We start from the raw sequence: 57,671 nt of genomic DNA, 5'->3' as shown, positions 1-57,671 counted from the left end.
TACGTGGCCCGACAGCTGACTGACGCCGTTTATATTCGTTGATATCGACCAGACGGATGACCTTACGCACAATAGTTTCATCAAAGCCGTCAGCGACCAAATCGGTGACTGACTTATCATGTTCGACGTATCCTTCGAGGATCTCGTCCAAAATATCATAAGGTGGCAGGCTGTCTTCATCTTTCTGATCTGGAGCCAGCTCAGCAGACGGTGGGCGGGTAATGACCCGCTGCGGGATCACGTATGAAACGGTATTACGGTATTCCGACAGTTTAAATACCAGCGTTTTAGGTACATCTTTCAACACATCAAAACCGCCCGCCATATCACCGTACAACGTGGCATAACCTACGGCCATTTCGCTTTTATTACCGGTGGTTAATACAATACTGCGGCGTTTGTTGGACAAGGCCATCAGCACCACACCACGACAGCGCGCCTGAAGATTCTCTTCGGTGGTATCGCGCGCGGTGCCAGCAAACATCGGCGACAATTGGCTCATAAAGGCATCAAACATCGGTTCGATGGAGAGCACATCGAACTCAATTCCCAGAATTTCAGCCTCTTCTTTGGCATCCGCGATACTGATATCAGCGGTGTAACGGAACGGCATCATCAAGGCCTGAACCTTATCTTTACCCAGCGCATCCACGGCAATCGCCAGTGTCAGTGCCGAGTCAATCCCGCCGGACAAGCCTAGCACCGCGCCATTAAAACCATTTTTAGTCACGTAATCACGCACCGCCAACACCAGCGCTTCGTAAACCTGCGCCAATGGGGGCAACTCAGCCACCGGTGCCGTCATTGGCACTACTTCACACCCATTGAACTGCAATAAGGTGGTTTGCTCAGCAAATGCCGCCAGACGATGGGTCATATTACCGGCAGCATCGAATACTTTGGAACAGCCATCGAAAATCAGTTCATCCTGCCCGCCTATCTGGTTGAGATACACCAATGGCAAGCCGGTACGCTGGCAGTGAGCGGCCATTAGCGTTTTGCGGATATAGGGTTTTTCGCGGTTATACGGCGAGGCATTGATCGACAATACAATTTCAGCCCCCGCAGCTTTAACCGCATCAACCGGGCCATCGAACCATAAATCTTCACAAATCAGCAGCCCCAGGCGATAACCTTTCAGCTCAACCACGCAGCTTTTGTCACCCGCTGAGAAATAGCGTTTTTCGTCGAAAACACCGTAGTTAGGCAGTTGCTGTTTAAAGTAACGCCCCAGCAATTTGCCTTCGGCAAACAGGGACAAGGCATTATACAGCTTGCCCGCTTCACGCCACGGGTGCCCTACCAATACGGCAGTGTGCTGGGTTGCTGCCTGCAAACGATCCAACTGCGTTTTACAACGTTGATAGAAATCATCACGATACAGCAGATCTTCGGGCGGATAACCGGACAAAGCCAGCTCGGAGAACATCACCAGGTCAGCTCCGGCCTTCTGCTGCTCATGTAAGGTTTGCAACATACGTTCAGTGTTGCCTTCGATATCGCCGACTAGCCAATTTAGCTGGGCTAACGCAATGGAAAGTTTTCTGCTCATGGGATTTAAACTCGGTTATCAGTGTGCCTGTAGCTAACATTTTATTGATAAATAATATATATACCCTAAATAATTCGAGTTGCAGGAAGGCGGCAAACGAGAGAGTCCCGATGAGTTGACGCCAGTCAATGATTCGGGTGAACGAAAGCAGCCAACGCACATGCAGCTTGAAGTATGACGGGTATAAATTATTCTTTAAAATCATTGGCATCTAGCTCATGACGTGACAGCAATTTATAAAATTCAGTGCGGTTACGCCCCGCCATCCTGGCAGCCTGAGTCACATTGCCTTTAGTGATTTGTAGCAGTTTACGCAGATAATTCAATTCGAATTGATTGCGCGCCTCGACAAAGGTCGGTAATGCGGTGTTCTCGCCTTCCAATGCCTGTTCCACCAGCGCTTCACTGATAACCGGCGCAGAGGTCAATGCCACACATTGTTCAATCACGTTGACCAGTTGGCGGACATTACCCGGCCAACTGGCGGTCATAAGCCGCTTCATGGCATCGGTTGAGAAGCTACGCACAAATGGCTTATGGCGTTTGGCTGATTCACGCAACAGATGGTTGGCCAACAGCGGAATATCTTCCGAGCGCTCATGCAGCGCCGGAATTTTCAAATTGACCACATTTAAACGGTAGTAGAGATCTTCGCGGAATTCATTTTTCGCCATTGCTTTAGGCAAATCACGGTGAGTCGCCGAAATGATCCGTACATCAATACTCAAATCGCGGTTGCTACCCAATGGACGCACTTTGCGCTCCTGTAGCACTCGCAGTAATTTTACTTGTAATGACAACGGCATATCGCCGATTTCATCTAAAAATAGCGTGCCACCTTCTGCTGCCTGGAATAACCCTTCACGGCTACTGACTGCGCCGGTAAACGCACCCTTGGCATGGCCGAAGAGTTCGGACTCCAATAACTGCTCTGGTAATGCACCGCAGTTGATCGCAATAAACGCTTTTTTCGCTCGCGGGCTGGCAGCATGAATGGCTTGCGCCAAGACCTCTTTACCGGTACCACTTTGGCCGTTAATCAGCACGCTGACATCAGATTGCGCCACCATTTTTGCCTGTTCAAGCAAGCGCAACATTACCGGGCTGCGGGTAACAATCGATTCACGCCAGCTATCATCACCGGCAGGAATGGAAAGTTCCAATGCCGCATCAATAGCCTTATATAAAGCATCGCGATCAACCGGTTTGGTTAGGAAGCTAAACACCCCCTGCTGGGTTGCCGCAACCGCATCAGGTATCGAGCCGTGGGCCGTCAGAATAATCACTGGCATCCCCGGCTGATGTTTCTGAATCTCGACGAACAGCGCCATGCCATCCATTTCATCCATGCGCAAGTCACTGATAACCAAATCTATCTTTTCACGCGTTAGCAGACGCAGAGCTTCCTGGCCACTCTCAGCCGTGGTGATATTAAATCCTTCACTGGTTAGACGCATCCCCAAAAGCTTAAGTAAACTTGGGTCATCATCAACCAGCAGTAGATTGGCCGGTTTGCGTGGTGTCATGAGTGTCCTTATTGGAGGCAGGTGGAACATCCGTTGGTGTCACCGCAGGCGGTGTATAAGTATCTGCCGGTTTTGCTAGTGCAGGTGCTGCGGGCTGATTGCCAGAGGGCACCACCGTTTGCGCGGGTTTAACCTCTGCGGGCGTGCTTTCAGTCGGTTTAGCCTCTAATGGCTTAACCTCCACAGGCTTAGCTTCTGCTGGTTTTGCAGGTTCTGCTTTTGGCTGAGGTTTGACTTCCACCGGTTTTGGCACAGCGACTTTGTTATCAGCATCGGCTTCCGGAATTTCATTTTGCAACTGCTTGCGTGATGAAAGCTGCCGTTCAATATCGGTCAGGTTTTCCAGCTTACGGGTAGTATCCAATAAGTTATATTGCAGCCGGGTCTGGCTTTCGCGCAGGCGATCAATTTGGGCGTCAGATTCATCTTGCAGCCGCTGATAGCGTATGCGCTCCTCTGCCAGCGAGATACGCAATACCTGCGGCTCGCGCCACAACTGAATCAGTTGGCGCACCGCGCCTGGAAAGCTTTGGCTGTAACTATTTAGCCGCTCAACCACCTGACGCCGCTCTGACAGCGACGGATCAGCGCTGCTGACCAGAATGCCCTGTTTAAACGCAGCAGACCAGGTCATAACAGGCAATGTTTTCGCTAAAGCCCGAGCTTGAGTTGAACCCAGACGCTCGGCACAATCCATCGCTCGTAGCCAATAAAGGGAGTTCTCCAGCGTCTCTTTATCATCCAGCCCCCACAAGACATCGCAAGAGAGGGTTCGATAATCAACGATTTTCGTTTCCGGTATCACCATCTGAACCGCTTGTGAAAAGCGGCTGCCGTTAGGCTTATCGGTACACCCGGTGAGTAATAGTGGGGCCAGCAATAACGCTCGCCAAAAAATACCCGAACCGAGTCGACCCACCAGCTTATTGGCTCTGGTTGATGTCTGGTATGACAAAGAGACGGTCTTTTTAATAACGCAGCTCATAGACCAGTTGTACATTATTTATTCATTCTCAGCGGTTAATGGCAATTCTACACGGAAGCAAACTGCGGCATAATCCACGGTAACCAATTGTAAGTCACCCTGCATACGTCTGATGCAGTCCTGAGCTATACTCAGCCCCAATCCGCTGCCTTTGACGGCCCCTTTTCGCTGATGGCTCCCTTGGAAAAAAGGCTCAAATATCATTGTTTCTTCTGATTGCGGGATAGGTACCCCGGTATTCGCAATATCAATTTGCACCCGATTATTCACCTCACGGCTGCGAATCCAAATGGTACCGGATTCCTCGCCATAGTGCACCGCATTGGAGTAGAGATTATCTAATACCCGCATCAATAATGTCGGTTCTGCCCAACAAATGTCTGCGTGCAAGTCAGTCTCGGTACGAATCATCTTGGCCCGGGCCGGTAAACTGTGTGCAGCAATCACATCTTCAACCATTTCAACCAGCTCTACATTCTCAAGCTCACCGGGGCCATCGGCCAATTTACGGTTATAATCGAGCAACTGTTCAATCAACAATTGCAGATGGCGGCTGCTATTATCAAGGATAGCCACCACTTCTTTTTGATCTGAAGTTAATGGCCCGGCAACCTCATCGGCCAGTAACTCGGTGCCCTCACGCATACTGGCCAACGGCGTTTTTAGCTCATGGGAGATATGGCGTAAAAACTCGTGACGCTGTGATTCAAGCCAGGCCAAACGTTCACTAAGCCAGATGATGCGCTGTGCCAGTGAACGTAACTCACGCGGCCCTTTAAACAGTGCCGTATTCCCCAAGGGCCGCCCTTCCCCTAACCGGTTAATCATTCGTTCAATTCCCTTAACCGGGCCGATAATCATTCGGGTGAATAGCACTACCAACATGACACTGACCAAAAACAGCAACAGTGACTGCCAGCCAAAGAATTGCCCACGTTCAGCGATATCTTTTTGCAGTTGTTGCCCACGAGAGAAAATCACATCGCGCGTGGCCTGCACCATTTCGGCATTCGATCGAGAAAACTTCTCCAGCAAAGCAGAGGCATTCTGTTCCGGCCCACTATTTTTACATTGAATATCAGAAAGTTGCATTAGCAGCTCACGTAACGTCTGATAGTAACGGGCATCAGGCAGGATTGTTGCATGTGTATCAAGCATTTGCGCATACTGTTTACGCTGTTGCTGGTAGAGCTTCGCCAGGGTTGCATCATCCAGAACACAATATTGGCGATAGCTGCGCTCCATTTCAAGCGCCACACTGGTCATGGCCTCACTGCGCCGGGCATCTGCCAACGTGGTGCGATTAATATTGGCCGCCTGGGTGCTGAGATGGTCAAGGCTCTGATAAGCTTGATAAGCCAGCACCAATAAGGGCAACAGCACTAACAGAAATGCCATGAGCACTAATTGACGTAAAGAACGGGGGAATAAACGCCATCTTTTCAACGAAATCATCTCATTACCTATCATTCTGTTGTGATGCTAACTGACTTTGCCAGGATTACAATGCCTGTCCCTCAATTAACATGATCTAACCAGAGCTGAGATAAAAAAAGCACTTGGCTTTGAGCAAAGTGCTTTTAATTAATGTGGCTTGTCCATTATCGTCAGAATCATCATCAGGCCTGTTTTTATCATTAATTGCAGTAAAAATAGAGAGTTTAGCTTGTCTTTGACCATAATATACCCTAAATAATTCGAGTTCAGGAAGGTGGCAAGTGAGAGACGAATCGGTCGCAGAGCGATTTGAACAGCATTTATGTTAGCCCGCAGGGTGAGCCTCAAAGAGGCTCATTAATCCCGATGAGCATGAATAAGTGATTCGGGTGACCAATCTGCCGGGAGCAGATTTGAACGCTGCTCGCAGCAGCCTCAACGAGATGAGGCCGATGGATGGGCCGAGTAACGAACGCAGCCAACGCACATGCAGCTTGGAGTATGACGGTATAGATGTGACAACGGGGCAATAAATTGCCCCGTCACAGAATATTTGGATGCCCTTAAATATCGTCTCCAGTTTGATGAAGCCGAAGCAATCATCGGGAGGATGAGACGAATAGCATCCAGACATGTCCAAAGTTGATGAACAGTTCATCACCGCAGGACATAGGCGGCACCTAACTCAACGTGTCGTCCGATGTTTGATAATGTGCATTCACACGATATCGATTTGGTTGGACGATAGGTACCAGTCTTTGGCATCATTCGGTGGCTTATGAAGCGCATATTCCGCCTAAACGCGGGACTATCATAAAGAGTTGAATGAGCAACTGAGGATAACAATGCAGATAACGTGCCAAGTTTTTGATATCAATCATAACAAACTGATTTTAATCACAAATTTACTTTACGAACAAATAACCTCCACCTAATCCTTTATCAAGTCGGTAGGGTTATCGTTGTTTTGTCGCTAATTCCCGACACCTAATGACACATATAATAAAATACATATAAATCATTACGTTAAATGTCTCCTTTTTGAGACAATCTCTATCCCCGTTGTCGCACTTTACCGACACTTTAAATAAAAACCAGTAAAATCAAAAAGTTAAAATTATAACCATGCCACCTTTTATCCATTTACCCCTCTCAACACATCACTGCATAGCGATGTCGTTGAAATCATTATCACGCCATAAATTATGAGATTTCATCATTATTACAAATAAGTCATGCTGATTCTTGTCCTCGGCTCCCCATGAGAAACCACCAAAGTGCGAGTAAAACCTATGACATTAAATTATTTCACTTTTGAAGCTAACGGATAGTGACCAACGGTACGTTAAAAATATATCGAGGTTAATATGAGGAAAATAAATAAAACACTCATCGCAGCAATACTGATTTTCTTAATGAATATCCAGAGTATACCTGCTGCAAAAAATCTATTATCAATACCGCCAAGCCATGTGCCACAAAGGGTACAAAAGATAGATTATATCCACACCCCGGAAAGTGCCAACCCGCCTCAATTTGAAGTGAGCAACCTGCAATATAGCTATCGGCTGACCAATGGCGAGAGCTATATTTCTTTCACCCTAAACTCAACTGAACTTGTCAGTTATTATGTTCATGTAATAAATGATGAAAACATTATTTACCATGAAGTCTCTGGATTCAGTAATCATTCTTCCAAAAACATCGCCTTAGATCTGGAAAATATGATAGCCGGAGATTATGTTTTGGTGATAGAAGTTTATAACAATGAAAAAGTATCAACGAGAAAGACTTATCCTCTCATATTCAAATAATAGCTAAAATTGCATGTAAAAAGGGGGTGCTAACCGATACCCCCTATCACACTCAAAAACTCATAATGGCGGGTGTATATTAAGAACCTAAGCAACGACAGACGATTCCAACCCTGCTCTTTCAGATGTTTCGCATAGCTGAATCACCCACGAACAGGATGATTCAAACTCTTGCAAATATAATCATACAACCGTTGAGTATCCTCCAATGAACACAGGCGAGTGCCCAGATTCAGTGTCGCAGCACTACCGGCTGCAACGCCAAAACGGACTATATCCAGCAGATCTGCGCCATTTGCCAGTTTCAGTGTCATCGCACCAACCATGCTGTCCCCAGCGCCAACGGTACTCATTTTTTTCACCGGCGGAGGCACTATTTGTACACAATTATCACGATCGACGGCCAGCGCCCCCTGTGGCCCAAGCGATACCACGACCCGCTCAGCAGCACCGCGTTTGACCAACTCCATAGCAGCACTGCGTACATCATCGGGGTGCTCCAATGCCCGCCCGATAAGAGTCGATAGCTCGTTTTGATTAGGTTTTACCAATGCCAGCCCGCCCAAATCCAAGCTGGCTTTTAATGCATCGCCTGAACTATCAATAATACATTGCAGTCCCATCGCTTGAGCCTGCCGAACCAGGTGAGTTAATTTCTCAATAGCCGTACCTGGCGGCAAGCTGCCACTGATTACCAGAATCGATCCTGAGGGGATGTTGCATACTTGCAGCACCAGCAGATCAAACTCGTCATCACTGAGTCGTGCCCCTGGCATAACAAAACGATATTGTTCACCACTATTGTTTACGTGGACATGCATGTTCTGTCGTGTCCAATCTTGCGTTTTCAGCGTTTCTGTATGAATACCTTCTCTATCAAGCAATTCTTTCAGGTATTCTCCGGTCGGGCCGCCAATAGGAAAAATTGCATTTGCTTGCCCCCCCAGATAGACAACCGCGCGTGCGACATTAATTCCTCCCCCTCCGGGTTCAAAAATAGGTGCCGTACAGCGTAGCTTTCCTTCAGGGTAGATTTTAGGAGTCGTCGTCGCACTGTCTAACGAAGGGGATAAGGTTAATGTGAAAATCTGAGTCATGATAATACAACCTTCCTTTTTGGCTTTTACTGCGCAGATTCGGCGCGTAAAATAGAAATTGTGTATTGGTAACGTACTGAAAATGGCGGTAACGGTAACCAAAAATTCTAAATACTTATCGTAACCGCAGTAAATACAATGACTACTCTGAGTAAAGCACATAACTCAGTGTTTTGCTGTATTAAGGTACAAGTTGGTGAGTCAGTTTTTTGGTTTTAAAATCCGCTTAAAAGGACAAAAATCACATCAGAAACCTATTTGTAACCCGGTCTTTTTATTCCTGCTATCCCCGCAATAACCCCTTCCCTTTCCATATTTATTAATAGAATTATCCGCAAAACGGTTAATAAATTATGTAGGGTATTTATCAAGTCATTCGGATGATAAGTAGTGTTAAAGAAAACAGCAGTATCTGCACTGTCTATTCATTTGAGAGTGGAAATTTATTTCAGTGCGTGACGTAAATAAAAAAGGAGCATCAATTGATGCCCCTCCTTCATACTCAAAACCAATCAATTTACCCTAATTGCTTGCGCGCATTACGGAACATGCGCATCCACGGGCTATCCTCGCCCCACTCTTCTGGATGCCATGAGTTACTGACAGTACGGAAGACGCGCTCAGGGTGCGGCATCATTACCGTAGCTCGTCCACTGGCACTGGTGACCGCCGTAATACCGTTAGCGGAACCATTCGGGTTAGCTGGGTACTGATCTGTGACCACACCGTAGTTATTGACAAAGCGCAGCGCCACCAGATTGTTCTGCTCCAATGTCGCCAGATGTGCAGCATCACGCACTTCAACCCGCCCTTCACCATGTGAAACCGCAATTGGCATCCGTGAACCAATCATATCCTGCATAAACAGTGATGGGTTGTTTGCCACTTCAACCAAACTGAAACGCGCTTCAAAGCGGTCTGACAGGTTACGGACAAAGCGTGGCCAGTGCTCAGCACCCGGAATAAGCTCGCGCAGATTAGACATCATCTGGCAGCCATTACAAACACCCAACGCCAGTGTTTCAGGGCGATGGAAGAAAGCGTTGAACTCATCACGCACACGGTCGTTGAACAAAATGGATTTCGCCCAACCTTCGCCCGCACCCAACACGTCACCGTAGGAGAAACCGCCGCAAGCCACCAGCGTTTGGAAGGATTGCAAATCAGTGCGCCCTGCCAGCAAGTCGCTCATATGTACATCAACCGCATCAAAACCAGCGCGGTGGAAGGCAGCAGCCATCTCAACGTGGGAGTTCACCCCTTGCTCACGCAGCACTGCCACTTTTGGCCGAACCTGCTTGATAATATAAGGTGCGGCAATGTCTTGTGACGGGTCAAAGGTCAGTTTCACATTTAAGCCAGGATCGCGTTCATCCTGTTTCGCCTGATGCTCTTGATCGGCACAATCCGGGTTATCGCGCAGACGCTGCATCTGCCAAGTGGTTTCAGCCCACCACAAGCGCAGGGTACTGCGTTTTTCGCTGTATATCGCCTCAGTGCCACTGCGGATATCAAAGACATCACCTTCAACAGCGTGGCCCAGATAGTGAACGCAATTTGCTAAACCGTGGTCGGCCAACAGTTGCTCTACCTCGCCACGCTGCCCGGCACGCACCTGAATGACGGCACCCAACTCTTCGTTGAACAAGGTAGCCAGCGCATCGTTACCCAAAGATTGAATATCGATATCCACACCACAATGGCCGGCAAAAGCCATTTCAGCCAGTGTGACCAACAAGCCGCCGTCAGAGCGGTCGTGATAGGCCAACAGCGACTGACTGGCCACTAAATGTTGCATGGCGTTGAAGAAGCCAGCCAGTTGTTTCACATCCCGCACATCCGCCGGTTTATCCCCTAACTGACGATAAACCTGAGTCAACGCCGTAGCCCCCAGTGCATTGTGGCCCGCGCCCAGATCAATCAGTAACAGCGCGTTATCACCCATATCAGTGCGCAATTGCGGTGTTACGGTATGGCGAACATCTTCAACACGGGCAAAGGCCGTGATCACCAAGGAGAGCGGCGAGGTCATCTCGCGCTGCTCATTACCTTCCTGCCAGCGGGTTTTCATCGACATAGAATCTTTGCCCACTGGAATGGTAATTTCCAGTGCCGGACACAGCTCTTCACCTACCGCACGCACCGCATCATACAAACCGGCATCTTCACCTGGGTGACCTGCGGCAGACATCCAGTTGGCAGACAGTTTAATGCGTTTCAGTTCACCAATTTGGGTGGCCGCGATGTTGGTCAGTGCTTCGCCAACCGCCAGACGAGCAGAGGCAGCAAAGTCCAGCAAGGCGACTGGCGCACGTTCACCCAGCGACATCGCTTCACCATAATAGCTGTCGAGGCTGGCGCTGGTCACCGCACAGTCGGCCACCGGAATTTGCCACGGGCCAACCATCTGGTCACGGGTCACCATACCGGTTACGCTACGGTCGCCAATGGTGATCAGGAAGGTCTTCTCGGCCACCGCAGGCAAATGCATAATCCGCTTAACCGCATCAGCGATACTGATATCAGCCCGTTGCAGCACTTCGCCCTGCGCTTGCAAGCGACTCACGTCACGCAGCATTTTTGGCGTTTTGCCCAGCAGGACATCCAGCGGCATATCGATCGGTTGGTTGTCGAAATGGCGGTCGTTCACCGTCAAATGCTGCTCTTCAGTCGCTTCACCAATGACGGCGTATGGCGCACGCTCGCGGCGGCAAATCTCATCAAACTGCGCCATCTGTGCCGGGGCAATGGCCATGACATAGCGCTCTTGAGATTCGTTACACCACACTTCCAGCGGGCTCATGCCCGGTTCGTCGTTAAGGATGTCGCGCAGTTCAAAGCGCCCACCACGGCCACCATCACTGACCAGTTCCGGCATGGCATTCGATAAACCACCGGCCCCCACATCATGAATAAACAGAATCGGGTTGTGCTCACCCAACTGCCAGCAGCGGTCAATCACTTCCTGACAGCGCCGCTCCATCTCTGGGTTATCGCGCTGTACCGAGGCAAAATCCAAATCTGCATCAGACTGACCGGAGGCCATAGAAGAAGCCGCACCGCCGCCCAAACCGATATTCATCGATGGGCCACCGAGTACCACCAGCTTGGCACCTACGGTAATTTCGCCTTTTTGCACATGATCAGCGCGGATATTACCGATCCCGCCCGCCAACATGATGGGCTTATGGTAGCCACGTAGCTCAGTGCCGTTGTGACTGTTTACGCGCTCTTCATAAGTACGGAAGTAACCCAGCAACGCCGGACGACCAAATTCATTGTTAAATGCCGCGCCGCCCAATGGGCCTTCGGTCATGATATCCAGTGCGGTCACAATGCGGTCTGGCTTACCAAAATTCTCTTCCCACGGCTGCTCAAAGCCCGGAATACGCAGGTTGGAAACCGAGAAACCGACTAAACCGGCTTTTGGTTTAGCACCGCGCCCGGTGGCACCCTCATCACGAATTTCACCACCAGAACCGGTGGCAGCCCCTGGCCACGGTGAAATAGCCGTCGGGTGGTTGTGGGTTTCCACTTTCATCAGGATATGTGCGGCCTCCTGATGAAAACCATACACGCCGTTTTCTGGCGCAGCATAGAAGCGGCCAACCTGAGAACCTTCCATCACCGCTGCATTGTCTTTATAAGCAGACAAGACGTAATCCGGTGTGTGTTCAAAGGTGTTTTTGATCATTTTAAACAGCGTCTTGGCTTGAACTTCGCCATCAATGACCCAATCTGCATTAAAGATTTTATGGCGGCAATGCTCAGAGTTAGCCTGAGCGAACATATAAAGTTCAATATCGGTTGGGTTGCGCCCCAAACCGGTGAAGGCCGCCAGCAGATAGTCTATTTCATCCGGTGCCAGTGCCAGGCCCAATTTACTATTGGCCTGCGCCAGGGCACTGCGGCCCTGCCCGAGAATATCCACCCGTTGTACCGGAGCGGGCTGGTGATGAGAGAATAACTGCGCTACTTGTTGTAAATCGGTAAACACCGTTTCCATCATGCGGTCATGCAGTAAGGCGGCTAATTGTTGCCATTGGCTTTCGTTTAGATTCGGGCCTTGAATATAGAAGGCCAAACCACGTTCCAGACGCAGAACCTGCGGCAATGCACAGTTATGAGCGATATCAGTGGCTTTGGAAGACCACGGAGAGATAGTTCCCGGCCTTGGCGTGATCAGCAGCAAACGCCCTTCTGGCGCATGTTCGGGGAGAGATGGCCCATATTTAAGTAGCCGCTGGAGTCTGGCGTGTTCATCAGCACTCAGTGGTGCGCTAACATCGGCAAAATGAACATATTCAGCGTAGATATCATCTACTGGCAGATGAGCATCCTGGCAGCGGGACAACAGTTTGGTAATACGAAAAGCCGACAAAGCGGGCGAACCACGCAGTATTTCCATAATCTAAGTTTCTCTCTCTTCGAAGTGACGGGAACAGCACTTCATTGGGCGCAGCATTCATTGACGCAAAACAGGGGAAAACGCGCGCTATTATAGTGAATCTATGGCTCCGACGAAACCGTTTGCGTAGCTATTATTAATAATTGCGTTAGAAATTGTCGTTATAGAGAGAATACCAATACTGGATATACCCAAGTGACGTCGAGATACCGGTGGGCGGCAAGGCAGCAAACAAATGATTCGCGTGACAAATCTGCCCAGAGCAGATTTGAACACAGCCAACACGCCTGCAACTTGAAGGGCGATGGGGATAAATAAGCACGCAATAAAGTTGCACACTGACGCTTTGTTGCGCAAAATGCCACTCCACTGGGGATTTAACCATGTTGAATCTAGCTTCCTGCAAGCACAAAAATAGCGCTGCCGAGAGATAACTATTTGACGCGCATAAAATTAAATTACTTTGTCATTGGTCTAGTTGCCTTACTTCTGGCCCTTGCACTGTGGCCCAATATTCCCTGGCGTAATGGCCAGGAGGGGCAACTTGACCAAATAAAAGCCCGTGGCGAGCTGCGAGTAAGTACCATCAGCTCTCCACTGATCTATGCGACCGGAAAGGATGGCCCTTCCGGTCTTGACTATGAGCTGGCAAAACGTTTTGCTGACTATCTGGGGGTTAAGCTGGTTATCACCCCTCGTCATAACATTGATGATTTGTTTGACGCCTTAGATAGCAATGACGCCGACATGCTGGCCGCCGGGCTTATCTATAATAGTGAGCGCCTCAACCGGGCGCGCACCGGCCCTGCCTACTATTCAGTCTCGCAGCAGTTGGTCTACCGGCTGGGAACGCCACGGCCAAAATCATTCAGCGACCTGAAAGGTCAGTTGGTGGTGGCCTCCGGCTCTGCCCACATGACCGCATTGAAACAGCTTAAAGAGAGCAAATACCCTGATCTCAAATGGGGATCATCCGTTGATCGCTCAGGTAAAGAGTTACTGGAGCAGGTCGCGGATGGCAAACTCGACTACACCCTCGGCGATTCGGTAACTATTGCCTTGTTACAGCGCGTCCATCCACAATTGGCGGTGGCTTTTGATGTCACCGATGAAGAACCGGTCACCTGGTATTTCAAGCAAGGAGTAGATGACAGCCTGTATGCCGCGATGCTCGACTTCTATAGTGACATGGTGGAAGACGGTAGTCTGGCGCGGTTGGAAGAAAAATATCTGGGCCATGTGGGTAGCTTTGATTATGTCGACACTAAAACCTTCTTGTCGGCCATCGATAACGTGCTGCCGACTTTCCGGCCACTGTTCAAAAAGCACGCCGGGGAAATTGACTGGCGCTTACTGGCGGCAATTGCCTATCAGGAATCGCACTGGAATCCGCAAGCCACTTCCCCTACCGGTGTACGTGGCCTGATGATGCTGACTCGTGCAACCGCCAGTGGCCTGGGGGTTAAAGACAGAGTTGATCCCGAGGAGAGTATCAAAGGTGGTTCCACATATTTACAGCGTTTGATGAAAAAGATGCCGGAAACCATTCCTGAAGATGAAAAAATCTGGTTCGCACTGGCCGCTTACAACCTCGGTTATGGCCACATGCTGGATGCCCGCCGTCTGACTAAAAATCAAAACGGTAATCCAGATAGTTGGGTTGACGTCAAAATGCGCCTGCCGATGTTAAGTCAGAAGCGCTACTACCCCAGCACCACTTATGGCTATGCTCGCGGTCATGAAGCCTATAATTATGTGGAGAACATCCGCCGTTATCAGGACAGTTTGGTAGGATATTTACAGGAAAAGAGAAGAAAGCAGCGCAAAGTGCCGCGATTGAAGCTGAACTGGGCAAAGCTTATCCGGTCGTCGAGCCAGGTTGGTCAATCAATAATTAGCACTTATCTTTACTTACATCTCGCGCGGTTCAGGGTTTTCCCGCTGCGCGAGTTTCAACGCTTTTTTCTGCGCGCGCCGTTGACGAAAAAAGCACTTAACTGCTGTGAACACTCATCCGCCAGCACACCGGCGCTTATCTCTATCTGATGATTCACCCCAGGATGGCGCAAAATATCCACCAGCGATCCAACAGCACCGGTTTTCAAATCATTGGCACCATACACCAGGCGGCGGATTCGGCTGTGAACCATCGCTCCGGCACACATCACACAAGGCTCTAAGGTCACGTATAAAGTGGCATCCAGCAAGCGATAATTCTGTAGCAATTGCCCACCTTGCCGCAGCGCCATAATTTCCGCATGAGCGGTCGGGTCATTATCGCTAATGGAGCGGTTCCATCCTTCAGCAATCATTTGATTATCCAGTACCAAAACCGCACCTACCGGGACTTCGCCCTCTTCCTGCGCTCGCAGTGCCAGCATCATGGCATACCGCATCCAGTGCTCATCACTGTCTCCACCAGATGAATCACATTCAGAAAACATATTTTTATCAGCAGACACATTAACCTCTCAGATACTTTTGCGGCGTGCATTATACACAGCCAGCGGCAAGCGCTATAACCTCTAATTTCACTATAAGGTAGCTCAGCTCATAATGATCGGTTAATGTTCCGCCAGGATAGAAACATGAGAAGGCAAATACATGAAGCTCAGCAAGAAAAATGCCGCGGTGGTGCGTAAGACCCTGAATGGATGGGCCAGTGAGGGCGTCATTCCTGAAGAAGAGCACCAACGCCTGTTACAAAATATTGATGTTCAGCCTTTTGACTGGCGCAGATTAGCCGGTTACGCCTTCCTTGCCGCACTGGCATCACTGATTATCGCCATTGGCAGCCTGATGGCGGATACGTTCTTGCTCGCCTGGATAAGCCAGTTTTTCCGCTTCGATCCCCCGGTACGGGTCGCAGTCACCGGCGTACTGGCTGCCGCCTTTTATCTGTGGGGCTTTCGTCGCCGTCAGCGCAATCCCAGCAAATTGTACAGTAATGAAGCGGTGCTATTTCTCGGTGTGATAATGACCGCAGCCGCCATCGGCCAGTTGGGTATCTGGCTGGATAATGGCAGTGGCCGTATCTCGCTATTATTGCTGCTCGGCACGGTTATCTACGGCCTGGTGGGCTGGTTTGGCCGATCCCCGTTGGTATGGCTGTTTGCCTTGCTGTCGCTGGGTAATGCCTTCGGGGCAGAAACCGGTTATTTATCCGGTTGGGGCGCTTACTGGCTGGGAATGAGTTACCCAATCCGCTTTATCGCTTTCGGCTTGCTGCTTTGTGCAGCCGCACTGTCACTGCAACCTCAATTAGCGCAACGCCGGTTAGACCGCGTTTCACAAGCTATGGGGCTACTTTACCTGTTTATCGCCTTATGGATATTGTCTATTTTCGGCAATTACGGTGACCTGGACCACTGGTACCAAGTGCGCCAGATAGAGCTACTGCATTGGAGCTTACTGTTTGCCATCGCCGCTGGCGCGGCAATCTGGCTGGGGCTAAAGCAAGATGATGCCATGTTACGTGGCTTTGGCCTGACATTCCTCGCCATCAACTTGTATACCCGCTTCTTTGAGTTCTTCTGGGATGCGATGCCAAAAACTATCTTCTTCCTGCTGCTGGGGGTAAGTTTGTGGCTGCTGGGCCGCCACGCAGAGCGGATCTGGCAGCTCGGTCATCATGACAACGACCTCACTCATTAAGGCCCAAACCGCCGATTAACCAGGTGAATCACAGCCGTTGTTGTTATTCCAATTGCTGTAATTCACCATTTTTACTCACCCGCCAGCGGTGCTCACAGAAATATAGCAACGGGTTATCCTGTTTACTGTCGCTGTAGCCGCTGTAGAGTTTCAGCGGCGCCCCCAGACGTTGCTCCAATTGCACCACTTTTTCCGGCCCAAGGCAGCGCAGCGGTAACACCCATCCGCCATTACGCCGCGCCATGCGGCTGCCGACCAAACGCAAATGGTGGATAAAGGTTGAATCGTGGTAAACCTGCTCCACCAGCCGTTGCGGTGAACCGGTGATTAACCACACTTCAGCCTCATCGCTTGCCAGATATTGACGTAACCGCATCATCACCACTGGAAATGCGGTTACTTGCTGGCGGAATTCATTCACGAAACGCAACTCTAAATCTTTCAGGTGCGCTTCCCGCCGCCCGAAGGTAATGGCCCACAACAGCAGGCTCATCGGCCAGCGGGTGCAGCGCCCACCGACCAATAATCCTAAACCAATAACCGGCAGTACAGGGATTACCAGCAACAAATTCAGTGGCAAATGGCGCAACAGAAAACGCAAAAAACTGCCAAACATATCCTGCTGGTGCAGCGTGCCGTCTAAATCAAAAAAGACAATCCGTTTGGCACGCTCTGATTGCGGTTTAGCTTGCTCAACGCTCAAAAATCACTCCTCAGGATCATTGAATCCCATAAGCCAGGTGAATATAAAACCTGCCAGTATGGTGACAATCATCGCCACTAAATACAACATCACTTTGCCTGTGATAATAGTCAGCGCAAGTGGCAAACCCGAAATACCAAAGGTAATGACTGTCGCCACTTTCCAATAACTGATTAGCGCCCCGCCCACCGCACCGCCTAAACACGCGGCAATAAACGGTTTACCCAGCGGCAGCGTCACACCAAAAATCAGTGGCTCACCGATACCTAATACCCCGACGGGTAATGCCCCTTTAATCACCTTCCTCAAGCGGCTATTACGGGTTTTCATTAATACGGCCAATGCCGCGCCAATCTGCCCAACACCTGCCATCGCCAGTATTGGTAGCAACGGGTTAGATCCATGTGCCTGAACCAACTCCACATGAATAGGTACCAGCCCTTGATGCAAGCCGGTCAATACCAATGGCAGGAAGAGGCCGGATAGCAACGCCCCAACCAGTAACCCACCGTGATCAATGGCCAGATTGACACCGTGGGTAATCCCATCGGAGATATAGCCCCCCAGAGGCTGCAAAATTACAATTGCCAGTGAAGCGGTTATCAAGGTGGTCAGCAATGGGTTAACAATAAGCTCGATGGACTCTGGCAAGCGCTGGCGTAGCCATTTCTCCAGCCAGCACATCAGCACCACCACCAACAAGACGGCAATGACACCGCCGCGCCCCGGCTGCAATGCCTCGCCGGATAAGGTAATTTGCGCCAATGCCGGGCTGGTCAGAATGCCGGCCATCACTCCGCCCATCGCCGGTGAGCCACCGAAGACTTTCGCCGCATTCACCCCCACCAGAATATTCATAATAGCAAACACAGCGCTACCGAAGATGGCGAGCAGGCCTAGCAGATTTGGATACTGCAATGCCAAATCACCGGAGATATCAGGTCGTTTCAGTAAGTTAACTATCCCCATAATCAAACCTGAAGCAATAAATGCGGGGATAATTGGGATGAATATATTAGCCACTTGCCTCAAGGCTGCGCTCATAGGGGCTGCATATTTGGCTTTGGCCTGCGCCTTATTACGGCTGATATCATCCTGAGCAACCACGGTGTCCGCTGCCCGATTCCCTATCAGGGAACGCATACTATCAACCACTTTTGATGCTGCTCCAGGGCCGACAATCAGCTGATGCTGGTCACCCTGCTTGATGTAACCCTTCACCCCTGTTAGCTGTTTTAGCGCGGCTAAATCGGGCAATTGTTCATCTTTCACCACAATACGCACCCGCGTCATGCAGTTTTCAAGTTTGAGAATATTTCCCTCACCGCCAATCCCTGCAAGTATTTGTGTTGCCAATAGTGTTGACTTATCCATAGCCGTTCCCCTGAGTGTAAGCCTTACAGCGCTGCGCGTAAGTAACCATTATGCTGCTGCAAACTCTGACGGGCCTGTTCAGCGCTGATCCCTTTCAGAATCATCAGAATGGCCGGTTTAACTTCATATTCTGTTTGCGCCAAGGCGTGCTCGGCATCAGCACGGCTGGCACCCGTGGCTTCAACCACAATACGGCAAGCGCGATCGACCAACTTTACATTGGTCGCTTTCACATCCACCATCAGGTTCTGGTAGACCTTGCCCAGCTTGACCATCGCTCCGGTGGATAACATGTTGAGTACCAATTTCTGCGCCGTACCCGACTTCATCCGGGTCGAACCGGTCAGTGCCTCTGGCCCCACAACGGGCGAAATCGCCACCTGCGCTTCCTGCGCGATAGGGGAATCTGGATTACAGGAAATGGCGGCTGTCGGGCAACCTAGCGCGCGGGCATAACGTAAAGCACCGATCACATAAGGCGTGCGTCCTGAGGCGGCCAACCCGACCACCATATCGGTTGCCGTAAGTTGTAAATCTTGCAAATCCTTTGCACCAAGAGCCATATCATCCTCAGCACCTTCAACCGCTTTCAGTAACGCACCGGGGCCACCGGCGATCAGGCCAATCACCATGCCATGCGGTACACCAAAAGTCGGCGGGCACTCAGAGGCATCTAACACCCCCAGCCGCCCGCTGGTTCCTGCCCCCAAATAAATCAGTCGCCCGCCCTGTTTTAATGCCTCAGCCGTCAGATCAACCGCCTGAGCAATCGCCGGTAAAACCAAACGAATGGCTTCGGGTACTTTGCGATCCTCATCGTTAATGCAGGTCAGCATTGCCAGTGTAGAGAGTTTGTCCAGCGCCATTGTTGCCGGGTTACGGCTTTCAGAAACTAACGTGCCCAGATTCATGATATGTCCTCTTTGAATTTTTAATTCACAATTATATTTTTATAATTGAATATAATATTCATTAAAGCGAATGTTTTCTTGCGCCATTCATTGAATGATCACAAAAAAAGGATGTTATGCTCCGTTACTGGCGCTTTATCTTGATTTTTACCGATATCATTATGTTCTTCCCGCACTCAGGAACTGATTTATGAGCAGTCTTCTTCGCATTCGCCAGATCTACCCTACGCTGGCACAAAATGACCGTAAGCTGGCCGACTTCCTACTGTCCAACCCTGAGCAGGCGCGGCACCTTAGTTCACAAAAGTTGGCGCAACAGACCGGTGTCAGCCAATCAGCCGTAGTCAAATTCGCCCAGAAGTTAGGTTATAAAGGCTTTCCAGCGCTAAAACTGGCTCTGAGTGAAATTGTGGCCTCGCCACCTCAGGCGGTCACACTGCATAACCAGATCCTAAGTACCGATAGCTTAAAAACGGTGGGCGAAAAATTACTCAGTGAAAAAACTGCCGCATTACGCGCCACGCTGGATATCAATAGTGAACAACGTCTTACACAGGCGTTAGAGATGCTGCGTACCGCGCGAAAGGTGATTTTGATTGGTATTGGTGCTTCTGGTTTGGTGGCCAAAGACCTGGCTTATAAGTTACTGAAAATTGGCGTGGTCGCCGTATCGGAAACAGATATGCATGTACAACTGGCGGTGGTGCAGGCGTTGAATGTGCAAGATTTAGTGTTAGCCATCTCATTTAGTGGCGAGCGCCGCGAGGTAAATCTGGCAGCGGAAGAGGCACAGCGCCGTGGTGCCAAGGTATTGGCTCTCACCAGTTTTTCCCCCAATAACCTACAACAGCGGGCAGACCACTGCTTATATACTATCTCAGAAGAGCCGGTGATTCGCAGTGCCGCTATCTCGTCCAGCACGGCACAATATGCGCTGACCGATCTACTATTTATGGCGATGATTCAGCAAGACCTTGAAAGTGCGCAGGCAAATATTAAGCACAGTGCAGCGTTGGTGAAAAGACTGGTCTAAGGGCACCAGAGAGGTATAATCCTCCGCTGTTGAGCATCCCCCAAGCGAAGGTAAGAGGAATCATGGCTCTGTTGATCACTCGTAAATGTATCAATTGCGACATGTGCGAGCCGGAATGCCCGAACAAGGCAATTTCTATGGGTGCAGACATTTATGAGATTGACCCGATGCGCTGTACCGAATGTGTCGGCCATTACGAAACGCCAACCTGTCAGTTGGTCTGCCCTATTGATAATACTATTGCTATCGATCCAGCCTGGGTTGAGAGCAACGAGCAGCTATGGGATAAATTTGTCCAACTGCATCATGCCGACCGATTATAATCCCCCGCGATAATCGTTTTGATACCAACAGCTTATACCGGCGCACCGTAAAAAGGGCGGCATTGCCATGCACGCCCCGATATCCTGTCATCACAACTTGCGGCCAATACTGGCCCTAGCTTTCAATAATCACCGTGGCGCAGGCATAACGCCGTTCATCGGCTAGCGTCACATGGAGGGATTTGACCCCCAGCTCCGCCGCTAATTCGGCTGCCCGCTGATGCAAACGCAGTGTCGGTTTGCCCAGCGCATCGTTAACCACTTCAAATTGATTAAAGGCCAATCCGTTGCGAATACCAGTACCAAATGCCTTGGCAGCCGCTTCTTTGACCGCAAAGCGCTTGGCCAGAAAACGGATTGGCTGCTGGTGCTGCTGATAATGCTGTAATTCCGCAGGACTGAGGATACGTTGTGCCAGCCTTTCACCGGTGCGCTCCACTACCGCCTCAATCCTTGATATTTCAACAATATCAGTACCTAACCCGAGAATAGCCATTAACGACGCGCTTCCCGCATCAACACTTTCATATCACTAACCGCCGCCGCAAGACCGGTCATTACCGCCTGACCAATGATTGCATGACCAATATTTAGCTCATGCATTTCCGGCAAGGCGGCTATGGGTTGCACATTATGGTAAGTCAGACCATGACCCGCATTCACTTTTAAACCTTTGCTGGCAGCATAGATCGCCGCTTGCGCTATCCGTGCGAGTTCAGCCTTGCGAACCAAATCTGAGGCGGCATCGGCATAAGCACCCGTGTGGATTTCGATGTAAGGTGCTCCGACCGCAACAGCGGCATCAATTTGGCGCATATCAGCATCGATAAACAGCGAAACCAGAATGCCCGCCTTGGATAACCGGCTGATCGCAATAGTCATTTTATCGATCTGACCGGCAACATCCAACCCACCTTCGGTAGTCACTTCCTGGCGTTTTCCGGCACCAAACAGCAAAAATGCGGTTGTAGTTCACACGCAATATCAACCATCTCGTCGGTAACCGCCATTTCCAGATTCATGCGAGTCTGAATAGTTTGACGCAGGATCTTCACATCCCGATCAGTGATATGGCGGCGATCTTCCCGTAAATGCACGGTAATACCGTCAGCTCCGGCTTGTTCAGCGATGAATGCAGCCTGAACAGGATCAGGGTAAATGGTTCCGCGTGCATTTCGTAGTGTCGCGATGTGATCAATATTAACGCCCAGCAACAAATCAGCCATGACAGCCCTCCGGATATGGATGCATCTTTAATAGGTTAATAAGCATGTAAATAGACATGCCATCAAATGCGTTACTATTGCGCAGTTTACACCGAGTGAGCTGGCAGCGGATAGGTCACAGCGTAGGAAAGTTGATACCGGCGGTTTAAAAAAGCGAGGCTGAACGTTATGGCACAGGGTCGGCTGGAGGCTTGATCACAAATTGGCGAAATAATTCACGACTTTTGAGTGGCTTCCCCCCCAAATAAGGCTTGAGGGCAATACGGGTGAAACGTTTGGCAGCACGCAGCGTCTCCGCATCGGGAAACTCACGGTTAGCCAGAGCCAATAATTGACGGCCGGTAAAACTGTAGTGATCGACCACCAGACTGGCGATAAAGCCTTTCTCCTCACGATAACGATACGTCATGGTATCCGCCACCGCTTCACCACTGCCCGCACAATGGAGGAAATCCACGCCATAACCCAGATGCGCCAGTATCGCCAATTCAAACTGACGTAGAGCATATTCAGGCGATCCATCGCTGCCAGCCAGTGCTTGCAGGCAATGCAGATAGTCAAAAAATAGCGCGGAGTAATTGGTTTGATGTTCTAACACGCGAGAGAGCAGCTCATTGACATATAAGCCGCTGTACAACATAGAACCTGTCAATGGGAGAGCCAAAGATACCGGTTCAGCACTGCGTAATGTTTTGACTTCACCACGCCCAGCCCAACGGACTAACAGTGGTGTAAAAGGCTGCAAGCAGCCTTTTAAGTTGGAGCGACGACCTCGCGCACCTTTTGCCAATACCCGGATACGGCCTTCCCCTTCAGTGAATAAATCCAGCATCAGGCTGGTTTCACTGTAAGGTCGCCCATGCAGGACAAATGCGCGTTGCCACCCCTCCATTGGCGACACTTATTTCAGGTCGTCAGTATAGCCTAAGCTGCGCAATGCACGTTCGTCATCTGCCCAGCCTGATTTCACTTTAACCCACAGCTCAAGATGCACTTTCGCTTCGAACATTTGTTCCATGTCGTGGCGGGCTTCAATACCGATGGTTTTGATTTTTGAACCTTTGTTGCCGATGACCATTTTCTTCTGGCCTTCGCGCTCAACCAAAATCAGGCCGTGGATATTATAACCACCGCGCTCATTAGGGACAAACTGCTCAATTTCCACCGTCACCGAGTAAGGCAACTCCTCACCCAGGAAACGCATCAGCTTTTCACGAATGATTTCTGACGCCATAAAACGCTGGGAACGGTCAGTGATGTAATCTTCTGGGAAGTGATGACCCGCTTCCGGCATATGCTTGCGCACGATGCTGGCAATGGTATCCACATTCATCCCTTTCTCAGCAGAGATAGGCACGACATCAAGGAAATTCATCTGCTGGCTTAAGAACTGGATATGCGGCAACAGCTTGGTTTTGTCTGTAACGTTATCCACTTTATTAATGGCTAATAAAACTGGGCATTCTAAACTGCGCAGCTTATTCACCACCATTTCGTCGTCGGCAGTCCAATTGGTGCCTTCGACCACAAAAATCACTAATTCCACATCACCAATGGAGCTGCTTGCCGCGCGATTCATCAATCGGTTAATCGCACGTTTTTCGTCAATATGCAGCCCTGGGGTATCAACGTAAATGGCCTGATATGGCCCTTCAGTATGGATACCCATAATACGGTGACGTGTGGTTTGCGGTTTACGCGAGGTGATGGAGATTTTCTGCCCCAGCAACTCATTTAGCAACGTAGATTTGCCCACATTAGGACGACCTACAATTGCAATAAAGCCACAATACGTTTTTTCTACTTCGCTCATTCAAGCTCCAACTGTTTCAGCGCTTGTTCCGCTGCCGCCTGCTCAGCTTTACGGCGACTTGAGCCGGTACCTACTACCGGTTCATTCAAGCCACTCACCTGGCAGTGGATAGTAAATTCCTGGTCATGTGCTTCTCCGCGAACCTGCACAACCAGATAAGAGGGTAATGGCAGATGACGGCCCTGCAAGTATTCTTGTAGGCGCGTTTTTGGGTCTTTCTGCTTATCACCAGGGCTGATTTCTTCTAATCGACTGTGATACCAGGCGAGAATCAGCCGTTCAATGGTATGAATATCGCTGTCTAAGAATATACCGCCGATTAACGCTTCGACGGTATCAGCCAGTATTGACTCACGGCGGAAACCACCACTTTTCAACTCACCCGGCCCAAGGCGCAAACATTCGCCAAGATCAAACTCTCGGGCCATTTCAGCAAGGGTATTCCCTCTGACCAAGGTAGCCCGCATCCGGCTCATATCCCCTTCATCAACCCGGGGGAAGCGGTGATACAGCTCATTGGCGATAACAAAACTTAATATAGAGTCACCCAGGAACTCCAAACGCTCATTGTGTTTGCTACTGGCGCTACGATGAGTCAGTGCTTGCAGTAAGAGTTCCTGCTGTTGAAAAGTGTAGCCCAGCTTCCGCTGTAGCCTGTTTATTACGATGGGGTTCATGAGTTACCAATAGATCAAGAATGCGTCAAAAACTACAGCACACGGAACAGGTCTGACCACCAAATCATCAAGACAAAACTGTTTCGTTTGCAGTGGCTCCCATCAGGGAGCCAACTTTTTATCGCTCGAAAGCTTATTCTACAACGAGTGGAAATATAATGCTGCGTTTTAATGCCCCAGCTTACTTGGGTATAGCCTATATTAATGAACTCCACCAATACGACTTAAACGCACTCCCGTTGGCCATTCACCTTCTTGCTTTTCAAAACTCATCCAGATAGCCGTGGCTTTACCCACCAGATTACGCTCAGGCACAAAACCCCAGAAACGGCTGTCTGCGCTATTGTCCCGATTGTCACCCATCATAAAGTAGTGGCCTTGCGGTACAACCCAAACCCCTAACGGCTGATTAGGTTGCTGATAATAAGCACCAACCGGATCCTGACGGCCCGGAACAGTCAAAATATGGTGTGCAACAGGCCCAAGGCTCTCGGTGCGCTCGCGCAGACGAACACCACCATCAGGTACCGCTTCATTGGTTGGGATCTGGAAGAACCCGGCCGAAGCCTCACCATTACCGCTATAGCGGAATGTCTGCACAAAATCACTTGGCTCAGACGTGCTGTAAGTAATCGCCAGCGCGCTGTCACAAGAGGTTCCGCTATTGCACGACGGCTGAACCGTTACTTCTTTGCTAATAGGATTATAACTCACCCTATCACCCGGTAACCCCACGACACGTTTGATATAGTCCAAACGCGGATCCAGTGGATATTTAAAAACAGCAATATCACCGCGTTTCGGATGACCAGTCGGAATCAATGTCGTCTGTGTTATGGGATCTTTAATCCCATAAGCAAACTTCTCAACCAGAATGAAATCACCAATCAGCATGGTAGGCATCATCGAGCCAGAAGGGATCTGGAACGGTTCGTAAATAAACGAACGCACGATAAATACCAAAGCTAATACCGGGAAGACTGAAGCACATGTCTCAATCCAACCCGGTTGCTTTGCCGCTTGCGCTAAAGTCTTGTTATCGACAGCATTGCCAGCTTTAGCTTGAATTTCCGCAGTTTGCGTGTGAATAGCCGCAATTTTTGCCTGACGGGCTGGTGCCCATCTAAACCGCTCAAAGCACCAGATAATCCCCGTCACCAGCGTTGCTAACGCCAAAATTAAGGCAAACATATTAGCCATGAAAACTCCTTATTTGCTGTCTTTACCGACATGCAGAATCGCCAGGAAAGCCTCTTGTGGTAATTCAACGTTACCCACCTGCTTCATACGTTTCTTACCATCTTTCTGTTTCTGTAGAAGTTTTTTCTTACGGCTAACATCACCGCCATAACACTTCGCCAGCACGTTTTTACGTAACTGTTTCACCGTTGAACGGGCAATGATGTGGTTACCAATGGCGGCCTGAATCGCAATATCAAACTGCTGACGTGGGATCAGTTCTTTCATTTTCTCAACCAGATCTCGGCCACGATACTGCGCGTTGTCACGGTGAGTAATTAACGCCAAAGCATCGACTCGTTCGTTGTTGATAAGCACATCAACACGCACCATGTCAGACGTCTGGAAGCGTTTGAAATTGTAATCCAACGACGCATAACCACGGGATGTTGATTTCAAGCGGTCAAAGAAATCGAGTACCACTTCAGCCATCGGAATTTCATATGTCAGCGCCACTTGGTTACCGTGATAGACCATGTTGGTCTGCATACCACGTTTTTCAATACACAAGGTAATGACGTTACCTAAGTACTCCTGCGGCAACAACATATGACATTCAGCAATCGGCTCACGCAGTTCTTCAATGTTGTTCAGCGCAGGCAGTTTCGATGGGCTATCAACATGAATGGTTTCCTGACTGGTAGTGATCACTTCATATACGACTGTCGGTGCTGTGGTGATCAACTCCAGATCATATTCACGTTCCAGACGTTCCTGAATGATTTCCATGTGCAGCAAACCAAGGAAGCCACAGCGGAAACCAAAGCCCAGAGCGGTGGAGCTTTCTGGTTCATAGAATAACGAGGCGTCGTTAAGACTCAGTTTACCTAACGCATCACGGAAGGCTTCATAGTCATCTGAGCTAATCGGGAACAAGCCTGCGTAAACCTGAGGTTTAACCTTTTTGAAGCCCGGTAATGATTTCTCTGCCGGGTTACGGGCTAATGTCAAAGTATCGCCAACCGGTGCGCCAAGAATGTCTTTTATCGCACACACCAACCAGCCTACTTCACCGCAATTGAGCATATCGCGATCGACACGTTTTGGTGTAAAGATACCCAGACGATCAGCGTTATAGCTTTGGCCAGTACTCATGACCTTAACTTTATCGCCTTTACGTAACGAACCATTCTTAATACGAATTAATGAGACAACACCCAGATAGTTATCAAACCAGGAGTCGATAATCAGTGCCTGCAATGGCCCGTCCGGATCACCCTTTGGCGGCGGAATATCACGCACCAAACGTTCAAGGATATCAGGCACACCCACGCCGGTTTTCGCCGAGCAACGCACAGCATCGGTGGCATCAATACCCACGATATCTTCAATCTCTTCAGCAACGCGCTCAGGATCGGCGGCAGGCAAGTCGATTTTATTTAAAACTGGAACTACTTCCAGGTTCATTTCCATCGCGGTGTAACAGTTCGCTAGCGTCTGGGCCTCAACACCTTGCCCTGCATCAACGACCAGCAATGCCCCTTCACAGGCCGCCAGAGAGCGGGAAACTTCATAAGAGAAGTCAACGTGACCAGGGGTATCGATAAAGTTAAGTTGATAGGTTTGACCATCTTTGGCGTGGTAATCAAGTGTGACACTCTGCGCCTTGATGGTAATGCCACGCTCGCGCTCCAGATCCATAGAATCCAGCACCTGAGCGGCCATTTCGCGCTCAGATAATCCGCCACAAATCTGAATAATACGGTCAGATAGCGTCGACTTACCGTGGTCAATATGGGCAATAATAGAAAAGTTTCTTATGTGCTTCATTTATATGAATTTTTCTCTAGTCGTTGTCTTTAATTAATTATTGGTGGACACAGCGATGGACTCAAACCCAAAACTACCCACATAAATATGCACGCATCTTACACTGTAACTCAGCCTCGTGAAAGGCATCACACTTAGCTTGTTACCTGATTTATCCTGTATAAATGTATCTTTACCTTCCCATCTGACGTATCTGACTCCATGTTTTTTCCTCAGCGTTAGTCAGCAAAGATCCACTCCCCATACTTTATTATATCGATAGCCATGTCAGGTTATGACATTGAGAATAGTAGTTCTAATCGCCAAAGAGCAACCACGCGATGTAACGGTCGAAGCCTGACTCTATTTATCCATATTCTATCGCTAATAATTTTAGGAGAATGCCCATATACTCAACAAGAAAACAACATAGAGTATTAATATTAAATTGTAACAACCAAGTGAGATCTCCTCTTGGCAATGACAAGGATAATATTATGATCGATGAAGGGAAAGTCCTTAGCCGCCATGAGGTTAGAAAAGAAAACTCAATGCTAACTATATTTTCAATAATATTTATACTTGCATTCAGCTTGGTAATTATTATTCTCGCAGTTACAACACCCCTCTTTCCACCCCTTCGGTTCTTTCTATTCTATGTGTGGCCATTGCAGCAATAACATTAAGTAGTTTACTTTATCTACGTTTACACAGTAACCCAATGTTCACCTATTTCCTGTATGAGAAAGGAGTTCGCGTGTTCAACCACCACAATGGTAAAGTCTATTTTATTCCATTTAATAAAATTCGATATATTCATAAATACCATTTAGGAATAAACTCTGATGGTAAAATTAATGCTATGGCTTTTCGCACTTCAAAAGCTCAGCCTTGGAATATCATTATAAACAATATAAAGAATGCATATCCCCTAATGAATACTCTGATACATCAACAAGTAATCAATGTCGGCGTGATTAGTTTAGATAGCTTATCAAAAGGCGAGCCTATTTTATTCGAAGTGATTAAAAGAAATGACAACTGGCTTGTAAAATTAATGCTCCACAGTGTTATTAATATAATTAAAGATAGCACTCTTGCAATAGAGACATCGCCGATTTCACTTAGTGCTCATTGTTTGGCTACAAGCGAAGGCATTATTAATATGGAAGACATACTGTATATCGAAACTCAAAGAGAAACATATCATGATAAAATTCAACTATTTGACGCCAAAGGTAAAATTCTCTTTACAATAGATTACTCAGCATTAGTCAGTGCAGATCTCTTTATTGCATTAGTTGAGCATATGATTCAAAACCGTATCCCAGCCTACCATGCCGATTAGGTAATACGTGTTACTGCTGTTGAATACGGATAGCCGCTGGAGGCAACCCTATTTGTAATACTGTCGGTTGATAAGCACTTTGCCCTTCAATCCTGCTGGCCAACTTTCTGGCAAGTAAGAATCCTAAACTAGCACCAGAAATAGATCCCAGCGCTGTATAAACATCGGCTAAGAATAAGAACTGAAATAAAGCACCACCTGCAATTAACCCAACCAAAGGGGTTAAATAGACCAGTAAAGCAGAACGTAACAGGCTGCCCTCACTAATTCCAACTTCAACCCTTTGCCCAGGTTCTAGTGGTTGCAAAATAGCGACCTGCAAATGATGCTCTGATTCAGGCCCTAGCTCATTTAATAAGTGGCTACCGCAACCACGGCGAGCATGACAGCTCCCACAGCCTGAATGTGGCTCACAGCGTAATAAAGCAATACCGTTTTGCCACGAAATCACTGTAGCCCATTCTTTCATCATTTTGCCGATTCCAGTACAACGCTATCGGCAATACGCTTCGCAGTTGAAGGAGGTAACTCACCCACTACCGTGATTTCTACATTATTACGAGCTTCAGTCTGAACAGTGCGACGCCCCTGGCGCAGGGATTGTTCTGAAGGAACATCTTTACCCGCCGGATTAATGTTTACTGAAAAGCTGAATAAGCCATCACTGTATAATCGGGATTCTGTCGGTGCATCCATATTAGGCAATGTACGACGGCTACGCGACACTTCGGTCACGCCCTCCGGCAACCAACGCGGTGTCCAGGTAAAATCCACCTTGTTTTTAGCTGGCAGCGCAAGCAATGGCGGCATAGACAGTTTTAGCACGCCTTGCAGAATATCTTGAATAGGCTCACCGACAGCAAATGAAATCACCCGAAACTGTTCAAGTGTTTCGCCATCGCGATCTAGCAAGTCTATCCGCATCGGGAGTTTTGTTGCCTCATCCATCCAGATAATATAGCTATATCGCGTACTGTCACGTGCCACGATTCTAATGACCTGACATGGCCGATCAGCCACACGGGCACGGCCGAGTGCAATATAGTTATAGTGTTTTGACAGTTTTTCAAAATCGGGGAATACCGCAGAAGGCAGGGCATCGACAATATGCTCACCACTTAGCGTAAAAGAGTCAAACCCAGGCTCGAAATAGCTTATCTCATTGCCACGTTGAATAATCTCAGTACGTGGGCCATCCATACGCAATAACTGCGCTAATGTCTTTTTATCCAGAATAGCATGTCGATAGCGAAGAGAATCAATCCCTTGCTTGTTAACATTGATATATGACAGCTCATAATTGAGCGACTGGGTGGCACTGCCCATTTCCTGCAACAATTGCATCGGCGTGGTTTCCGCCGATGCAATTGTTGGCATAAACAGGCTGCCCGCCGCTAGATAGACGGAAAACCAAAGTTGCTTCATTACTGCTGCTGCATTCCTAAGGACTGAGTGCCAGGGACTTGAATCGCCGCTTGGGTTGATGCTGAAGGCTGCTGCAGCACGTCATTTTGTGGCAGGCGACGTTGCAATTCGAAATCTTGCAATTGAGTCATCATATTGACACGTCTACGCTGCTCTTGAACCTGATGCTGTTGATTCGTGCCAAAGGAACCATCAGCAGGCACACCAAAACTGACTGGTGATGCTTTGCCCATCATCGGCAAAGTATTAAACGCCGGTGATTCTGATTGCAATGTACCAGATACAGGTTGGTTGTATTGCTGAACACCAACAATGACTGCGAGAGAAACACAAGCAGCAACGCCCACTTGGGTAATCTGGCTGGCCCAAGGGCGAATTTTTGCCCAAAAAGGCATTCTCTGCCAGACATGTGGTTGTGGCTGAGATTCAGGTACTGCACCAGGAATAAAGCGAGCTGGCTCTTTTTTCAGTGCTTCTGCAACACGGCTGACGATGTCCAGATGTAAGACTTCACCAACATCCCCCCGCAGGGTGTCACGGATCAAATGATAACTCTCCCAGCTTTGCTGTAATGCTTTATCTTTCGACAAAGACCCTAGCAGATCGCTATCAAGAGTTTCTCCATCCATCAGAGCGGAAAGCTTTTCTTTCTGCATGCCAAAATACCCTTTGTGTGTCCGCTTATCGCTGAATTAGCGGCTGAATTTTGTTATCGATAGCTTCTCTGGCACGGAAGATACGTGAACGCACAGTACCCACCGGACAGTCCATAATGGCCGCTATTTCCTCATAGCTTAGACCATCCAGCTCCCTGAGTGTAATCGCCATGCGAAGATCTTCAGGAAGTGACTCTATGGTTTTAAAAACTATCTGCCTTAATTCTTCAGACAACATTAAGTTCTCAGGGTTCGATATTTCTTTTAATGCACCCGCATTTTCATAGTTTTCAGCATCATTTGCATCCACATCACTGGATGGCGGGCGCCGCCCCTGAGCGACTAAGTAATTTTTTGCTGTATTGACAGCAATACGGTATAGCCACGTATAAAAAGCGCTATCGCCACGGAATGATTCCAATGCACGATAAGCCTTGATAAAAGATTCCTGAACAACATCAGGAACATCGCCCTGAGGCACATATCGGGATACGAGGCTCGCAACTTTATGCTGGTATCGAATAACCAGTAAATTGAACGATTTTTGGTCCCCTTTCTGGACCCGCTCAACCAGCATCTGATCGGTTAACTGCTCGCTCATCCGAGGTGGACTCTCCCGAAATATATCCTCACGCTAAAAGTAATACTGCCAGCCATATCTTTATCTTCCTGAGCAAGCACTCGCTTGGAGTTTATAAAAATTGCAAAGTTCCATGTTGCCAGATTTTTTGTCTGAATATTCTTTAGACATCTTATACCCATAGCTTTTGCTCTGGGAGATAGGCTAACATGAAATTCACTCTTCTTCTGCACACATCATACGATATGCAATCATCATCTGAACACGTTAGCGATGTATTGATCATCGGAAGTGGCGCTGCCGGCTTGTCTTTGGCTCTACGCCTCGCACCACATTGTAAAGTTACTGTTCTGAGCAAAGGGCCACTCAATGAAGGTGCCACTTTTTATGCTCAGGGAGGTATTGCTGCTGTTTTTGATGAAACTGACAGCATCAGTTCACACGTCGATGATACCCTGATCGCCGGAGCCGGGCTTTGTGACAAAGACGCCGTAGAGTTTATCGCCAGTAACGCCCGCTCTTGCGTACAATGGCTAATCGATCAAGGCGTCCTTTTTGATACCGAAACCAATGCCCGTGGTGAAGAGCGCTATCACCTTACCCGTGAAGGGGGTCATAGTCATCGTCGTATACTGCATACTGCTGATGCTACAGGTAAAGAAGTAGAAACCACCTTAGTCGGTAAAGCAAGCACCCACCCTAATATATTAGTAAAAGAGCGCTGTAATGCAGTGGATCTTATTACCTCGAATAAAATTGGCTTACCGGGAACCAAACGTGTGGTGGGAGCGTATGTCTGGAACCGTGAATTAGAGAAGGTCGAGACACTTCGCGCCAAAGCGGTAGTTTTAGCGACAGGAGGGGCGGCCAAGGTTTATCAATACACCACCAATCCGGATATTTCCTCAGGTGATGGTATTGCTATGGCATGGCGCGCTGGTTGTCGGGTTGCCAATCTGGAATTTAACCAATTCCACCCTACCTGCCTGTTTCACCCGCAAGCACGTAACTTTTTACTGACTGAGGCCTTACGTGGTGAAGGGGCTTACCTTAAGCGCCCTGACGGTAGTCGCTTCATGCTCGATTTTGACACTCGAGGCGAACTGGCCCCGCGTGATATCGTTGCTCGCGCCATCGACCACGAAATGAAACGTCTTGGCGCTGATTGCATGTACTTGGATATCAGCCATAAACCGACTGATTTTGTGATGCAACACTTCCCGATGATCTATGAAAAGCTACTGTCTTTGGGCATCGATCTGACCAAAGAAGCCATTCCAATCGTTCCAGCCGCGCACTATACCTGTGGTGGTGTGATGGTAGATCAACATGGTCGCACGGATCTGGATGGGCTATATGCTATTGGTGAAGTGAGTTATACTGGGTTACATGGTGCTAATCGCATGGCATCCAATTCCTTGTTGGAGTGTCTGGTTTACGGCTGGTCTGCTGCTGAGGATATTCTGACACGGTTGCCTAATGCCAAGTTAGCCAAGCATTTACCGGACTGGGATGAGAGTCGTGTCGATAACTCCGACGAACGGGTTGTCATTCAACATAACTGGCATGAATTACGTCTGTTTATGTGGGATTACGTCGGTATCGTGCGAACAACCAAGCGTTTAGAGCGAGCCTTACGCCGAATTAATACGTTACAGCAGGAAATTGATGAATATTACGCCAATTTCCGCATCTCGAATAATCTACTGGAATTGCGTAATCTGGTGCAGGTTGCTGAGTTGATTGTGCGCTGTGCCATGTCGCGTAAAGAGAGTCGTGGCTTGCACTATACCCTTGATTATCCTGATCAAATGGAAAATCCGCAACCGACCATTCTTCAACCATAGATAATTTTTCGCTCAAGACATCAGCATATTCAGGGCGAAATAATACGCCCTGCTAATCTTGTGCTGATGTCTTTTAATAATTGAGATACTTTTAATAATTAAGATAGAAGTCACTGATTAACTGACGAAATTCGGTTGAATAAATCCCTTCAGATTGGCGCAGATCCAGTTCCTGATATATCGCCTCACCCGCTTGCCGCGACAGTGTCAGCAACATTCGATGCAGCGGTTTACCGGGGCGATCCCTGACATTAACCTGACCACGAACATACCACCCCATCTGACCGCCAAGCCGCGCCAGTTCAATTCCCAGTTCATGAGGTAAAACCACACAAAACATACCGTCGTCTGTGATAAGCTTCTCAGCGCAATTTAGTAGCGCTAAATGTGTTAATGAACCGGTATAACGTGCGGTATCCCGCGCTTCATCGCGACAGGCGACGGCAGGAGCAAAATAAGGTGGATTACTGACAATCAGGTCATACTGTTGAGGATGGTTTTCAGCAAACTGATGGACATCTTGCTCATAAATATGAACACGTGCAGCCCAAGGCGATGATTCTGCATTGCTAATCGCCTGTTGTGCCGCTGCAGGCTCCAGCTCAACACCATCAATGAGTACATCGGATGCCGAACGCTGAGCAATCATCAGAGCAATAAGCCCGCTGCCGCAGCCAATATCCAGTACTCTGCGCGAATTATCCACCGGCACCCAGGCACCGAGTAATACACCATCGGTACCCACTTTCATCGCACAACGGTCGTGTGCCACAAAGAACTGTTTAAAAGTGAAACCACCACCACGTAATACCGGTTTTTCTTCAATTTCTCGCCCATATTAGTCATCAGAATCTATAACCGGCGTAGCATAGGACAATATGATTGAAGGGAAAAGACATCATTACCGCTTAAACAGGTGAAGAATTCGGCTAACCCGTCTATAATCGGCGCCCCAAGTAGAGGAAGACCATGACTGTAACCAATTTTTCCGAACTCGATCTCGATGAACGCCTGATTGACGCACTGCGTGACAAAGGCTATGAGCGTCCAACCGCAATTCAAGCTGCGGCTATTCCGCCAGCAATGGATGGGCGCGACGTATTGGGTTCGGCACCAACAGGTACGGGCAAAACTGCCGCCTTTTTGCTGCCTGCCTTGCAGCATTTGCTGGATTTCCCACGCAAAAAATCTGGCCCACCACGGATTCTAATCCTGACGCCAACCCGTGAATTGGCCATGCAGGTCGCGGATCAAGCCCGTGAGTTAGCTAAACATACACAACTGGATATCGCGACGATAACCGGCGGTGTGGCTTATATGAATCACGCGGAAGTCTTTAGTGAGAATCAGGATATCGTGGTTGCGACCACCGGCCGCTTGTTGCAATACATCAAAGAAGAGAACTTTGACTGCCGGGCTGTGGAAACCCTGATTCTGGACGAAGCTGACCGTATGTTGGATATGGGTTTCGCACAAGATATTGAAACCATCGCCGCAGAAACCCGCTGGCGCAAACAGACGCTCCTGTTCTCCGCTACGCTTGAAGGTGAAGCTATACGTGAGTTTGCAGAACGCATTCTGAACGAGCCGGTAGAGTTGGAAGCAGACCCATCACGTCGCGAACGTAAAAAAATTCTGCAATGGTATTACCGTGCAGACAGTATTGAACATAAAACCGCCTTGCTGGTGCATCTGTTAAAGCAACCAGAAGTGCAGAAATCGATTATTTTCGTTCGTACCCGTGAAAAGGTACACCAATTAGTCAGTTGGCTGCGTGAAGCCGGGATTAACGCTTGGTTCCTCGAAGGCGAAATGGTTCAGGCCAAACGGACTGAAGCAGTTATTCGCCTCAGTGATGGTCGCGTCAATGTGCTGGTTGCAACAGATATCGCTTCACGCGGCCTGGACATCGACGACATCAGCCATGTATTCAACTTTGATCTGCCGCTGACCTCTGACGTCTACCTGCACCGCATTGGCCGTACAGGTCGCGCTGGGCGTAAAGGTGTGGCTATTTCATTGGTGGAAGCCCATGACCATCTGTTATTGGGCAAGATTGGACGTTACCTGAACGAGCCACTGAAGCCTCGGGTTATTGATGAGTTGCGCCCTACCAGCAAGGCACCAAGCGAAAAAGCCACAGGTAAACCCTCTAAAAAGGTCTTAGCGAAGCGTAAAGAGCTAAAAGAAGCCAGTAAAGAAAAAGTGAAGGTTAAAGTTCGTCACCGCGATGCCAAAAATGTGGGCAAACGCCGTAAACCGAAAGACAAGCCTGATACTAAAACTACGGGTTAATAACTCAACACCCGAACAAAAAACCGCTGACGTCAAACTCAGCGGTTTTTTATTATTCAAACGGTTGCTGATAGACCTCTGCCCACTTTTTCCCGCGTAGCCAGGCATTCAATTGCTGATGATTTTTCTGCATCTTAGCGCTTTGCAGGGTCATCGGGGTCATCGCTAAATACTGTTGAAACGTTGCCCCTTGCTTGTTACGTAACTCAGGATCTGCACCCGCTTTTAATAAGCGCAGAGCCAAGTCTGGTGCATTGGTTTTACCCGCTAAATGCAGTGGGGTATCTCCCATCCGATCGGCCAGATTCGGATCAACCCCAGCAACCAGTAATAAGATCACTTGTACTTCACGCCCGGCCATAACGGCGGCCGCCAGTGGTGTCGCTAATGTCACACTGTTTCGCGTGTTCGGCTGGAGGCGGCCATCGAGTAAAAGATGCATGTAATGCGCATCCTGAATACTGGCTGCAGTATGCCATGCAGTATCGCCTTGTAATCCGGGCTGAGAAGGATCTGCGTACTCTTGCAATAATGCCGTCAAACTTTCTGGCTGTTGGTTAAGGATCGCCCATTGCAGTAAAGTTATCGACTGCTCACCTTGCTGACGTAATAATGTTGTATTGGCCAACTGATGGATCTGTTTTACGTCTCCGCGAACAATCGCCTCTGCAATTGGCATGACCAATGGATCGCTGAAAGCCGTGTTAATATCTGTCATTGCGTGTGCCTCAAAACTCAGTAGTGGGATCAAAACACCAAAGATGACGTAACGTATCTGACGTTTCACCCTTATTGTCAGTGTTGATTCAGGCATCCTGCCGCCCCCAAGGTTGCTGTTCATCCATTGAGCTGAGAACTTTATCAATACCATGCGCCGCCAGACGGCGTTCCAGGTGTTTATGCGGTAGCCAATCATCCAACCCGGTGAGTTTATCGCTATTTATCAGAGTGATTTTATGGCCAATCGCATCAGGAATCAGTGATGTAGACTCCTGAGTATCTGTCAATAAATCATATTGTTCGCTATAGCGCCGAATCCCGCCATTCTCTGCCGCCAGCCGCGCTTGAACGGGGTTAAGCCCCATGCGGTTCAGTGTATGATCAGAAACGCCAGCAGCGTTGAATGTTACCGCAAAAGTTCCGGTTGCTAACGCTGCAGTGGCCGCCAGCCCACCACCGAGCGAGTGCCCAGTGATCACCAGATCATCGCCAAAAGCCATTCTTGCCGCCTTCCCCAAAGCAACAGCCTGATTGTATTGCACATCCTCATAGCCGGTAGCTTGACGAATGTTACTCAACCAGTCCTGCATATCATTGGTGCCAGCAAAGGCTAAAACATATTGTTGATTATCAGAGTAAATTCCAGCCATAAAACCTGAAGCGCTATTAGATAGACTCGCAGGATCGATACCTGCTGCCAATAATGCACGGTCACTTAAACGGGAAAAACCAGCAAAGTTAACTGAAATGGGAGAGTAGACGTCTTTAGCAATCAATGCTAATGAATAGTCCGCTTGCTGTGATCCTTGCCCACTTGAGAGAGGTATATTATTGCTACCGAGAATACTCTCCTTATCTGCCACAATTCCTTCAGCACGCGACAAGCCAAGATTCGCAACCATGCTGTAGTAAAGCTCATTACTCGCCGGTACTGTGGTCAAGTGTGTCATCGCTATCGTTTGAGCTGTACGTGTCGCTGCTACAGATACAACATCGTCTTTCCCTGTGGGTGCAGATAAACTGACTCGCCCCATAGAACCCGCCAATGAAGCAGGTGCAATCATATTGACCGATGCACTCATACCAACTCCTTGTCGAAAGATGATCCAGATGGTTAACTAAGATTAATCATCTATCTATCGACACATCGGATGAGTTCTTAAATGAAATTGATAAATTTTATTTATATAATTTTTAAAATGTGATCCTACTCTGATTTATGACTTTATAACCCCCTTTGGCGGGCTGACATCAAGTACAGACGAACATGAATCTATCATTTTCGCACAGGAGCCAATTCCCCATAATCAAACGCTAATTCCGCCAACGCATAAGTTTAATACATGGATGGGAACCGCCTGGGAAGGCGCTCAAGAGGAATTAAAAGCCAGCAGCATTACCGCTGCAACCCAACAGAAAACCGCGTTGATAAAGCAGGTATCAGGGCACATCAACATCTTACTCGACGCCATTGCAACGAATAATCGACAGACTGATATTCAGCAATTGGCAGCATTCAAACATTACCGAATCGCGTTAATGCACCCCACCCCGCGGAAGATTCTCATAAGGTCTAAATAAATGTACAGCCCGCTTTAATAAGCCATTCGGGAATATATCGATTAAAACCTTCAGCTTTACAGTATTCTTTAAAGGCGCTTTGCGAGTTTACATTCGCCTTTCCATATATCGATTGCAATTTATTTGCTATTGTACGGTTAGAAAGGTTTAGTTTTCTCCCTATTTCTTTAGCGTTGAGGGATTGTAATAAGAAGAATATCACTTCAAGTTCTTTGTTAGTGAAATCATTTGTAGGTGGCTTCATTATCAATACTGGAGGCGGGGTCTTATTAAATAAATCACATATGGAAATAAAATTGAATTTTGTCACATGAAAAATAGTGCCAATACATTTTTTCTCATTGTCAAACAGAGGGAATTTTTCACAAAGCGTATGCTCCTGACCGAATAAACAGGTCTGAATCATAGCTACACGTTTCTTATCCGTCTCAACGGCCCTGTCTTGCTTTTGTAAATCTGGCGCAAATTCTGCCCACTGAGCAGGACATTCGCTGTCTAATCGGCCTTCAATATCAAAATTAAGGGGTAATTGGCTATATTTAAGGGTAGCTTTATTTGCATACATAAAGCGCGATTCACAATCTTTTACCCCCCACGGCTCATCATTATTTTCCATAAATGATATGAGCGAACCGAAAGGCTCTGCATCAAGTTCCTTAGAACCAATTATTTTTTTGTGATTATTTTTATCCATCATTATTTCCTCATTTTTAAATTAAAGACATTCTATGAGTATGGAATATTTAGCCCAATAGATATAACAATGCCATAATATAAAATTATGGCTTTTTCTTTATGATACAAATTATCCAATAAATAGTACTGGCAATGATTAATGAATTGAATGACGGAATACCAAAATCAATATTCATACCGCCGATAGTTCCTACAACACAAGCCGCGATAGCCTTCCAGCCAATTAATTGCGTTGATTCAGGCAGCGCCTGCATCTGGCGAGAGGCACCAAGCAATTGGCGGCTGGTACGTAACACATAGTAGTCAACCAGCATGACACCTGATATTGGCGGAAAGACAACACCGAGTAGCATGAGAAAATCCGTAAACTTATCTAAAATCCCTACTATTGATAAGAGAGTACCCACGATACCGAGTAAAACCGTCAGCCAAGTTCGACTCCATCTGTTACCCGTTATTCCTTGTACCACGTTTGTAAGGGCGAGCGATGAAGAATATAAGCAAACATCATTAATCTTGATGGTAGCAAGAATAACGGTGAGTAACCCGCCCCCCCCAGATGTTTGGATCATAATTGTTACCACATCGGCAGTGTCGAGTGCATGAGCAATCAATATGGCGATACCATTAACAATAAATTCACCCACCAAGATGCAGATCATCGTCATCCAAAATACGTGCCTACTATTTTTACAATAGCGACTAATATCGGGTGTCATTAATGCACCGACAATGTACCCCCCTGCCACCATGGTAGCACCAGCAGCAATAGTAATAGGTGTTCCAGTAGGGATGACGGCAACCAGATCAGCAATATGATGTCCTGCTAACAGATTTAACGAAATCCAGAAAATTGCCATAAAGAAGAGAGGCACGGCGAGTTTTGCAGTCCAGCTCAATGCGCTGAACCCGAATGCAACCAGTATTGTAAACCCTATCCCGGAGATAGCGGCAGCCCAACTAAAACTGATCAAATCTCCCGACATGTGATTCAAACTATCGGCAAGAACTGCATTTAATATGCCAAACCAACCAAGCAGACTAATCACTATTCCGCCGCCAATAATAACCGAGCCGATACGACCAAAGCCGCACCAACGAGCGAGTAGACTGATTGACAACCCCTCACGTGCGCCTGCAATACCAAGCCCGAGGCTAACAAATTGAAGCAGTAAACTCCCTAAAAAGGTTGCCAGCATCGCCTGGGTAAACGTCATTCCATGCCCTAAGGTAGCACCTAACATAAATTGGGCTAATGTTGTTATTGCCCCCACTCTGACCAATGTGACTGAGAGAAAACTTGATTTGGCAGATAAAGGTAAGCGACTCACAGAATAATCGTCGCCGAGGGGAGAGAGTCCATTCATTATTTCTTCTCCTTATATTTTACTAACTTTAATAAAAACACTTATAATTTAATTTATTAATATGAACATAATATTTTCATGAATATCCATTATTCTATTTTTTAGATAAAAATCTTGCCAAGAGATCACAAGATTAGTAACGTACCAAGTATTGAAAAGCAAGTTCTATTTTATCCATAATGAGAATGGCTGATTTATTTTACGTAGTAATATAAATATTAAATATGAGGATTATATGTGTAATAATAGCCAACACCTGCACCTTCCTGACGAAATTCCACTGCAATTAACGCTATCATGGGAAGACAGTGATGAAGCTTGGGGATTCAAAGATCTTGATTCGCGCTATTTGTATGCTAACACTCCATTTTTTGAACTATTAAATTTGCCACTAAAATTTTGTATTAAAGGTTTGTCAGATGGAGAACTACCTCACCCTTCTTTTGCAAAATTATCACCCCAATTTAGAGAGCAAGAGCAGCTAGCGGCGATAACGAAAAAAAGGGTATCTTCAATTGAGATGCATTATTTTGGCCGCAAAAAAAAATTTCAACTTTATATTTTCGATAAAATTCCATTTTTAAATAGTAAACAAGAGTGCTTGGGTATTATGTTCCATGGAAGAAAAATGGATTTGCTCACAGTTGAGCAATATGTTGACCAAGAATTACCTCTTACATTATTAGTTGAAAAACCAGATGATTTTTTTACTGATGAAGAATTTGATGTCGTGTTTTATTTACTGCAAAATGCAAGTAATAAAACTATAGCCCGGAGGCTAGCTATCTCTGAGCAAGAGGCTGAAAGTTATCGAGGAAAAATTCACCTTAAAGCATACAGTGATTCATTTCACGATTTTAAAGAATTCTGCAAAAAAAATGGTTATAGCCATTATGTTCCTCAAAAATTCCTCGAACCTAGCTCCATAATTATTCATAATTCAGAATGGAATATTAGTGATGTAGAGCGGTCAGCCGAACAAAATTAGCCCAACGGATAAATTCCAACAAGATTGGAATTTATATTTAATATATATCAGACAGTTGCTTAACTAACGTACGTTTTCGTATTGTGGGTCATCGAATCCCAATATCTATGATAAATAATAGGCTATAGAATGGTGACATAGAATAACACTGAATGCCCTCGTACTTTTTTATATAGTACTGTTTTGATGTCTATTCCTCCCAATGAGATTAACCGTTTTTTGTTCCTAAAGAAAAACAAACATGCCATCGCAGTGGCATGGATTCAAAAAATACATATTAAATAAAGAATAAAAATCATAATGTTAAACAAAAAATAAAGGGAGCCTAAGCTCCCTTTAAAATTTGTTTCAACTTAACGCTATAACAGAAATTACAGGCTTTCAGTGAAAGTACGCGTAATCACGTCGCGTTGCTGTTCTGGCGTCAGCGAGTTGAAGCGCACAGCATAACCAGAAACTCGAATCGTCAGCTGAGGGTATTTTTCTGGGTTTTTAACTGCATCTTCCAGTGTTTCACGGCGCAGAACGTTAACGTTCAAATGCTGACCACCTTCAACACGTACCGTAGGTTGCAGTTCCAGTGGAACTTCGCGATATTCGATCTGACCTAACTCACTTGCAGGAACGATTTGATCTTCTGCATAGCCAGATTTAGCGCAAACGCAGCGCAGTTCAGCCTTTTCATCATCTAACAGCCAAAAAGAGTTCAATAAGGCTTCATTGTTAGCTTTAGTGATTTGAATACCAGTAATCATTTGGTGCCTCCGTAATACGGCTTTAAATTCCAAGGGGAGAAAAGCTACCTTGGTTATTTGGTAAAACCATTGTTGTCTTATTGTTCTATATACCAGTCACACACGCGCTATTCTTTGATATAAATCAAACTTCCCGCCCTCACGATAGGGGCAGTAAAGGCAAATTTATGTTTTATATCAATTTTATTAGTATGACAAATGACAATTATTTTTGTAAATATTCAACATTTTTTACAATTCGCGGTCAAAAAATAACCACCAAATCACAGAGTCTGGTTTAACGGTTTCACTCATCAGCTTGAACCGGTAAGCTATCGCGCATCAATACCTTACACTACCAAGGAGAGTGTTTATGTCCGCCTCCCTTAACTGGCACGATGTGATCGGCCTGGAAAAAGAACAACCTTATTTCAAAGATACGCTCGCCTTTGTGACAGCAGAACGCAGTGTTGGGAAGATTATCTACCCGCCACAAAAAGATGTGTTTAACGCATTTCGCTTAACTGAGCTGGATCAAGTAAAAGTAGTGATTCTGGGGCAAGATCCCTACCACGGCCCCAATCAGGCGCATGGGCTGTCGTTCTCAGTCTTACCCGGTGTACCTGCGCCCCCCTCTCTGGTGAACATGTATAAAGAGCTGACCACTGATATTCCAGGCTTTCAGCGCCCTAATCACGGCTTTTTACAAAGTTGGGCAGAACAAGGCGTTTTACTACTAAATACAGTGCTGACAGTTGAAGCCGGCAAAGCACACTCTCACGCTAATCTCGGCTGGGAAACCTTCACGGATAAAGTGATTGCCGCATTAAATGAACACCGTGACGGCGTGATTTTTATGTTGTGGGGAGCACATGCACAGAAAAAGGGCCGCATCATTAATACTCAGCGCCATTTTATTTTGAAAGCACCACACCCATCACCACTCTCTGCACATCGTGGTTTTCTTGGTTGTAAGCACTTCTCACAAGCGAACCAACTCTTGCAGCAGCATGGTCAGCAACCGATTGACTGGCAACCTAAATTGCCAACGGCTGAATAAAACGTCATTTACTGAAGAAAACAAAATAAAAAAGGCACCCGCAAAGGTGCCTTTCCACATCAGGTCACCTTAAGCTTTCGCTTTAGACACCGCAACCATCGCTGGACGCAGCAGACGGCCATTCAGCGTATAGCCTTTTTGCATCACCATCATCACATGATTTGGCTCGTGGTCAGCAGACTCAAGCATCGTCATTGCCTGATGAACTTCAGGATTAAACGGCACATGGGTCTCACCGACAACTTCGATACCAAATTTACCTACTGCATCAAGCAGTGATTTCAGTGTTAGTTCAACACCTTCAATCATTGAGGTTAGCTCAGTATTGGATTTATCGGCTGTATCCAGCGCCCGTTCAAGGTTATCGATAACAGGCAATAATTCAGCTGAGAAACGTTCCAAGGCAAATTTATGCGCTTTTTCAACATCCAATTCAGTACGACGACGGATATTCTCAACTTCAGCCTTAGCGCGTAGTAAGCTCTCGCGCTCACGCTGTACGGCCGCAGCCAACTGCGCTTCAAGCTCAGTAACACGCGGATCTACACCGTCACCCGTCTCTTGTGTTACTTCCACTTGCTGCTCTGCTGCATTTTCCATTTCTTCCGAGGCTTGCTCGTTTGATGTTTTCTGTTCTTTACTACTCATGGATATCTCCGCGTTTTAGCATTAATCTCGCTACTTGGCATATTATGGGGATCAAAACCGGGGATTCAAGGGAACCGGCCATAATGTAGGGTAAAAGACGCCCCAGTAAGGAAAATCACGGCAATGAATAATAAAAGATTCAATTGTATTGGTATTGTCGGCCACCCACGACACCCGGCCGCACTTGCCACCCATGAAATGCTCTACCACTGGCTAAACGCCAGAGGCTACGATGTCATGGTTGAACAGCAAATTGCCAAAGATCTCAATTTAACCGATGCAACCACCGGTAGCCTGGCAGATATCGGCCAAAAAGCAGACCTTGCTGTAGTGGTCGGTGGTGATGGCAATATGCTCGGCGCTGCACGGGTATTGGCGCGTTATGATATCAAAGTGATTGGCGTCAATAGAGGCAATCTGGGCTTTCTAACCGACTTGGACCCGGATAACGCCCAACAGCAGCTTTCCGATGTGCTGGAAGGCGAATACCTGAGCGAACAACGTTTTCTGCTGGAAGCGCAGGTAACGCGCGCTAATCAGCAAAGCCGCATCAGCACAGCTATCAATGAAGTGGTTCTACACCCAGGCAAAGTAGCCCATATGATTGAATTCGAAGTGTATATTGATGACCGCTTCGCCTTTTCACAACGATCTGATGGCTTGATTATTGCCACACCGACCGGCTCTACCGCCTATTCACTCTCTGCTGGCGGCCCAATCCTCACCCCTACGCTGGACGCCATCGTATTGGTACCGATGTTCCCACACACTTTAACAGCCCGGCCCCTGGTTATTAATAGTAGCAGCACCATCCGATTGAAGTTCTCACAAATCACCAGCGACTTGGAAATAAGCTGCGACAGCCAGATAGCCTTGCCTATTCAGGAAGGTGAAGAGGTATTAATTCGGCGTAGTGATTTTCACCTCAATCTTATTCACCCCAAGGACTATAGCTATTTCAATACGTTAAGCACAAAACTGGGTTGGTCAAAAAAATTATTCTAAAAAGTGCATCAGACACTTTACTGTATATAAAACCAGTCTATACTGTATTCAAATACAGATATGTGTTTATGTACAGGAGATTTACCATGCTGGCCCAATTAACTATCAGTAACTTTGCTATTGTGCGTGAGTTAGAAATTGATTTTCAATCTGGAATGACAGCAATTACTGGCGAAACTGGAGCAGGTAAATCTATCGCCATAGATGCATTAGGGCTATGTCTTGGGAGCCGTTCTGATGGCAGCATGGTGCGATTAGGGGCAACACGGGCGGATATTTGCGCGCGCTTCTCGCTAGCAGATACCCCATCAGCCCGCCAATGGCTAGAGAACAACCACCTTGATGAGAGTAACGAATGCCTGCTGCGGCGTGCAATTGGCACCGATGGTCGCTCAAGGGGCTTTATTAATGGAACACCAGTACCTTTATCTCAATTAAGGGAACTCGGCCAACAGTTAATCCAGATCCACGGCCAACACGCACATCAATTGCTGTTAAAACCGGAACATCAAAAGCACCTGTTGGATGCGTACGCAGATCAATCAGCCCTATTAGCCGAGATGAAAGCTGCCTACCAAACTTGGCACCAAAGCTGCCGTGCATTGGCACTTCATCAGCAGCAATCATTAGAACGGAATGCGCGTCGCGAATTATTACAATATCAGTTGAAAGAGTTGAATTCATTTGCTCCTCAAGTAGGGGAGTACGAACAAATTGATGCTGAATATAAACGCCTGGCAAACAGTGGGCAGTTGCTGTCTCTCAGTCAACAGACCTTACAACTCCTTTCGGATGACGAGCAAAACAATGTCCTCAGCCAACTTTATGCTGCCAAACATCAGTTAACTGAATTGGCAGGGATGGATGAGCAATTTAATAATCTGTTGAATATGTTGGAAGAGGCTTCAATCCAAATCAGTGAGGCCAGTGATGAATTACGCCATTATGCTGAACAACTCGATATGGATCCAAACCGTCTCTATGAACTGGAACAAAGGTTATCGCGCCAACTAAATTTAGCCCGAAAGCACCATGTAACACCGGAAGAACTTCCCCTCTTCCATCAACAGCTACTGGATGAGCAAGAACAGCTTTCACAGCAAGAGAATGATCATGAACAACTCAGCAATACGGTAAACACCCACTATAAATACGCTTTAGAAATAGCTAAACGGTTGCACCAAGAGCGCCAGCATTATGCTAATGAATTGGCAGCGCTGATTACTGAAAGTATGCATGAGTTATCCATGCCACATGGTAGATTCACCATCGAAACCCAGTTTGAGCCGGAGCACCTCAGTGCTGAAGGAGCGACACGTATTGAATTTTGCGTTACCACCAACCCCGGCCAGCCACTGCAATCACTGGCAAAAGTGGCCTCGGGAGGGGAACTTTCTCGCATCGCATTAGCTATTCAGGTTATTACAGCGCGTAAAATGGACACCCCAGCCCTTATCTTTGATGAGGTAGACGTGGGTATAAGTGGCCCAACTGCAGCGATTGTGGGCCGTCTGCTGCGTCAGCTCGGTGAATCGACACAAGTCATGTGTGTTACTCACCTTCCACAAGTTGCGGGCTGCGGTCATCAACATTTCTTTGTGAGTAAACAAACTGATGGCACCGAAACCGAAACCCATATGCATCGATTAGATAAAAAAGCCCGTTTGCAAGAGTTGGCGCGTCTTCTGGGCGGTAGTGAAGTGACGAAAAACACTCTGGCAAATGCAAAAGAATTACTTGCCGCGTAGAAAAAGATTAACTTTTTTCCTTTCCTGAGGTCATACAGGTGCCCTGTAAAGGTTTCCAACTGCTGCAAGGTCTATTATCATCGTCATCCTATGCCCTAAAGGAATGTGATTACTATGCGCTGTAAAATGCTGACTGCCGCCGCTGTGATGCTTGCAATGCTTACTGCGGGTTGTTCAACGCTGGAGAAGGTGGTCTACCGGCCTGATATTAATCAGGGTAACTATTTATCACCTAATGACGCGTCCAAAATTCATAAAGGTATGACCCAGCAACAAGTGGCATATACCTTAGGCACCCCAATGCTACAGGATCCGTTTGGCACAAAAACCTGGTTCTATGTGTTCCGCCAACAACCTGGCCATGAGAAAATAACACAACAGACGTTGACGTTGACCTTTGATAGCAGTGGCGTGCTGACTGATATCAAAAACGAACCAACGCTAGCAGGAAATTAATTTATCCGAAGATTGCAGAGCAAATTGAGGGTGTGAATGCTGATCGTAGGCTTTAGGTGTCAATTCTATATTATGCTTATTTAGCCATTCATCAGCACACGTTTTTTCTTCAATAGCAGTCAAGTGCTACAACAAAAATAAGGCGCAGGTGGTGCCTTATTTTTTTGCTAGCTCAGCACGCTGCCGGCGCAGCTCTTTAGGATCAGCAATTAGTGGACGATATATCTCAACCCGATCACCATCGTTGAGCTTATCGCCGAGCTTCACCGGGCGGCTATAGATACCGACTTTATTCCTTTTCAGATCAATATCGGGTCGCAACTCCAGCAAACCCGATACATTTATGGCGTCCTCAACAGTGCTACCCACCTCAAGAGAAACCATGCGCACATATTGGCGTTCAGGCAAAGCATAAACCACCTCAATGCGAATATCAGACACTATAAACCTCTTTAGCTCTTTGGGTGAATGCTTGCACCATATTGCCGGCTAATTCTTTAAATACTTTACCAAACGCCAGTTCAACCAACTTGTTGGTAAATTCAAAATCCAGATGCAATTCAACTTTACAGGCATCTGCACTCAGGGGGGTAAAATGCCAACCGCCCATCAATTTGCGGAATGGCCCATCCACCAGTTGCATATTGATGCTCTGGTTATCAGTCAATGTATTACGAGTAGTAAATGTTTTGCTGATACCAGCTTTGGCGACATCTACGGCTGCCGTCATTTCATTTTCAGTAGCATCAAGCACTCGGCTACCAGTACAACCGGGTAAAAATTCCGGATAAGAACGAACATCATTAACGAGTTGGTACATCTGTTCTACGCTAAATGGAACCAACGCAGAACGGCTAATTTGCGGCATAACATTTCCTGTGAGACATAAAACGCGCAGATAATACCATTTATCCAGCGCCAGACAAAAAATCTGCCAGACATTCCTCACAAAAAATAGAGACAAAATGCACCAGCATCCTGCGGGAAAGGATTTCATTCATCTGCACATACAGTATAATGATCAATATTATGACAAAGAAAAAAGCATACAAACCCGGTTCCGCAACCATTGCGCAAAACAAACGTGCCCGCCATGAATACTTCATTGAAGCAGAATTCGAGGCTGGTCTTTCACTGCAAGGTTGGGAAGTAAAATCTCTGCGTGCTGGCAAAGCCAACATTAGTGATAGCTACGTAACCTTCAGAAATGGTGAAGCATTCCTATTTGGTGCCACCATTACGCCGTTAAACGTGGCATCGACGCATGTTGTCTGCGAGCCAATGCGTACCCGTAAACTGCTACTAAACAAACGCGAGTTAGACTCGCTGATTGGTAAAGTTAACCGCGACGGTTTTACCGTAGTGGCTCTTTCCGTATATTGGAAAAATGCTTGGGTCAAAGTTAAGATCGGCGTCGCAAAAGGTAAGAAAGATCATGATAAGCGCGACGATATTAAAGATCGTGAGTGGCAATTAGACAAAGCGCGCATCATGAAGCACGCAAATCGTTAAGTAACTGGCTTAACAGGACATAGTTCTGTTATACTGGCGAAGTTCTTTGGGGCTGATTCTGGATTCGACGGGATTCGCGAAACCCAAGGTGCATGCCGAGGTGCGGAGGCCTCGTAAAAAACCGACAAAAAAAATAATTGCAAACGACTCGCAATACGAATCTGCTGCTTTAGCAGCTTAATCAGCCTAAGAAACTGAAGGTTCCCTCTCTCCCTAGCCTCCGCTCTTAGGACGGGGATCAAGAGAGGTCAAACCCAAAAGAGCTCGTGTGGAAACCTTGCCTGGGGTTGAAGCATTAAAACTAATCAGGATAGTTTGTTAGTGGCGTGTCCGTCCGCAGCTAACCGGCGAATGTAATGACTGGACTAAGCATGTAGTGCCGACGGCGTAGTAATTTCGGACGGGGGTTCAAATCCCCCCAGCTCCACCAAATGTTAAACCGGTTATTACCAGATAAGTCCGGTGAAGTACGAAGAGCCCGCATCCCACCTAGGTTTGCGGGCTTTTTTGTGTCTGTAGTAGTCCAAGGATATCCGCCTGAAGCCAGAGACAATTGGTATACAAATTGGTATACGCTAAGATAGATACCAATGGACGTATACCAATCAAGGGAAGAACCATACATGGCAAGGACAACACGCCCACTCACCCATACCGAAGTGCAAAAAGCAAAAGCCACCGACAAAGACCTAACTCTCCATGATGGTGATGGCTTATTTTTGTTAGTCAAAACTACCGGCAAGAAAATTTGGCGTTTCCGCTATCAACTTCCCAACAGTAGTAAACGCACAATGGTAAGCCTCGGCGCGTACCCTGCACTCTCTTTGGCTGAAGCCAGAGAGGTACGAACAGAGAAACTGGCAATGTTAGTGCGAGGGGTTGATCCGCAAGCAAGAGCTGATGAGGAAGCCGAAAAACTCCAGATAGCTGAAGAGAGTATTTTCGTAAACGTCGCTCGCAAATGGTTCGAGTTGAAAGAAAGCCACGTTAGTGCCGCCCATGCGAAAGATATTTGGCGTTCTATCGAAAAAGACATCTTACCCAGCATAGAGAATGTCCCCGTTCAAGAACTCAAAGCTCGCGCCCTGATTCAGGTATTAGAACCCATCAAAGCACGCGGAGCATTAGAGACGGTCAGGCGGTTGGTACAACGTATTAACGAGATAATGATCTATGCAGTCAATGTAGGTTTGATTGATGCCAATCCTGCATCGGGTATTGGCAATGCTTTTGAAAGGCCTAAAAAGCAGCATATGCCCACCATACGCCCCGAAGAATTGCCTAAACTTATGCGCACCATAGCCATGAGTAATCTCTCGATACCAACCCGCTGCTTACTTGAATGGCAATTATTGACACTGATTCGCCCTGCTGAAGCCTCTTCAACAGCCTGGTCAGAGATCGATATTGAGAATAAGCAGTGGTGTATACCGGCAGAACGGATGAAGGCAAAGCGCGATCATATCGTTCCTTTGTCAGAACAAGCTTTAGAGCTGCTGGAAATCATGCGTCCAATCAGTGGCAATCGTCAGTACGTATTCCCCAGCCGCAACGACCCGCGTAAGCCAATGAACAGCCAAACGGCAAATGCAGCATTGAAACGTATCGGGTATGGAGGAAAGCTCGTTGCTCACGGTTTACGTTCGATTGCCAGTACAGCAATGAATGAGGCAGGGTTTAATGCAGACGTGATCGAGGCAGCATTAGCGCATAGTGATAAGAATGAGGTAAGAAGGGCGTATAACCGATCAACTTATCTGTGGCAAAGAAGAGAGTTAATGGATTGGTGGGGGAGTAAAGCTTGTGTACGGGGGTGAACAGAAGGCTGAACTAGCAAACAGGATCATGGCAACAGCCAGAGTCAGCCCACAATGGTGTCCGAGAAATCCTATTTTGTAAGCAATAATCCGTCTAATGGATCTAGGATAAATCAGTGTGTTAATTATTCTTCGTGAAGAGGACGTTTGCTTGTTATAATCCTTATGTTTTTGTTATGGGGCACACTGTGAATACTAATCTTTCAATCAAAGCTGTCGACCTCTTTTGTGGTGCTGGAGGCCTGACGCACGGGCTCATCAAGTCTGGTATTAATGTGGTTGCAGGTTATGACATTGAAGAGTCCTGCCGATTTGCCTATGAACATAACAATAATGCTACATTTATTAATCAGGACGTCACGTCATTGAGTGGTGATGAAGTTCTGCGCCATCTGAAAAATGCTGATTATACGTTACTTGCGGGTTGTGCACCTTGTCAGCCTTTTTCAACCTATTCACGAGCGAAGAAAACAACAAAAAATCACCAAGACAATAGGTGGAATCTATTGGCAAGCTTTGGCAGGCTAATTGCCGAAGTCTTGCCAGATTTTGTCACGATGGAGAACGTTCCTGGTTTGGCAGATCAAAAAGTTTTCATCGATTTCCTAGCCCAGTTAAATATGAACGGTTATAGCATTGACTATAAAATTGTTTTCTGTCCTGACTATGGAATGGCGCAAACAAGAAAGCGCTTAGTCCTCATTGCCTCAAGATTGGGTAAAATAAGTTTACCAAAACCATCACGTAAACCTGATAATTACCTTAACGTTGCTGATGTAATCAGCCATCTCCCCAAGATTGGTGCGGGGGATACATGTAAAAACGACCCATTGCATAAATCATCAGTTCTGAGTCCTATCAACATAAAACGGATTAAAGCATCAGTACCTGGAGGATCGTGGATGGATTGGCCTGAAGAGTTACGTGCCAGTTGCCATAAAAAAGACACGGGAAAGACATACATCAGCGTTTACGGCCGAATGTCATGGAATACACCAGCCCCAACTATTACCACACAATGTAATGGCTTTGGAAATGGGCGTTTCGGACACCCAGAGCAAGATCGAGCTATAAGCCTTAGGGAGGCAGCCATTCTGCAATCTTTCCCAGCCGATTACCATTTCCATTCGAAAAATACAAAGCTCAGCGTTGCAACGCTAGCAAAAATGATTGGTAATGCTGTACCGGTTAGATTAGGTGAAATAGTAGGCCAAAGCATCAAATCCTCTTTAGCCCACATCTAAAAATCACTAGGCTATCTTATACCCATTTGCACTGATAAAATTATCATAAGCCTGAATAACATATTTAAGATATTCTGTTACTATATCAATTAGACTCCTAAAATCACTAGCTACATGGTTCTCTCCACATTCAGTAAAAGATAGAGAACCATGTGCTAATTTATTTCGTATATCCTTTATGAGCCGGATTGGGCCTTTATCATCACGAAAAGTTGTATTAACTCTCTGATTTATACTTCTAGGAAGAATAATCTCAATACCAATACTATTGCTTAACCTTTTAATTTCTTTAACATCCCAATTACCTCCACCACCGGGTGGAATTTTAAGCTCAATAGGTCTGACATTGAGAAGTTGATCAAAAAGCTCAAGAGCTTTTTCGAGTCTCTTGTCATTGCTTATTGATTCATATGGTGCAACTACGGACTTAACGTAGAGCTTTTTCATATTTTCGGTTAAAAGTAATAGCTGCCCATCAATACCGTGTGCAGCATGGCGCTCTACAGCCTCGATTAGCATTGATATCGTTGATTCGACCAAATTATAAAGATGAAGATATATACCTGAGTACATAATCTTCTGTTGTCCCGGGTTAATCTGATAAGGAGTTCCAACAACATTGAATACAGCGCCGCCAGAACCAATTGCAAGTTCTATGTTACTAACCAATTCAAAATAACTTTCAATATCAGAAACTCTATCTTGAAATACTTCCTGTACTAATTGCACTATTAGGCCCTCTCAAGTAGAGCATTGCGTATAAAACCAATTCTCCCTAAAAGTCTCTTAATTGCGTTAGCACCATCAGAACGAATTTCTTCTTTAAATGCATTACTATCAAGAATCTCATCTGTTATTTCTTTCGTTATTGAGAGGGTTGGATTCTGCTCGAGTGCCTGGAATGAACCAATAGCGATTGACTCAAATCTGGCTCTTGGTGTTGTCTTGCTACCGACTGTTTTTCTGAAACCTAATCTGAAAGAAGAATCAACGAAATTTAGAACCCGCTCAAATCTGGATCTATACTCTTCAATAAGATGTGGGTTATTAGTAAACTCATCATTCATTCTTTTAATATATCTGAATATAAATGGAGACACATCATCCTTATATCCTTCAAAACCGTCCGAATAAGCGAAAAACCTTGCGACTAGCTCTTCTGATTCTCTCTCTTTCTTCTGTTTAGACGAAACAGGAGCTAATTTTAGGAAAAGTTCATTTTTGGCAAGTTCTGTAACAAAATCCATAAAGTCTCCACGGAGGGCTCCTCTTCTTACCTCGGCAGGGTTAGCCACTTTGCTACCAGTATTAATTCTTTCAAACAAATCAACTCTGGACTCCATGTCCGTATCTTCGGAAAGAATAATCCCGCGAATAGACTTATTCAAAATCTTCCGCTGCCGAGCAAGAGGGAGATCATTAAAACGAGTGTTATTAAGTAAATCTAAACGTTCTAACCCATTTAGAACAAGTCTGTTATTAAGATACTCCTCTAACGTTCTAAGCCTCTGGGAACCATCAACAATCTCCAACATCCCTGTTAGATCATTCATCCAGAAAAAAACAAACGGGATTGGTAACCCAATCAATAATGACTCAATGAACTTACATTTTCGGGGTTCATCCCATGTATATTCTCGCTGGTACTTAGGTACGGTATATTCACCAGCAGCAACTTTTTGTGCAAGTATTTCGACCGTATACTCTGAGGTATAAAAATCTATTTTTTTTGAATATGCTTGAATTTGACTATCAGTCTTTTTTTAATTTTTCGGTATCCATGACATCCTCAGATATATTATTAATGCATGCTAATGAGGTATTCATAGACTTCCAACCATCTATGTAATGCTCACACAGAGCTATGATACCTCAACTCCGACATACCACTATACGCCATTACCAGTCAGTAAATATATATCTGGATGAGTATGAGATAAGATTAAAAAGTATGTTCAAAATGTAATGGTCTAATCATTCCCTATACTTCCCCTTTCATTACTCTTCCTTATTACAGCTTCCAATAACTTGCAGCTATCTCATTCTTGCCGTAATTTCCCCCCTGTAAACTCGCTGTCGATGACAGTCGCCAATGTTTCCAGTATCGGGATTGATACGAATGACCTGAGAGAAACGCCTTCGGGTGGTCATAAAGCCAAAGTCATATGGAATGGAGTGTGGTCTGAGACTGACGCTTTCGAGCGACCACAACATGCTGTCTAAGCTTTAGAAAAACGTTATACCGTCATACATCCGTCAACCCTTGAGAATGGGTGTCACCCATGTGGGTGATTAGGGCTTACTTCTACTAACGAAATGGCTAATAAAGAGCATTTCCTGACCTACCGGTATTGCCTGTCGAGGATACTGTCATGGGTTATCAACCAAGCGAATAACTCGCCTCCGTAGAGCAATGGCCTTCCAAACCGTAGCTCTATCAGTGACAACGCTGTTATTGGCACGCTTAACGCAAGATGCATCACTGCATCTAAAGACTCCTTATACCTCAATTTCTGGTGCGTGCTAAACGTTGCTGGCTGCGCTGTGCTATGCCGCAAGGCATCTGCAAGCGCTGGCCTTGCTGCGTGTGGCTCGTGGCGTCACTTTTACGAGTGAAAGTGACGCCATAGCACAACCCCGCCTCAGCCGTTGAGATAAGCGACTTCACCAATGCGTCATGCATCTGACACCGCTTCAACACGTCAGATTGACCACTTCTACCGGAGTTTGAACCGATACCGAGGCAGGCCCACAGCCTGAGGGGATGACCTGCAATAGCAGGAGGTTGCACCGAGTGCATCACCTAGACCCCGCAATACCTCAACGGCTGCCCGCTCTGGCGCACAGGTATCGTTCAAGGCAGATAACCTGCCATTCCCCATGCGCCAGAGAAATGCAGCTCGTTGACATTGTTTGGGAGAAGTTCGCTATGAGTAAGTTAAGCCGTGAGATGAAAATACTGGCTAAGCAAGCTGGGGGGAGCCATAAAACCGTTCATGACCGTATTCGAATTATGGACAGATTTAGCCGACATTTACTGGCCCTTAATATTCAGGTGCGTGATGTTAAACACCTAAAAGCAAAGCATGTTGAAAGTTATATTGCTGACCGTGTTTCACAGGGGATCGCCAGTCGTTCTCTTCATAACGAAATGGCAGCATTGCGTACCGTTTTCCGATCCGCTGGCCGGGATAAAATCGTCTTATCAGAACGCTTGACCAACAAAGCGTTAGGATTAGGGGGAACCAGCCGTGCCGGCAGCAAATTCGCCATCCCTGAGAAGGTCTATCAAACCGCCCTGCGCACCGCCCAGCAGCAGGACAAAGGATTCGCCTGCGCCCTGCAACTGGCCCGCTTGCTGGGGTTGCGTTCACAAGAGGCGGTGCAATGTGCCAACTCGCTGAAAACATGGCAAAAGGAGCTTGAGCAGAACCACGCTACATTAACCGTGGTGTTTGGCACTAAGGGCGGCCGCTCACGCGAAACCCGTATTTTGGATCGTGAAGCGGTGAAACTGGCCGTCAAAGAAGCACAACAGGTTGCAGAAACACGCGGCGGCAAACTCATTGATAAACCTAACCTGAAAACCGCCATGAACTTCTGGCGCTCCCATACCACCCGCCTGGGGCTAACCGGACACTACTCCCCCCACAGTCTGCGCTATGCCTGGGCGCAAGAGGCTATCAGTTATTACCTCGCCGCAGGATTTACCCGCATTGAAGCCAGAGCATTGACCTCAATGGATCTGGGTCATGGTGATGGCCGTGGCCGCTATGTTGAACGCGTTTATACCCGCAAGGAGGCGTAACCATGTCAGATATTAATTTGATCCGCTTACCTGAAGTGATTGAGAAAATACGACTGAAGAAATCATCAATTTATCATTTGATTAGCCTCAACCAATTCCCCCGCCCAATAAAGTTAGGGCCGCGTTCAGTTGCCTGGATTGAAAGCGAAGTCGACGAATGGGTCATTATCAGACTCAACCAACGCGAGGAGGGTCGCGACTAATGATTTTTTATTTTTTTTCTGGCGGGCGCTTTGCAGTATAATCTCGGCGCTGCGGCAAAATCCGTAGCCGGAATTGGCGTTCCGAACCCTTTGACGGTATCCAAATACATACACAGAATGTACTTGGGTAATGTTCGTGCACACCTGTTGTCTATGGTAGTCCGGGCAAGGCTTTCGAAAGGAAGGCCGGGATCCGTTAGGGCCGGTACGCCAACCTTGTTCGGGCTACCACCCAATGGGCTTGGCGTCTCTGGGGGTAGCTTAATAAACACCCTAACGGAGGCAGCCCAATGGCTACTACCCTTCACTGTCTGTACCCGCAATACGTTCGTACCCATCCGGGGGTGCGCTATGCTGTATGATCCCACCCCCCTTACCTCGGCTGAACTCACCGACCATTGCTGCGCACTGGCTTATGCCATCATCGAACTGAATAACCCTCTCGCCAAAGAATTGCTCATGTTTATGCTGTGGGAAAGGCTGAATATGTTAAGCGAGGAGCTGGAAATAGAGGGGTTAGCAGATGAGTAAATTCATTTCTGAAATTACCCACCAATCACGCCATCACTGGCTGTCTATTCTTACCGCGCTGGACATTCCTGTGCTTCCCGGCGGAAAACATGGCCCTTGCCCGGTCTGCGGAGGTAAAGACCGTTTCCGTTTTGATGATAAAAAAGGACGAGGGACGTGGTTCTGCAACTATTGCGGTCATGGCGATGGTCTGGATTTGGTCACTCTGGTACGGCAATGTGATTTGATTCAGGCCGCCAGAGAAATCTCCCGTTTAACAGACTTAACCCCAACAGCGCCCGCCAAAGAAAGAACTGAACCGCTCCCTCACACCGACATCATACAAAAAGTCACCGCCCTGCTGGCAACCTGTACTAAGGGAACCAGTGATTACCTGTTGCATAAGGGCTTGGCATATCAGGGATTTTTAATGCCCGCCAACAGCGCTAAAAATATCGGCGGGGTGCATTTTAATGTGGGCAGCATGGTGCTGCCATTGGTAGATTTGCGCGGCAAAACTACCGGTGCGCTGTTAATCAACCCTAGGGGAGAAAAACGCTTACTGCCCGACTCGCGGATTAAATCTTCGTTTATCCCCATCACCCACCATGCCCTGTCACAGACAATCATCATTACTGAAGGTTTTGCCACCGGTCTGGTCATATCACGATTTGTCGCCGCTACAGTGGTGGCCGCCATCTCAGCAAACAATCTGACCCATGTTGCAGTGGCACTGCGTGAACGTTATCCCGATGCACAGATTATTCTTGCGGCGGATAACGACGTAACCGACTCTGACCACAATCCCGGCAAACAACAGGCGGAACACGCCGCACTCGCGGTCAATGGGCTGGTGACCCTGCCTCCCACCGGCGATAAAGCTGACTGGGATGATTATCGCCAACAGGTCGGAACGGACACCGCCCGTATCGAGTTTTTCCGCCAACTCTACCATCCCAAGGAATGGATATGAAAATGCCGCTCACTTTGATTGACAATGAACCGGTGCAATTTGCCACCAACCTGCCGTTGCGCAAAGGTTCCGACGGTTATAACACCCCGCAGGATTACAATATCAAGGGCCATTTGCCGAGCAATACGCTGGCCAGCATTTATGGCCCCAGCGGCTCATATAAATCCTTTCTGGCCGTCTCATGGGCTTGCCATATCGCCACCGGCAAGCCGTGGGCCTCGCGGCGTGTGACGCAAGGCTCGGTGGTCTATATCGTTGGCGAAGGCGGCATTGGCGTGCCACGCCGTATCCGTGCATGGGAAATGGAGTTTAACGGTGGCACACCGATTGAATCGCTATACCGCATTGACTGCCCGGTCTTTCCCGCCAGCCCGGAGAGCGTCGAGCAGGTAATTAAAGCCGCTCAGGACGTCACCGCACAAACCGGCTCACCGGTGCGCCTGATTGTGCTGGATACGCTGGCCCGCTGCTTTGGTGGCTCCGACGAGAACGCCGCCAAAGATATGGGCGCATTTATTCAGGGCTGCGATTTTATCAAGGCAGAAACCGGCGCGACGGTGCTGGTTATCCATCACTCAGGCAAAGATTTGGATAAAGGCGCACGCGGCTCCAGTGCCTTTCGTGCGGCGCTAGATGTCGAATTCAATGTGCGTCGTGAGGGCGAAGGCGGCGCACTGGTGCTGAGTTGCACCAAAATGAAGGATTCAGAAGAACCCAGCACACGGGCCTATGACCTCTCGCCGCTCAATCTGTATATCGATAACGATGGCGAAGAAGTTAACTCATTGGTGCTGAGTGATAAAGGGCGTGAAGTCAGCGATGAAGACTCCCCCTACGAGGCCGAACTGGCGGGGATTCAGCGCCTGACGGCCAATCATATCGCGCTGTGGCAATCTATCCGCTCCCGTACCGCCAGTGGTGAGGCCTGT

General features: G+C 47.3%; 50 protein-coding genes, 1 other RNA gene and 6 pseudogenes (1 of these 57 running past the window's edge). 25 read left to right on the top strand and 32 right to left on the bottom strand.

All coding sequences use genetic code 11. The features are described 5' to 3' along the window. From YALDO0001_RS13810 to YALDO0001_RS13795, 4 genes are all read right to left on the bottom strand, one after another. A protein-coding gene (locus YALDO0001_RS13810; protein ID WP_004704018.1) for an NAD+ synthase crosses the window boundary here: on the bottom strand, positions 1-1,552 show its 5' portion. The gene continues 71 nt to the left of window position 1, outside the view; 1,552 of the gene's 1,623 nt are visible here — the first part of the coding sequence; its start codon is at positions 1,550-1,552; its stop codon lies beyond the left edge, outside the window. 188 nt (positions 1,553-1,740) lie between these two features. Then, positions 1,741-3,078, bottom strand: a complete 1,338-nt coding sequence (gene glrR / locus YALDO0001_RS13805) for a two-component system response regulator GlrR (RefSeq protein WP_042840080.1) — start codon at positions 3,076-3,078, stop codon at positions 1,741-1,743. Further along, entirely contained in the window at positions 3,041-4,063 is a 1,023-nt protein-coding gene (gene qseG / locus YALDO0001_RS13800) for a two-component system QseEF-associated lipoprotein QseG (RefSeq protein ID WP_004704016.1), read from the bottom strand. The genes glrR and qseG overlap by 38 nt, the downstream gene beginning before the upstream one ends. Before the next feature lie 18 nt (positions 4,064-4,081). Next, positions 4,082-5,518, bottom strand: coding sequence for a sensor histidine kinase (locus YALDO0001_RS13795; protein WP_042840078.1), 1,437 nt, complete (start codon positions 5,516-5,518; stop codon positions 4,082-4,084). A gap of 1,349 nt (positions 5,519-6,867) precedes the next feature. On the opposite strand from YALDO0001_RS13795, the gene YALDO0001_RS13790 reads away from it, so the two are divergent. After that, positions 6,868-7,314, top strand: coding sequence for a hypothetical protein (locus tag YALDO0001_RS13790; protein WP_004704013.1), 447 nt, complete (start codon positions 6,868-6,870; stop codon positions 7,312-7,314). A 143-nt stretch (positions 7,315-7,457) separates the two neighbouring features. On the opposite strand, the gene pfkB is transcribed toward YALDO0001_RS13790, so the two are convergent. After that, complete coding sequence (gene pfkB / locus YALDO0001_RS13785) at positions 7,458-8,411, bottom strand: 6-phosphofructokinase II (protein ID WP_004704012.1); 954 nt, start codon at positions 8,409-8,411, stop codon at positions 7,458-7,460. Positions 8,412-8,928: 517 nt separating this feature from the next. Beyond that, on the bottom strand, positions 8,929-12,819 hold the full coding sequence (gene purL / locus YALDO0001_RS13780; RefSeq protein ID WP_004704011.1) for a phosphoribosylformylglycinamidine synthase: 3,891 nt from the start codon (positions 12,817-12,819) through the stop codon (positions 8,929-8,931). A 438-nt stretch (positions 12,820-13,257) separates the two neighbouring features. On the opposite strand from purL, the pseudogene mltF reads away from it, so the two are divergent. Next, positions 13,258-14,717, top strand: a pseudogene (mltF, locus tag YALDO0001_RS13775) (membrane-bound lytic murein transglycosylase MltF). Between the two features lie 13 nt (positions 14,718-14,730). Here the strand turns inward: mltF and tadA are convergent. Continuing rightward, positions 14,731-15,263 (bottom strand): annotated as a pseudogene (gene tadA, locus YALDO0001_RS13770) (tRNA adenosine(34) deaminase TadA). A 160-nt stretch (positions 15,264-15,423) separates the two neighbouring features. Here tadA and YALDO0001_RS13765 point away from each other — a divergent pair. Further along, complete coding sequence (locus tag YALDO0001_RS13765; protein ID WP_004704008.1) at positions 15,424-16,473, top strand: hypothetical protein; 1,050 nt, start codon at positions 15,424-15,426, stop codon at positions 16,471-16,473. A gap of 43 nt (positions 16,474-16,516) precedes the next feature. Here the strand turns inward: YALDO0001_RS13765 and yfhb are convergent, their stop codons facing one another. From yfhb to murQ, 3 genes are read right to left on the bottom strand one after another with little or no spacing between them, the layout of a single operon-like run. Next, on the bottom strand, positions 16,517-17,176 hold the full coding sequence (gene yfhb, locus YALDO0001_RS13760; RefSeq protein ID WP_004704007.1) for a phosphatidylglycerophosphatase C: 660 nt from the start codon (positions 17,174-17,176) through the stop codon (positions 16,517-16,519). A gap of 3 nt (positions 17,177-17,179) precedes the next feature. Further along, complete coding sequence (locus YALDO0001_RS13755) at positions 17,180-18,550, bottom strand: PTS transporter subunit EIIC (RefSeq protein WP_004704006.1); 1,371 nt, start codon at positions 18,548-18,550, stop codon at positions 17,180-17,182. A 23-nt stretch (positions 18,551-18,573) separates the two neighbouring features. Further along, entirely contained in the window at positions 18,574-19,461 is an 888-nt protein-coding gene (murQ, locus tag YALDO0001_RS13750; protein WP_004704005.1) for an N-acetylmuramic acid 6-phosphate etherase, read from the bottom strand. A gap of 190 nt (positions 19,462-19,651) precedes the next feature. Here murQ and YALDO0001_RS13745 point away from each other — a divergent pair, with 190 nt between their 5' ends. Both YALDO0001_RS13745 and YALDO0001_RS13740 read left to right on the top strand, forming a co-directional pair. Continuing rightward, positions 19,652-20,494: a MurR/RpiR family transcriptional regulator gene (locus YALDO0001_RS13745; protein ID WP_004704004.1), complete on the top strand. Its 843-nt coding sequence runs from the start codon at positions 19,652-19,654 to the stop codon at positions 20,492-20,494. A gap of 62 nt (positions 20,495-20,556) precedes the next feature. Continuing rightward, entirely contained in the window at positions 20,557-20,817 is a 261-nt protein-coding gene (locus YALDO0001_RS13740) for a YfhL family 4Fe-4S dicluster ferredoxin (RefSeq protein ID WP_042548016.1), read from the top strand. Between the two features lie 115 nt (positions 20,818-20,932). Here the strand turns inward: YALDO0001_RS13740 and acpS are convergent, their stop codons facing one another. From acpS to lepA, 7 genes and pseudogenes are all read right to left on the bottom strand, one after another. After that, positions 20,933-21,313 carry a holo-ACP synthase gene (gene acpS / locus YALDO0001_RS13735; protein ID WP_042548015.1) on the bottom strand — a complete coding sequence of 127 codons (381 nt, stop codon included), beginning with the start codon at positions 21,311-21,313 and terminating at the stop codon, positions 20,933-20,935. Beyond that, a pseudogene (pdxJ, locus tag YALDO0001_RS13730) lies at positions 21,313-22,043 on the bottom strand (pyridoxine 5'-phosphate synthase). Before pdxJ ends, acpS begins: the two are co-directional and overlap by 1 nt. 166 nt (positions 22,044-22,209) lie before the next feature. Then, positions 22,210-22,935 (bottom strand): DNA repair protein RecO, encoded by a 726-nt coding sequence (gene recO / locus YALDO0001_RS13725; protein WP_042548013.1) that lies wholly within the window; start codon positions 22,933-22,935, stop codon positions 22,210-22,212. A 9-nt stretch (positions 22,936-22,944) separates the two neighbouring features. Then, positions 22,945-23,856 carry a GTPase Era gene (gene era / locus YALDO0001_RS13720; RefSeq protein WP_042548012.1) on the bottom strand — a complete coding sequence of 304 codons (912 nt, stop codon included), beginning with the start codon at positions 23,854-23,856 and terminating at the stop codon, positions 22,945-22,947. Then, the gene (gene rnc / locus YALDO0001_RS13715; RefSeq protein WP_004703998.1) at positions 23,853-24,533 is read right to left on the bottom strand and encodes a ribonuclease III; all 681 of its coding nucleotides are present in this window, start codon (positions 24,531-24,533) and stop codon (positions 23,853-23,855) included. The genes era and rnc overlap by 4 nt, the downstream gene beginning before the upstream one ends. Positions 24,534-24,734: 201 nt before the next feature. Further along, the gene (lepB, locus tag YALDO0001_RS13710) at positions 24,735-25,733 is read right to left on the bottom strand and encodes a signal peptidase I (protein ID WP_004703997.1); all 999 of its coding nucleotides are present in this window, start codon (positions 25,731-25,733) and stop codon (positions 24,735-24,737) included. A gap of 9 nt (positions 25,734-25,742) precedes the next feature. Then, complete coding sequence (lepA, locus tag YALDO0001_RS13705) at positions 25,743-27,542, bottom strand: translation elongation factor 4 (RefSeq protein ID WP_004703996.1); 1,800 nt, start codon at positions 27,540-27,542, stop codon at positions 25,743-25,745. A 476-nt stretch (positions 27,543-28,018) separates the two neighbouring features. On the opposite strand from lepA, the pseudogene YALDO0001_RS13700 reads away from it, so the two are divergent. Then, a pseudogene (locus tag YALDO0001_RS13700) lies at positions 28,019-28,869 on the top strand (hypothetical protein). Positions 28,870-28,879: 10 nt separating this feature from the next. Here YALDO0001_RS13700 and rseC read toward each other — a convergent pair. Genes rseC through rpoE form a run of 4 tightly spaced genes read right to left on the bottom strand, consistent with a single transcriptional unit; the run spans position 28,880 to position 31,551 of the window. Further along, positions 28,880-29,341 (bottom strand): SoxR-reducing system protein RseC, encoded by a 462-nt coding sequence (gene rseC / locus YALDO0001_RS13695; RefSeq protein WP_042840076.1) that lies wholly within the window; start codon positions 29,339-29,341, stop codon positions 28,880-28,882. Continuing rightward, positions 29,338-30,294 carry a sigma-E factor regulatory protein RseB gene (rseB, locus tag YALDO0001_RS13690; RefSeq protein WP_004703994.1) on the bottom strand — a complete coding sequence of 319 codons (957 nt, stop codon included), beginning with the start codon at positions 30,292-30,294 and terminating at the stop codon, positions 29,338-29,340. The genes rseC and rseB overlap by 4 nt, the downstream gene beginning before the upstream one ends. After that, positions 30,294-30,950, bottom strand: coding sequence for an anti-sigma-E factor RseA (rseA, locus tag YALDO0001_RS13685; protein WP_042840075.1), 657 nt, complete (start codon positions 30,948-30,950; stop codon positions 30,294-30,296). Before rseA ends, rseB begins: the two co-directional genes overlap by 1 nt. A 25-nt stretch (positions 30,951-30,975) precedes the next feature. Beyond that, positions 30,976-31,551: an RNA polymerase sigma factor RpoE gene (rpoE, locus tag YALDO0001_RS13680; RefSeq protein ID WP_004703993.1), complete on the bottom strand. Its 576-nt coding sequence runs from the start codon at positions 31,549-31,551 to the stop codon at positions 30,976-30,978. A gap of 224 nt (positions 31,552-31,775) precedes the next feature. Between rpoE and nadB the strand changes: the two genes are divergently transcribed. Beyond that, complete coding sequence (gene nadB, locus YALDO0001_RS13675) at positions 31,776-33,377, top strand: L-aspartate oxidase (RefSeq protein ID WP_004703992.1); 1,602 nt, start codon at positions 31,776-31,778, stop codon at positions 33,375-33,377. A gap of 91 nt (positions 33,378-33,468) precedes the next feature. On the opposite strand, the gene trmN is transcribed toward nadB, so the two are convergent. Then, the gene (gene trmN, locus YALDO0001_RS13670; protein ID WP_042840074.1) at positions 33,469-34,203 is read right to left on the bottom strand and encodes a tRNA(1)(Val) (adenine(37)-N(6))-methyltransferase TrmN; all 735 of its coding nucleotides are present in this window, start codon (positions 34,201-34,203) and stop codon (positions 33,469-33,471) included. A gap of 143 nt (positions 34,204-34,346) precedes the next feature. Here trmN and srmB point away from each other — a divergent pair, with 143 nt between their 5' ends. After that, positions 34,347-35,672 (top strand): ATP-dependent RNA helicase SrmB, encoded by a 1,326-nt coding sequence (gene srmB, locus YALDO0001_RS13665; protein ID WP_004703990.1) that lies wholly within the window; start codon positions 34,347-34,349, stop codon positions 35,670-35,672. Between the two features lie 52 nt (positions 35,673-35,724). Here srmB and YALDO0001_RS13660 read toward each other — a convergent pair whose 3' ends face one another. Together YALDO0001_RS13660 and YALDO0001_RS13655 are read right to left on the bottom strand one after the other, a co-directional pair. Continuing rightward, positions 35,725-36,390 carry an ankyrin repeat domain-containing protein gene (locus tag YALDO0001_RS13660; protein ID WP_042840084.1) on the bottom strand — a complete coding sequence of 222 codons (666 nt, stop codon included), beginning with the start codon at positions 36,388-36,390 and terminating at the stop codon, positions 35,725-35,727. A gap of 88 nt (positions 36,391-36,478) precedes the next feature. Then, entirely contained in the window at positions 36,479-37,342 is an 864-nt protein-coding gene (locus YALDO0001_RS13655) for a Tle-like phospholipase domain-containing protein (RefSeq protein ID WP_391595486.1), read from the bottom strand. Between the two features lie 262 nt (positions 37,343-37,604). On the opposite strand from YALDO0001_RS13655, the gene YALDO0001_RS13650 reads away from it, so the two are divergent. Beyond that, entirely contained in the window at positions 37,605-37,973 is a 369-nt protein-coding gene (locus YALDO0001_RS13650; RefSeq protein ID WP_345786560.1) for a tail fiber assembly protein, read from the top strand. On the opposite strand, the gene YALDO0001_RS13645 is transcribed toward YALDO0001_RS13650, so the two are convergent. Continuing rightward, positions 37,966-38,667 carry a PAS domain-containing protein gene (locus tag YALDO0001_RS13645; RefSeq protein ID WP_042840072.1) on the bottom strand — a complete coding sequence of 234 codons (702 nt, stop codon included), beginning with the start codon at positions 38,665-38,667 and terminating at the stop codon, positions 37,966-37,968. The genes YALDO0001_RS13650 and YALDO0001_RS13645 overlap by 8 nt on opposite strands. Positions 38,668-38,752: 85 nt before the next feature. Then, positions 38,753-40,036, bottom strand: coding sequence for a cytosine permease (locus YALDO0001_RS13640; protein WP_004703986.1), 1,284 nt, complete (start codon positions 40,034-40,036; stop codon positions 38,753-38,755). Positions 40,037-40,271: 235 nt separating this feature from the next. On the opposite strand from YALDO0001_RS13640, the gene YALDO0001_RS13635 reads away from it, so the two are divergent. Continuing rightward, positions 40,272-41,024, top strand: coding sequence for a PAS domain-containing protein (locus tag YALDO0001_RS13635; protein WP_004703985.1), 753 nt, complete (start codon positions 40,272-40,274; stop codon positions 41,022-41,024). 371 nt (positions 41,025-41,395) lie between these two features. Here YALDO0001_RS13635 and grcA read toward each other — a convergent pair whose 3' ends face one another. After that, positions 41,396-41,779, bottom strand: a complete 384-nt coding sequence (gene grcA, locus YALDO0001_RS13630; protein ID WP_004703984.1) for an autonomous glycyl radical cofactor GrcA — start codon at positions 41,777-41,779, stop codon at positions 41,396-41,398. Between the two features lie 352 nt (positions 41,780-42,131). On the opposite strand from grcA, the gene ung reads away from it, so the two are divergent. Beyond that, positions 42,132-42,818 carry a uracil-DNA glycosylase gene (gene ung / locus YALDO0001_RS13625; RefSeq protein WP_004703983.1) on the top strand — a complete coding sequence of 229 codons (687 nt, stop codon included), beginning with the start codon at positions 42,132-42,134 and terminating at the stop codon, positions 42,816-42,818. Positions 42,819-42,887: 69 nt separating this feature from the next. On the opposite strand, the gene grpE is transcribed toward ung, so the two are convergent. Beyond that, complete coding sequence (gene grpE, locus YALDO0001_RS13620; protein ID WP_004703982.1) at positions 42,888-43,466, bottom strand: nucleotide exchange factor GrpE; 579 nt, start codon at positions 43,464-43,466, stop codon at positions 42,888-42,890. A 123-nt stretch (positions 43,467-43,589) separates the two neighbouring features. Here grpE and nadK point away from each other — a divergent pair, with 123 nt between their 5' ends. The 3 genes from nadK to bamE all read left to right on the top strand — a co-directional run bounded on the left by nadK (position 43,590) and on the right by bamE (position 46,675). Next, entirely contained in the window at positions 43,590-44,471 is an 882-nt protein-coding gene (gene nadK, locus YALDO0001_RS13615; RefSeq protein ID WP_004703981.1) for an NAD(+) kinase, read from the top strand. 86 nt (positions 44,472-44,557) lie between these two features. Then, a complete protein-coding gene (recN, locus tag YALDO0001_RS13610; RefSeq protein ID WP_004703980.1) occupies positions 44,558-46,219 on the top strand; it encodes a DNA repair protein RecN in 1,662 nt (553 codons plus the stop codon). Positions 46,220-46,333: 114 nt separating this feature from the next. Then, positions 46,334-46,675: an outer membrane protein assembly factor BamE gene (bamE, locus tag YALDO0001_RS13605; protein WP_042547999.1), complete on the top strand. Its 342-nt coding sequence runs from the start codon at positions 46,334-46,336 to the stop codon at positions 46,673-46,675. A 156-nt stretch (positions 46,676-46,831) separates the two neighbouring features. Here the strand turns inward: bamE and YALDO0001_RS13600 are convergent, their stop codons facing one another. Together YALDO0001_RS13600 and YALDO0001_RS13595 are read right to left on the bottom strand one after the other, a co-directional pair. Next, positions 46,832-47,116, bottom strand: a complete 285-nt coding sequence (locus tag YALDO0001_RS13600) for an RnfH family protein (RefSeq protein ID WP_042840070.1) — start codon at positions 47,114-47,116, stop codon at positions 46,832-46,834. Continuing rightward, entirely contained in the window at positions 47,109-47,543 is a 435-nt protein-coding gene (locus YALDO0001_RS13595; RefSeq protein WP_042547997.1) for a type II toxin-antitoxin system RatA family toxin, read from the bottom strand. The genes YALDO0001_RS13600 and YALDO0001_RS13595 overlap by 8 nt, the downstream gene beginning before the upstream one ends. Before the next feature lie 161 nt (positions 47,544-47,704). Between YALDO0001_RS13595 and smpB the strand changes: the two genes are divergently transcribed. The 4 genes from smpB (at position 47,705) to YALDO0001_RS13580 (ending at position 51,248) form a co-directional block, all read left to right on the top strand. Further along, positions 47,705-48,187: an SsrA-binding protein SmpB gene (smpB, locus tag YALDO0001_RS13590; RefSeq protein WP_042548690.1), complete on the top strand. Its 483-nt coding sequence runs from the start codon at positions 47,705-47,707 to the stop codon at positions 48,185-48,187. Between the two features lie 48 nt (positions 48,188-48,235). Beyond that, positions 48,236-48,617: a transfer-messenger RNA gene (gene ssrA, locus YALDO0001_RS20275) on the top strand. A 193-nt stretch (positions 48,618-48,810) separates the two neighbouring features. Beyond that, positions 48,811-50,004: an integrase domain-containing protein gene (locus YALDO0001_RS13585; RefSeq protein ID WP_004703975.1), complete on the top strand. Its 1,194-nt coding sequence runs from the start codon at positions 48,811-48,813 to the stop codon at positions 50,002-50,004. A 176-nt stretch (positions 50,005-50,180) separates the two neighbouring features. After that, positions 50,181-51,248, top strand: coding sequence for a DNA cytosine methyltransferase (locus YALDO0001_RS13580; protein ID WP_042840069.1), 1,068 nt, complete (start codon positions 50,181-50,183; stop codon positions 51,246-51,248). Positions 51,249-51,254: 6 nt separating this feature from the next. Here the strand turns inward: YALDO0001_RS13580 and YALDO0001_RS13575 are convergent, their stop codons facing one another. Both YALDO0001_RS13575 and YALDO0001_RS13570 read right to left on the bottom strand, forming a co-directional pair. Next, a complete protein-coding gene (locus YALDO0001_RS13575; protein WP_004703973.1) occupies positions 51,255-51,977 on the bottom strand; it encodes an MAE_28990/MAE_18760 family HEPN-like nuclease in 723 nt (240 codons plus the stop codon). 2 nt (positions 51,978-51,979) lie between these two features. Next, the gene (locus YALDO0001_RS13570) at positions 51,980-52,939 is read right to left on the bottom strand and encodes a DUF262 domain-containing protein (RefSeq protein WP_084742739.1); all 960 of its coding nucleotides are present in this window, start codon (positions 52,937-52,939) and stop codon (positions 51,980-51,982) included. Between the two features lie 963 nt (positions 52,940-53,902). Here YALDO0001_RS13570 and YALDO0001_RS22405 point away from each other — a divergent pair. From YALDO0001_RS22405 to YALDO0001_RS13540, 7 genes and pseudogenes are all read left to right on the top strand, one after another. Then, positions 53,903-54,155, top strand: a pseudogene (locus tag YALDO0001_RS22405) (hypothetical protein). 22 nt (positions 54,156-54,177) lie between these two features. After that, positions 54,178-55,056 (top strand): integrase domain-containing protein, encoded by an 879-nt coding sequence (locus tag YALDO0001_RS13565; protein ID WP_004703970.1) that lies wholly within the window; start codon positions 54,178-54,180, stop codon positions 55,054-55,056. Positions 55,057-55,058: 2 nt separating this feature from the next. Continuing rightward, a complete protein-coding gene (locus YALDO0001_RS13560; RefSeq protein WP_004703969.1) occupies positions 55,059-55,259 on the top strand; it encodes an AlpA family transcriptional regulator in 201 nt (66 codons plus the stop codon). A 30-nt stretch (positions 55,260-55,289) separates the two neighbouring features. Beyond that, a pseudogene (locus YALDO0001_RS21995) lies at positions 55,290-55,529 on the top strand (ash family protein); the annotation flags it as partial. 81 nt (positions 55,530-55,610) lie between these two features. Then, on the top strand, positions 55,611-55,790 hold the full coding sequence (locus YALDO0001_RS21990) for a hypothetical protein (RefSeq protein WP_004703968.1): 180 nt from the start codon (positions 55,611-55,613) through the stop codon (positions 55,788-55,790). Further along, complete coding sequence (locus tag YALDO0001_RS13545; RefSeq protein WP_042840066.1) at positions 55,783-56,742, top strand: primase-helicase zinc-binding domain-containing protein; 960 nt, start codon at positions 55,783-55,785, stop codon at positions 56,740-56,742. Before YALDO0001_RS21990 ends, YALDO0001_RS13545 begins: the two co-directional genes overlap by 8 nt. Next, positions 56,739-57,671 (top strand): helicase RepA family protein (locus YALDO0001_RS13540; RefSeq protein WP_042840064.1); only part of this gene is annotated, 933 nt, incomplete at its 3' end. The genes YALDO0001_RS13545 and YALDO0001_RS13540, both read left to right, overlap by 4 nt.

The sequence above is a fragment of the Yersinia aldovae ATCC 35236 genome (assembly GCF_000173735.1).
Taxonomy (GTDB): domain Bacteria; phylum Pseudomonadota; class Gammaproteobacteria; order Enterobacterales; family Enterobacteriaceae; genus Yersinia; species Yersinia aldovae.
Note: the sequence above shows the minus strand (reverse complement) of the source record. Positions and strands in the feature narration are given on the sequence as shown.

Bases quoted from the DNA above. Each gene is read 5' to 3' on its own strand.
- YALDO0001_RS13755 (WP_004704006.1), bottom strand. From the start codon at position 18,550: ATGGATAAGTCAACACTATTGGCAACACAAATACTTGCAGGGATTGGC.
- era (WP_042548012.1), bottom strand. From the start codon at position 23,856: ATGAGCGAAGTAGAAAAAACGTATTGTGGCTTTATTGCAATTGTAGGT.
- acpS (WP_042548015.1), bottom strand. From the start codon at position 21,313: ATGGCTATTCTCGGGTTAGGTACTGATATTGTTGAAATATCAAGGATT.
- YALDO0001_RS13595 (WP_042547997.1), bottom strand. From the start codon at position 47,543: ATGCCGCAAATTAGCCGTTCTGCGTTGGTTCCATTTAGCGTAGAACAG.
- pfkB (WP_004704012.1), bottom strand. From the start codon at position 8,411: ATGACTCAGATTTTCACATTAACCTTATCCCCTTCGTTAGACAGTGCG.
- YALDO0001_RS13585 (WP_004703975.1), top strand. From the start codon at position 48,811: ATGGCAAGGACAACACGCCCACTCACCCATACCGAAGTGCAAAAAGCA.
- nadB (WP_004703992.1), top strand. From the start codon at position 31,776: ATGCAATCATCATCTGAACACGTTAGCGATGTATTGATCATCGGAAGT.
- smpB (WP_042548690.1), top strand. From the start codon at position 47,705: ATGACAAAGAAAAAAGCATACAAACCCGGTTCCGCAACCATTGCGCAA.
- rpoE (WP_004703993.1), bottom strand. From the start codon at position 31,551: ATGAGCGAGCAGTTAACCGATCAGATGCTGGTTGAGCGGGTCCAGAAA.
- rseA (WP_042840075.1), bottom strand. From the start codon at position 30,950: ATGCAGAAAGAAAAGCTTTCCGCTCTGATGGATGGAGAAACTCTTGAT.
- murQ (WP_004704005.1), bottom strand. From the start codon at position 19,461: ATGAATCTGGGCACGTTAGTTTCTGAAAGCCGTAACCCGGCAACAATG.
- YALDO0001_RS13580 (WP_042840069.1), top strand. From the start codon at position 50,181: ATGGGGCACACTGTGAATACTAATCTTTCAATCAAAGCTGTCGACCTC.
- purL (WP_004704011.1), bottom strand. From the start codon at position 12,819: ATGGAAATACTGCGTGGTTCGCCCGCTTTGTCGGCTTTTCGTATTACC.
- YALDO0001_RS13660 (WP_042840084.1), bottom strand. From the start codon at position 36,390: ATGACAGATATTAACACGGCTTTCAGCGATCCATTGGTCATGCCAATT.
- lepA (WP_004703996.1), bottom strand. From the start codon at position 27,542: ATGAAGCACATAAGAAACTTTTCTATTATTGCCCATATTGACCACGGT.
- glrR (WP_042840080.1), bottom strand. From the start codon at position 3,078: ATGACACCACGCAAACCGGCCAATCTACTGCTGGTTGATGATGACCCA.
- YALDO0001_RS21990 (WP_004703968.1), top strand. From the start codon at position 55,611: ATGCTGTATGATCCCACCCCCCTTACCTCGGCTGAACTCACCGACCAT.
- lepB (WP_004703997.1), bottom strand. From the start codon at position 25,733: ATGGCTAATATGTTTGCCTTAATTTTGGCGTTAGCAACGCTGGTGACG.
- YALDO0001_RS13745 (WP_004704004.1), top strand. From the start codon at position 19,652: ATGAGCAGTCTTCTTCGCATTCGCCAGATCTACCCTACGCTGGCACAA.
- grcA (WP_004703984.1), bottom strand. From the start codon at position 41,779: ATGATTACTGGTATTCAAATCACTAAAGCTAACAATGAAGCCTTATTG.
- qseG (WP_004704016.1), bottom strand. From the start codon at position 4,063: ATGAGCTGCGTTATTAAAAAGACCGTCTCTTTGTCATACCAGACATCA.
- bamE (WP_042547999.1), top strand. From the start codon at position 46,334: ATGCGCTGTAAAATGCTGACTGCCGCCGCTGTGATGCTTGCAATGCTT.
- YALDO0001_RS13795 (WP_042840078.1), bottom strand. From the start codon at position 5,518: ATGATTTCGTTGAAAAGATGGCGTTTATTCCCCCGTTCTTTACGTCAA.
- YALDO0001_RS13635 (WP_004703985.1), top strand. From the start codon at position 40,272: ATGTGTAATAATAGCCAACACCTGCACCTTCCTGACGAAATTCCACTG.
- ung (WP_004703983.1), top strand. From the start codon at position 42,132: ATGTCCGCCTCCCTTAACTGGCACGATGTGATCGGCCTGGAAAAAGAA.
- recO (WP_042548013.1), bottom strand. From the start codon at position 22,935: ATGGAGGGGTGGCAACGCGCATTTGTCCTGCATGGGCGACCTTACAGT.
- YALDO0001_RS13545 (WP_042840066.1), top strand. From the start codon at position 55,783: ATGAGTAAATTCATTTCTGAAATTACCCACCAATCACGCCATCACTGG.
- YALDO0001_RS13655 (WP_391595486.1), bottom strand. From the start codon at position 37,342: ATGACACACTTGACCACAGTACCGGCGAGTAATGAGCTTTACTACAGC.
- grpE (WP_004703982.1), bottom strand. From the start codon at position 43,466: ATGAGTAGTAAAGAACAGAAAACATCAAACGAGCAAGCCTCGGAAGAA.
- YALDO0001_RS13565 (WP_004703970.1), top strand. From the start codon at position 54,178: ATGAGTAAGTTAAGCCGTGAGATGAAAATACTGGCTAAGCAAGCTGGG.
- recN (WP_004703980.1), top strand. From the start codon at position 44,558: ATGCTGGCCCAATTAACTATCAGTAACTTTGCTATTGTGCGTGAGTTA.
- YALDO0001_RS13765 (WP_004704008.1), top strand. From the start codon at position 15,424: ATGAAGCTCAGCAAGAAAAATGCCGCGGTGGTGCGTAAGACCCTGAAT.
- YALDO0001_RS13645 (WP_042840072.1), bottom strand. From the start codon at position 38,667: ATGGATAAAAATAATCACAAAAAAATAATTGGTTCTAAGGAACTTGAT.
- rseC (WP_042840076.1), bottom strand. From the start codon at position 29,341: ATGATGAAAGAATGGGCTACAGTGATTTCGTGGCAAAACGGTATTGCT.
- srmB (WP_004703990.1), top strand. From the start codon at position 34,347: ATGACTGTAACCAATTTTTCCGAACTCGATCTCGATGAACGCCTGATT.
- YALDO0001_RS13560 (WP_004703969.1), top strand. From the start codon at position 55,059: ATGTCAGATATTAATTTGATCCGCTTACCTGAAGTGATTGAGAAAATA.
- YALDO0001_RS13790 (WP_004704013.1), top strand. From the start codon at position 6,868: ATGAGGAAAATAAATAAAACACTCATCGCAGCAATACTGATTTTCTTA.
- rseB (WP_004703994.1), bottom strand. From the start codon at position 30,294: ATGAAGCAACTTTGGTTTTCCGTCTATCTAGCGGCGGGCAGCCTGTTT.
- YALDO0001_RS13740 (WP_042548016.1), top strand. From the start codon at position 20,557: ATGGCTCTGTTGATCACTCGTAAATGTATCAATTGCGACATGTGCGAG.
- YALDO0001_RS13640 (WP_004703986.1), bottom strand. From the start codon at position 40,036: ATGAATGGACTCTCTCCCCTCGGCGACGATTATTCTGTGAGTCGCTTA.
- nadK (WP_004703981.1), top strand. From the start codon at position 43,590: ATGAATAATAAAAGATTCAATTGTATTGGTATTGTCGGCCACCCACGA.
- rnc (WP_004703998.1), bottom strand. From the start codon at position 24,533: ATGAACCCCATCGTAATAAACAGGCTACAGCGGAAGCTGGGCTACACT.